We start from the raw sequence: 55,819 nt of genomic DNA on the forward strand, positions 1-55,819 counted from the left end.
TCGTACTCGGCGGTGACCCAGCCGGTGCCCTTGCCCTTGAGCCAGCGCGGGACGCCCTCGGTGAAGGAGGCGGCGCACAGCACGCGGGTGCGGCCGAACTCGACGAGGACGCTCCCCTCGGCGTGGTCGAGCCAGTTGCGGGTGATGCGCACCGTGCGCAGCTGGTCGGCGGTCCGTCCGTCGTGTCGCGTCATGCGCTCAGGCTATCGGCGGGTCCGGACCTCGCCGCGGCCCGGCCCCGGGCCGGACGACGTCACGGCCTCAGGAGTCGGCGTGCTCCGGCGGCCAGACGACGCGGAAGCGCTCGAAGCACACCTCGAGGTCGTCGGAGAAGTCGATGCCGATGCGCTCGCAGGACCGGCGGAAGAACCGGCGGTGCCCGTCGAGCCAGGTCTCCAGCGACCGGTCGTACTCCCCCTCGTCCCACGCGAACCGCTCGTCGACGCTCGACAGCGGGCCGACCCGCAGCTCGGTGGTGCGCAGGACCACCGACGGGGCGCCGCTGCCGTCGCAGACGACCCAGTGGTCCCCGACCCGCGGCAGGCGCTCGCCCTCGTGGGCGTACTCGGCGACGAGACCGGCCGTCGCGCGCTTGGTCCCGCCGGTGACGAAGGCGAGCAGCTCGTCGGCGAGCCCCGGTGAGTCACCGAACCACGACACGTCGACGTCGTCCTGCGGGGGCAGCCCCGGCACGGAAGCGCGGTACTGCTCGAGCATCCGGTGGGCGGCGGCGCGGTCGAGGACGACCGCCGACGGCACGTCCGTGCCGACCTCGAGCACGTCGCCCGCCCGCGCGACCTCGACGGGCCCGCCCCACACCGCCTCGGCCTGCGCGCGGCAGACGTCCCGGTCGTTCCACGCCGGGACGTGGGTGAGGACGAGCCGGCGCACCCCACCGGCCCGCAGGGCCGCGGCGGCGGCGCGCGACCCGGACAGGTGGATGCCGCGGGCGTCGTCGCGCCCGTCGACGAAGGCGGAGTCGAGCAGCGCGAGGTCGGCGCCGGCGAGCAGCCGGTCCAGGCCCGGGCAGTCGTCGGTGTCGCCGCTGAACGCGAGCACGGCACCGTCGGCCTCGACCCGGTAGCCGTAGGCCTCGACCGGGTGCTCGACGGCCGTGGGGGTGACCCGGAACGGGCCGACCTCGAACGCCTCGCCGTCGCGCACCGTGACGACCGCGAACTCGCCGTCCATCCCGCCCGGCTCGAGCCCGTGGTACATCATCGCCAGGCGCTCGCCGGTGGCCGCGGGCCCGTGGACCGGCAGCCGGGCGGGCAGGGGACCCTCGGGGCGGTAGCGCCGGACGACGTAGAGGCCGAGCAGGTCGGCGCAGTGGTCCGGGTGGAGGTGGCTGACGAGGACGGCGTCGAGCGACGTCGGGTCGGCGTGGCGCTGGAGCGGCCCGAGCGCGCCGCTGCCGAGGTCGAGCAGGATGCGCCACGTGCGCCCCTCGTGCTCGGCCTCGACGAGGTAGCAGGAGGCCGCGGACTCGGGGCCGGGGAACGAGCCGGAGCACCCGATGACGGTGAGCCTCACGCGAACACCGCCCGGCGGACCAGGGGCGGTGACGGGAAGACCGGCTCGACGCTCGACCCGACGCCGAGGAAGCGCACCGCCAGCCGGCGGAACTCCTCGGGGTCACCCGTCGTCGTGAAGCCGTGGCTCGGCGGCGGCAGGTCGTCCGGGCGCAGGAGGCCGCGGTCGGCGAGAACGCGGTAGACGTCCTTGGCGGTCTCCTCGGCGGAGGACACGAGCGTCACGTCATCCCCCATGACGTAGGAGATGACGCCGGTCAGCAGCGGGTAGTGCGTGCAGCCGAGGACGACCGTGTCGACGCCCTCCTCGCGCAGCGGGTCGAGGTACTCGTGCGCGACACCGACGAGCTCGGGGCCGCCGGTGACGCCGGCCTCGACGAACTCGACGAAGCGCGGGCACGGCGTGCTCGTGACCCGCAGGTGGGGCGCCGCGGCGAACGCGTCGAGGTAGGCGCCCGACTGGTGCGTGCCGAGGGTCGAGATGACGGCGACGCGGCCGCTGCGGGTGCCGGCGGCGGCGCGGCGCACCGCGGGCCGGATGACCTCGACGACCGGCACGTCGTACCGCTCGCGGGCGTCGTGGAGGACCGCGGCCGAGGCGGTGTTGCACGCGATGACGAGGACCTTGACGCCGTGGTCGACGAGCCGGTCGAGGCACTGGAGGGCGTACTCGCGGGTCTCGGCGATGGGGCGCGGACCGTACGGCGCGCGGGCGGTGTCGCCGAAGTACGCCACCGACTCGTGGGGCAGCTGGTCGAGGATCGCCCGCATGACGGTCAGGCCGCCGTAGCCGGAGTCGAACACCCCGATCGGTGAGTCGGTCACCCGACCCAGCGTAGGTGGCGACGCCGACGCGGTCTCCCCCGGCGGGCGGTCGGGCGCGTCACACCGTCGAGGCCCACGGCGTCGGGCGACGGCGGCCGCGCACCGGGCTCAGCGGCGCAGCAGCGCCTCGGCGAGGGTCTCCTGGAGCCACGTGAGGAAGTCGTAGAGCGCGAGCGCGTGCAGCAGCGGGTCGTCCTCGTCGAGCGAGGTCGCCATCTGCTCCATCACCTCGAGGTCCTCGTCGGTGCGCAGCCCGAGGCGCTCTCCGAGGACGAGCCGGACGTCGGTCAGCGCGGTGAGGAACGCGCGGGCCTGCGGGGCGTCGAGCTCGACCCGGTCGGTGCCGCGCAGCAGCTCGGCGGAGGCCGCGAGCGCGCTCGCCTTGCGGTGGCGCAGACCGCCCTCGGTGAGCCGGCGGAACTCGGCCGCGGCCTCGGGGTCCTCGCGGTTCGCCGCGGGCAGGAGGCGGTCGAGGGCGGGGTCGCGCGGGCCCTCGTCGACGGTGGCAGAGGCGGGCTCCCCGCCGAGGTCGAGGCCGGCGACGAGGTCGTCGAAGGCGGCGTCCCCGGTGTCCGGCGGCGCCGGCGGCTCGAGGAGGTCGTGCACCTGGTCCATGACGGTCGCGACGACGTCGCGCTCCGCCGCGCCGAGGGTCGCCACGTAGCGCCGGTCCGCGCCGCGACCGGTGCGGCGGAAGGCCTTCGCCATCAGCTGTCCTTCTGGAAGGTGGCCCACAGCCCGTAGCCGTGGAGGGCCTCGGTGTCGGCCTCCATCGCCTCGCGGGTGCCGTTGGCGACGACCGCGCGGCCCTCGGTGTGGACGAGCATCATCAGCTTCTCGGCCTTGGCCCGGCCGTACCCGAAGTGCTCCTGGAGCACGTAGGTGACGTACGACATGAGGTTGACCGGGTCGTTCCAGACGATGGTCACCCAGGGGACGTCGGCCGCGAGGTCCTCCGCCGGGCGGACGACCTCCTCGGTGACGGGTGACAGCGACACGGCCCCAAGGATAGGGACCGCCGCGCGGTCAGCCGCGACCGCGGTCCCAGGACCCCGCGTAGACCCCGTCGTCGACGGCGAGGCCGCCCTCGCCGAGGTCGAGCGGGCGGAAGGTGTCGACCATGACGGCGAGCTCGTCGAAGTACTCCGCGCCGATGGACGCCTCGGAGGCGCCGGGCTGCGGGCCGTGGGCGTGGCCGCCGGGGTGCACCGACACCGAGCCCTTGCCGATGCCCGATCCCTTGCGCGCCTCGTAGTCGCCGTCGACGTAGAACATGATCTCGTCGCTGTCGACGTTCGAGTGGTAGTACGGCACGGGGATGGCGAGCGGGTGGTAGTCGACCTTGCGCGGCACGAAGTTGCAGATGACGAAGTTCCAGCCCTCGAACACCTGGTGCACGGGCGGTGGCTGGTGGACGCGGCCGGTGATGGGCTCGTAGTCGCGGATGTTGAACGCGTACGGGTAGAGGCAGCCGTCCCAGCCGACGACGTCGAGGGGGTGGAAGGGCAGCTCGTGCACCGTGCCGACGATGCCGCCCGGGCCGGTGCCGCGGTGCTTGATGTAGACCTCGGCGGGGTCGGTGGCCTTCGCGCCCACGTCCTCGGCGAGCAGCGGGCCCTGCGGGCCGCGCAGGTCGCGCTCGCAGTACGGGGCGTGCTCGAGGAGCTGGCCGTAGCGGCTGAGGTAGCGCTTCGGCGGGGCGATGTGGCTGTTGGCCTCGATGCAGTACAGCCGCAGCGGGTTCTTCGTCGATCGCTTGGGCAGCCACCGGTGCGTGGTCGCCCTGGGGATGACGAGGTAGTCGCCCTCGGCGACGTCGAACGCCCCGAAGACCGTCTCGACGCGGCCCGACCCGCGCTCGACGTAGACGCACTCGTCACCGACGCCGTTGCGGTACCAGGGGCTGTCGGCCCCGGCGACGACGTACGAGATGCGCACGTCGCCGTTGCCGAGCACGAGGCGCCGGCCGGTGACGGCGTCGGTGCCCTTGACGTCCTTGGGGGCGAAGAGGTCGTGCAGGCGCAGGTGACGCGGGGTCAGCGGGTGGTTGGGCGTCGTCGACTGGTCGGGCAGGTCCCACACGCGCGCGCCGGACACCGTCGAGGGGATGTTGCGGTGGTAGAGCAGGCTGGAGTCCGAGCTGAAGCCCTCCTCCCCCATGAGCTCCTCGTAGTAGAGCTCACCCTTCTGGCCGCGCCCGGCCGGGCGGCGGTGCTGGGTGTGCCGCTTCGGGGGGATGCTCCCCATCGCCTGGTAGTGCGCCACGGTTGTCGTCCACCTCACTGTGGTTCGGGTCGCTGTGGTTGGGGGCCGGTCCGGCCTGCTCCGCCCACCCTAGGGCCCGTCACCGGCCACCGGCACGTCTGCCCGGTCGGTGCGCGGCACAGTGGCCACATCTGCCCAGGGGTCACCGCGGAGCCCTGGACACCTTGTGCACTGGCCGAGCGCTGCGTCGGTGGCGGCCCTCATGATGGGGCGATGACCTGGCTCGTCCCGCTGCTCTCCTTCGCCGGCGCCCTCGTCGGCGCGGCCGGCGCGGCGTGGGTCGCGCTGCGCGGGCAGCGCCAGGACGCCCGCGGCGAGTGGCGCCAGCGGCTCGACCAGGCCATCGCGCTGGTCACGGCCGACACCGAGGTCGAGCAGCAGATCGGCGACGAGCTGCTCGCGGACCTCATCGAGTCCGACCTCGGCAGCGACGAGGACCGCGAGCTCGCCCGCCGGATCGCGCGCATCCGGCTCGGCCAGCAGATCGACGAGGGAACCACCGGGTCCGAGGAGGTGGACCTCGCCCTCCCGGCGAGGGATGATGGGTGCACCGAGCAGGAGGAGGCGTGATGACCGCGACGACCGGCCCGAGCAACATGGCCCGGCTGCCGTCCTCGACGGTGCGGCTCGCCCGCGCGCTCGTCAAGGACGCCCGCCGCCGCGGCACCCGCGAGGACACCCGCGTCGAGGACGCCGCCCGCACCCCGCTGCCCGAGGACACCGGCCGCTGAGCGCCGCCACGGCACCGAGGGGGCGGTGACCACGGCTCGCGCCTTCCCCTTCGTCCTGCACGTCGACCTCGACCAGTTCATCGCCGCGGTCGAGGTCCTGCGCCGGCCCGAGCTCGCCGGGCGCGAGGTCGTCGTCGGCGGCCGCGGCGACCCCACCGAGCGGGCCGTCGTCTCCACGGCCTCGTACGAGGCGCGCGAGCGCGGAGTGCGCTCGGGGATGCCGCTACGCGTCGCCGCCCGCAAGGCGCCGGACGCGGTCTTCCTGCCGGTCGACGGCCCGCACTACCTCACCGCGTCGGAGGAGGTCTTCGCCGCGGTGCGCGACCTCGGGCTCGTCGTCGAGGTGCTCGGCTGGGACGAGGGCTTCGTCGGCGGTGACACCGACGACCCCGAGGCGCTGGCCCGCGACATCCAGGCAGCGGTGCTCGGGCGGACCTCGCTGCACTGCTCGGTCGGCATCGGCGACACCCGCGTCCGCGCGAAGATCGCGACCGACTTCGGCAAGCCGCAGGGGGTCTTCCGCCTGACCGCCGCGAACTGGGTCGAGGTGATGGGCCATCGTCCGACGGCCGACCTCTGGGGCATCGGGGCGCGGGTCTCGGCCCGGCTGGCGACGCACGGCATCCGCACCGTGTCCGAGCTGGCCGCCGCGTCCCCCGAGGTGCTGGTCGGTGAGTTCGGGCCGCGGATGGGCGCCTGGTACGGCTCGCTCGGACGCGGCGAGGGCTCGGCCGAGGTCGACGACACCCCGTGGGTCGCGCGTGGCCACAGCCGCGAGACGACCTACCAGTCGAACCTCGTGACGGGGGACGAGGTGCGCGAGGCCGTGCGGGTGCTGACCGACCAGGTGCTCGAGGACGTCGGGCGGGAGGGGCGGCCGGTCGTGCGCATCGGGCTGAAGATCCGCTACGCGCCGTTCTTCACGGTCAACCGCAGCCGCAAGCTGCCGGCGACGACGTCGGAGCCGGGGCCGGTGCACGCGGCGGTGCAGGCGCTGCTGGCCGACCACCTCGAGGAGGGCCGGGAGGTGCGGCTGCTCGGGGTCCGCGCGGAGATGACGATGCCCGAGGAGGATGACGACGTCGAGCGCACGCCGGTCCGCGGCCGCGTCTGACTCCCGCGCCCTCGCTCATCCCGCACGTGCGGGGTTGTCGCTGTCCGAACAGCCCCGCGACCACGAAAAGCCCGCACGTGCGGGGTTGTCGCTGTCCGCCCGCACCAACCACCGCAATAACCCCGCACGTGCGGGGTTATCGATGTCCGCCCGCGCCGTCGACCACGAAAAGCCCGCACGTGCGGGGTTGCGCGGACCGGGCGGTCAGTTGCCGTGCGCCGGCTCGGTGCCGTCGTCGCCGGGGACCCAGGCGTTGGGGCCGGCCGGGCCCTCCTGGACCTCGCCCGACTCGCCGTCGGGCTGGGCGTTGACCGACTGGTCGTCGCTGATCGGCGTGCCCGCGTCCTCGCCGTCCATCTTCTGCACCTCGGACACCTGGCCGTCGCTCTGCTCGTCGTCTCGTCCCATGGGTCGACGCTAACCGCCACTGCCCCACCGGAGGCGCGGAGGCTCCCGATGTCCGCGATAGGTTGGACAGCATGTCGACGACGCCGGAGGTCCTGCGCGCCCTCGTCGACGACGCCGCGGTCTTCCCGCCCGGCAACAGTCCTCTGCCCGAGGCGGTCTCGGCCCACGCCACGCACCGAGCCGCGCCCTACGGCGGATGCGTCGGGCCGCTGCTCGTGCCGGCGTCGTCCGCCCCGGAGCTGCTCGACGCGCTCGACGCCGGCCGGTGGACCGGGCGCGGCCCCCTCGACCTCGGCGTCGTCGCCCGGCCCGGCACCGACCCGGCTGCGCTGCGCGAGGGTCTCGCCGTCCTCGGCGCCGACCCACGCGTCGACGTGCGCGGCGCCGAGCTGGGCTGGACCGACCGATGGCGCCGCCTCGACCTGCCGCTCGCGCTCGAGGTGCCGCGCGAGGCCGACGCCCGCGACGCGGCGCTGGCCGACGTCCGGGCGGCCGTCGCCGAGGGTGACGCGGTCGTCGCGAAGTTCCGCACCGGCCCGACGCCGACGTGGCCCTGGCCGGACGAGCACGAGCTGGCAGGCTTCCTCGTCGCCGCCACCTCCGTGCGGGTGCCGTTCAAGCTGACCGGCGGCCTGCACCACGCCGTCCGCGGGACCTACGCGGTCGGCGGGACCGACGAGGAGAACCACGGCGTCCTCGACGTCCTCGTGGCCACCGCCGCGGCGCTGGAGGGCGCACCGGTCGCCGAGGTCGCCGCCCTGCTCGACGTGCGCGACGGCCACGCCCTCGCCGACCTGGTCCTCGCCTGGCCGGGTTCGACAACCCGTCGGGTCCGCGCCGCGTTCACCGCCTACGGCTGCTGCACCGTCACCGACCCCCTCGGCGAGCTCGCCACGCTCGGCCTCGCCGCGACCGACCACCCCACCCCCGGAGAGGACCCCGCGCCATGACCTGGCTCGACCTGCCCGCCGACCACCCCTTCGGCCTGCACAACCTGCCCTACGGCGTCTTCTCCACCGGCCCCGACGGCGAGCGCCGCGTCGGGGTCCGCGTCGGCGAGCAGGTGCTCGACCTCGTCGCCTGCGCCGAGCAGGCCGGGATGGAGTCCGCCGCCGTCTGGCGCGGCGGGTCCCTCGACGCCTTCCTCGCCGAGGGCCGGCCGGCGTGGACCGCGGCCCGTGAGTGGCTGACCGAGCAGCTGACCAACGACGAGTACCGCGACACGGTCGAGCCCCACCTCGTCCCGGTGTCCGACGTGACGATGCACCTGCCGTTCGCGGTCGCCGACTACGTCGACTTCTACGCCAGCGAGCACCACGCGACCAACGTCGGACGCATCTTCCGGCCGGACTCGGCTCCGCTGACGCCCAACTGGAAGCACCTGCCGATCGGGTACCACGGGCGCGCCGGCACCGTCGTCGTCTCCGGGACCGACGTGGTGCGGCCGACCGGGCAGCGCAAGGCCCCGGCCGACGACGCCCCGACCTTCGGCCCGAGCGTCCGTCTCGACATCGAGGCCGAGCTCGGCTTCGTCGTCGGCGGCTCGACCGCCCTCGGTGACCGCGTCGACCTCGCGGACGCCGACGAGCACCTCTTCGGGGTCGTGCTCCTCAACGACTGGTCGGCGCGGGACCTCCAGGCCTGGGAGTACGTGCCCCTCGGCCCGTTCCTCGGCAAGTCCTTCGCGACGAGCATCAGCCCGTGGGTCGTGACCACCGACGCCCTGCGCGCCGCGCGCGTGCCGCTGCCCGGGCAGGACCCGCAGCCGCTGCCCTACCTCGCGGGTGACGGCGCGTACGGTCTCGACGTCCACGTCGAGGTCGACTGGAACGGCACGGTCGTCTCGCGGCCCGAGTTCCGCGACATGTACTGGTCGCCGGCCCAGATGCTCGCGCACCTGAGCGTCAACGGCGCGAGCGTCCGTCCGGGCGACCTCTTCGGCTCCGGCACGATCTCGGGTCCGGCGAAGGAGACCCGCGGGTGCTTCCTCGAGCTGACCTGGAGCGGGCAGGAGCCGGTCACCCTCGACGACGGCAGTGAGCGCACCTTCCTCGAGGACGGCGACACGGTGACACTGCGGGCCACCGCGCCCGGTCCCGACGGGACGGTCATCGGGTTCGGTGAGTGCACCGGGACGGTGCGGCCCGCCCGCTGACCCTCGGAGGTCAGCGCTTCCGGAGCACGACGACCGTGTCGGCGACCTTGTCGTGCAGCGCCTGGCGGCGCGGGTCGCGGATCAGCCACCCCGGGTCGACAACCGACAGGACGATGCCCGCGACGTTGACGAGCGGGTTGAGCTGGAGCAGGTCGCTGACGACGCCCAGGGACTGACGGCGCAGGGCGACCCCCACGCCGATCCGCGCACGCCCTGCCGTGGGGCGGACGATGGTGCCGAGCAGCATCTTGCCCGGTGTCGCGGAGCGCCAGACGAGGAAGAGGGTCGAGTACACCAGGCCGACGCCGATCTGGATGAGCCCGATCGGCAGCGCGATCTCGGCGAAGGCGTTGAGCGGCACGGAGAAATCGGGGTTCTCGCCGTTGGCGGACGCCTGGAGCCAGTCGCGCACGGCGTCGAGGTAGGAACCCATGAGCGGGAGGGACGCGAGACCCGCGAGGAGGCCGGTCAGCAGCGAGTCGACGACCCAGGCCAGCAGGCGGCGCCACCACTCGGCGACGACGTCGCCGTCGGGCATCCGCAGCGCGCGGTCGACCGGGGCCTGCTGCCAGTGGGGGTGCTGCGCCGGGGGCTGCCCCCACGGCTGCTGCGGGGCGCCGCCCCATGGGGTGCCCTGGGTCCGGGGGTCGGCGGGACCGGCCGGCGCGCCCGGCGCGGCAGTGGATGCCGGGTCGACGGGGGCGTTCACGGCGGGGGCGGCGGGCTGGGCGTGGCGCGGGGTGGTGTGGCTGCTCCACACGATGCCGTCGAAGTACCGCAGGCGGGTCGCGTCGTCGGGGTCCTCGTACCAGCCGGGGGCGCTCGGCGTCGTCATGCGCCCAAGGATCGCACGCGGCCCCGGACGCCCTCGCTTGGCCCTTCGGGGACCGCAGGGATGGCGGCCTCCGAGAGCCGTCCCCGGCCGTCCAGCGAGGCGGGGCTGCCGCTCGTCGCCGCAGATGGACCCCCGACGCCCGCTGTCGTTCGCTTCGAGCCAAGGAGCAACCACGGTGAGCGGTCGAGGAGCACCGCTCGTCCCGGTTGCCTCAGTGGGTGGAGCAACCACGGTGAGCGGTCGAGGAGCGCCGCTCGTCCCGGTTGCCTCAGTGGGTGGAGCAACCGACAGGGGGCGTGAGGCGTCACCCGGGACGGGCTCGCAACGTCCGTGGACGCATCGCGCCGCCGCTCCCCCGCCGGTCGTAGGGTCGCCGGATGAGCGACGACCACTCCGTCCTGCGCACCAAGCCCGTCGAGGACGTCCTGGCGCAGGCCGGCGGCCCGGAGGGCGAGGGCGGCGGCGACACCCAGGGCCCGGGCCGGCTGAACCGACGCCTCGGCCCGTTCAGCCTCATGGGCTTCGGCATCGGCATCGTCATCGGCACGGGGATCTTCACCCTGACCGGGATCGAGGCCAAGAACCACGCGGGCCCGGGCGTCGTCATCTCGTTCGTCATCGCCGGGGCCGTCAGCCTGCTCGCGGCCCTCTGCTACTCCGAGCTCGCCTCCGCCGTCCCCACGGCCGGCTCCGCCTACACGTACGCCTACGCGACGATCGGCGAGGTGTTCGCGTGGATCATCGGCTGGGACCTCATCCTCGAGTTCGCCCTCGGAGCAGCCGTGGTCGCGCGCGGATGGTCCGGCTACGCGCAGGAGCTGTTCGACCTGCCGACCTCGATCTTCGGCGAGGAGTCGGTCGTCAACCTCGGCGCCATCGCCATCGTCCTGCTCCTCGGCGTCGTCGCCGTCGTCGGCATCCGCGAGAGCGCCCGCGTGACCAACACGCTCGTCGTCGTCAAGGTCGCCGTCTGCGTCTTCGTCATCATCGCCGGCGCGTTCTACGTCAAGGCCGCCAACCTCACGCCGTTCATCCCGCCGGCCCAGCCGGTGAAGGAGGGCACCTCGGGGCTCAAGCAGCCGGTCAGTCAGGCGCTCTTCGGCATCGAGCCGACGGCCTTCGGCTTCGCCGGCGTCCTCACCGCAGCGGCCGTGGTCTTCTTCGCGTACACCGGGTTCGAGGCCGTCGCCAACCTCGGCGAGGAGACGAAGAAGCCGAGCCGCGACCTGCCGCTCGGCCTGCTCGGGACGCTCGGCATCTGCACGCTGCTCTACGTCGGCGTCTCCTTCGTCATCACCGGGATGGTCCCGTTCTCGCAGCTCAACGAGGGCGCGCCCATCGCCAGCGCGTTCGAGGCGGTGGGAGCCGGATGGGCGTCCGTCCTCGTCTCGATCGCCGCCGTGGCGGGCCTGACGTCGGTCATCCTCGTCGACATCGTCGCGATGGGTCGGATCGGCTTCTCGATGGGCCGCGACGGCCTCATCCCCCGCTCGGTCGCCGAGGTCCACCCGAAGTGGGGCACGCCGTGGAAGATCACGATGATGACGATCGTCCTCGTCGCGGTGCTCGCGGGGTTCGTGCCGCTCACCGCCCTCGCCGACCTCGTCTCGATCGGCACCCTGTTCGCGTTCGTCGTCGTCTCGATCGCCGTGCCGGTGCTGCGCCGGACCAAGCCGGACCTCCCCAGGCCCTTCCGCACGCCGTTCTCGCCGGTCGTGCCGGCCCTGTCGGCGCTGGCCTGCGTCTACCTCATGACGAACCTGTCGGTCGAGACCTGGCTGCGGTTCGCGGTCTGGATGGTGCTCGGGTTCCTCGTGTACTTCCTCTACGGCCGCAAGCACGCCCGGCTCAACGCACGCGCCGACTCCGCGGCCTGAGGGGGCGGGCGTCGCCCCGGACGACCCCGACCTCGGCGGGCCGGGTCGTCGTCGAGTGGGCGCCGTTCGACTGGGTCGGGGAGGCCACCGCGGTCACCGGCCACCCGCACGACCCCTTCAAGCGCATCGACCTCCTCGCGGCCGACCGGCACGTCGTCGTCGCCGTCGACGGTGTCGTCCTCGCCGACACCCACCGCACGACGGCCGTGCACGAGACCCACATCCCCGCGCGCTGGTACGTCCCGGCGGAGGACGTGCGGCTCGACCTGCTCGGCCCGAGCGCGTCGACGACGACCTGCGCGTACAAGGGGGACGCCCGCTACTGGTCGCTCCCGGCGCGCGAGGGGCGGCCGGAGGTCGAGGACGTCGCCTGGTCCTACCCCGACCCGCTGCCCGAGGTCGCGGCGCTGCGCGACCTCGTCTGCTTCTACGCCGAGCGCACCGACCTCGCCGTCGACGGCGTGCCCGTCCCGCGGCCCGTCGCCCCTGGTCCTCCCCCGCGGACCAGGAGCGCTCCTGACACGGCGACGCCGCCGGACCCCCTCGGAATCCGGCGGCGTCGAGCGTGCCCCAGTGGTCGCGCGTCAGAGGTTGCCGCGCTTGTCCTGCTCGCGCTCGATGGACTCGAAGAGCGCCTTGAAGTTGCCCTTGCCGAAGCCGAGCGAGCCGTGGCGCTCGATGATCTCGAAGAAGACGGTCGGCCGGTCGCCGAGCGGCTTGGTGAAGATCTGGAGGAGATAGCCGTCCTCGTCGCGGTCGACGAGGATCTTGCGGGACTTCAGCTCCTCGATCGGCACGCGGACCTCACCGATGCGCTCGCGCATCTCGGGGTCGTCGTAGTAGGCGTCCGGGGTGTCGAGGAACTCGACGCCCTCCCTGCGCAGCTCGTCGACGGTGCGCAGGATGTCGTTCGTCGCCAGCGCGAGGTGCTGCGCACCGGGGCCGGCGTAGAACTCGAGGTACTCGTCGATCTGGCTCTTCTTCTTCGCGATCGCCGGCTCGTTGAGCGGGAACTTCACGCGGTGGTTGCCGTTGGCGACGACCTTGGACATGAGCGCCGAGTAGTCGGTGGCGATGTCGTCACCGATGAACTCGGCCATGTTCACGAAGCCCATGACCTTGTTGTAGAAGCCGACCCACTCGTCCATCTTGCCGAGCTCGACGTTGCCGACGATGTGGTCGAGGGCCTGGAAGAGGCGCTTCGGGGCGCCGTCGCGCTTGACGAAGGTGGAGGAGGCGGCGACGTAGCCGGGCAGGTACGGGCCGGCGTAGGTCGTGCCGTCGACGACGCGCTGGACGAGGCTGTGCCGCGTCTCGCCGTAGGTCGCGATGGCCGCGACGCGCACGGTGCCGTGCTCGTCGGTGAGGTCCTCCGGCTCCTGGAGGACGGTCGCGCCGGCGCGACGGGCCTGCTCGACGCACTTGTCGACGTCCGGCACCTCGAGGGAGATGTCGACGACGCCGTCGCCGTGCTTCGCGTGGTGCTCGATGAGCGGGCTGTCGGGGGTGACCGCGCCCTTGACGACGAAGCGGATCGAGCCGGACTTGAGGACGAACGCCTTGTGGTCGCGGGTGCCGTTCTCGGGGCCGGTGTAGCCGACGAGCTCCATGCCCCACGCGCTCTGGTAGTAGTGCGCGGTCTGCGTCGCGTTGCCGACGACGAAGACGATGGCGTCCCAGCCGGTGACCGGGAACGGGTCGGTGCTCTCGTCGTAGTCGACCAGGCCCACGAGCTGCTTGAGCTGCTCGAGGTCGAGCTCGGCCGCGCGCTCCTGGTCGGTGAGGTCGAGGCGGCTGGCGGACGTCGTCGTCGTGTCAGTCATCCCGCCACTGTCGGGGCGCTGGTCGGGATGTGCAACCTCTCGCCGACACGGTGCACACGATGTGCATGCTGTTGCCTCGGCACCCCTTCCTGCTGGACGATGTGACCATGGCCAATAAGGACGGGGTGGACGCCCTCGACGCCCGGATCATCGCCCTCTTCACCGAGGACCCGCACGTCGGCGTGCTCGGCGCCTCCCGCCGGCTCGGGGTGGCGCGCGGCACGGTGCAGGCGCGCCTGGACCGGTTGCAGGAGCGCGGGGTGATCCGCAGCTTCGCCCCACAGGTCGACCCCGACGCCCTCGGGTACCCGGTCACCGCGTTCTGCACGCTCGAGATCAGCCAGCGGCAGGGCCACGAGCCGGTCGTCGCGCACCTCGCGGCCATCCCCGAGGTGCTCGAGATCCACTCGATCACCGGCGTCGGCGACCTCGTGGTGCGGGTGGCGGCCCGCGACAACGCCGACCTCGGCCGGGTCATCGACGAGATCATCGACGACGTCCACGTGCTGCGGGCCAACACGGCCATCTGCCTCGTGACCCACCTCCCCCACCGCACCGGCCCGCTCGTCGCGACGGCGGCCACCCGCTCGACCGTCGAGTGAACAGGACACGCCGTGCCCGAGGGGTCGGGCACGGCGTGTTCTGTTCACTCGACGGGGTGGAAGCCCCGTCCGGGGTGCGGGGCGGAGCTCAGGCGGTGATGACCACCGGCGTGCCGTTCGCGACGAGGCGCCAGTCGGTGGAGGCGAAGCTCGGCGGGTCGATCTGCTGGTTGGCGGTCACCCAGTCGATGAGCAGCTGCCGGATCTCGACCTGCCGGTTGTCGACGACCGGGGCCGTCGTGACGCCGGGGAAGCCACCACCGCCGGACTGGCGGTAGTTGTTGATCGCGATGACGAACTCCTGCGCCGGGTCGATCGGGGCGCCGGCGTACTGGAGGTTCGTGATCCGCGAGCCCGGGTCCTTGGCGATGTCGATCTCGTAGGTCAGGGGTGCGTCGAGGCCGCCCATGATGTCGTAGTTGTAGTCGGGCGTGCCGTTCGGCGCGGTCGGCGTCTTCGCGTTCGTCACCTGCTCCGGGGTGAACGGGCCGGCCGAGGTGACCTGCTGGAAGTACGCCGCCGACTGCTCGAGGTAGGCCTTGACCTGCGCACCGGTGAGCGTGATGCCGAGCAGCGTGTTGTCGAAGATGTACAGCCCCGCGACGTCGCGCACGGTCACCTCGCCCGCCGGGATGGCGGCGTCCTTGTTGAACGGCGCGGCGATCGAGAGCACCGGAAGGTCGGCCTGCGGGGTGCCGACGAGGGCATCCTTGACGGCCTGCCCCTGGACGAGGTTGATGAAGTCCATCGCGGCGGTGTCCTCGTAGCGGGACGTCGCGGCCGACATCGCCTCGGTGCAGGTGCCGATGACGCCGTTGACGTACGCGAGGACCTTCTCGTGCGCGGGACGGACGAGGGCCGCGATCTTGGCGTCCTCGGGGACGGTGTTCGCGTTGAGCAGCGTCGCCGAGGACGAGCGCACCGACCAGCGGCCGCGCTCGAAGCAGAGGTCGAGGTCCATGACCGAGACGCGCATGCCCCAGTAGTACGGCTCGCTGAGGAGCACCTGCCGGCCGGTGACCTTGTTGGTCACGAGCTTCTGCGGAACCTCGAGGTGGGCGTGGCCGACGAGGACCGCGTCGATGCCGGGGACCTCCTCGGCCAGCTGGGTGCTCGCGTTCTCGGGGTAGGGCAGGGCGTCGCCGTAGCTCGAGCCGGGGACCGGGCCGGAGTGGCAGGACACGACGACGACGTCGGCGCCCATCCGCTTCAGGCGCGGGACCATCACCTTCGCCTGCTCGACGATGCCGGGGAACTTCACCTTGCCCTCGACGTTGGCCTTGTCCCAGATCGCGACGCCGGGCGTCACGAGGCCGAGGATGCCGACCGTGATGTCCTTGCCGCCCTTGACCTTGACCCGCTTGAGGACGTACGGCGGGAAGACCGGCCGGCCGGTGTTCCAGTCGACCGAGTTCGCCGACAGGAGCGGGAAGCGGCACTGCTTCTGGAAGGCCCGCAGCGTGTCGAGCCCGTAGTTGTACTCGTGGTTGCCGAGGGCGGCCGCGTCGTAGCCGACGGCGTTCATCGCGAGGGCCATCGGGTGCTTGGAGCCGCCGGTGATCGGGTCGATCTTCGCGTAGTAGTACGCGAGCGGCGTGCCCTGGATGGTGTCGCCCGCGTCGAGCGTCAGGCAGGTGCTCGCGCCGCGCTCGGCGCGCATGGCCTTGATGAGCGTCGCGGCCTTCGCGATGCCGATCTGGTTGCCGGCCTTGTCGGAGTAGGCCGCGTTGGCGAAGTAGTTCCAGTTGAAGACGTTGCCGTGCAGGTCGGTCGTGCCGAGCACGGTGAGACGGAAGGTCTTGCCGCCGTGGTGGTGGTCGTGGTCGTGGCCGTGCCCGTGGTGGGGGTCGGCGGAGGCCGATGGGGCCGCCCAGAGGCCGGCGCCACCGACGACGGCCATGGTGAGCAGCTGGCGGCGGGATGCAGAGGTGTTGTCGGTCACGGGGCGGCACGTTAGCCCGTCCGGGCGGCCGGTGCGCGACGAGGGCGTGGCCGTTCTCTCAGGATGCGCCGAGCATCCGGTGAACAGCAGGTAGAGCCGGCGCACGACCGCCGAGCGGTCAGCGGCGGCCGACGAACCAGTTGCGGATCTTCGCGATCCGCTCGGTGACCTGCTCGCTCGTCGCGGACGCGAGCTCCGGACCACCGCAGGCCCGGCGCAGCTCCATGTGGACGTTGGCGTGCGGGGCCCCGGTCTTGCTCGAGTACGCCGCGACGAGCTTGTTGAGCTCCTTGCGCTGCGCGGCGAGGGCGCGGTGCTGGGCCACCGGCGTCGGCCCCTGCGCGGTCTGCGGCCGGGCCGAGCTCCCCTTGGCCTGCTTGGCCTGGCGCTCGTGGAGGAGCATCGCCACCTGGTCCGGCTCGAGCAGCCCCGGCAGGCCGAGGTAGTCCTGCTCCTCCTCGGAGCCGACCTCGGCGTGCAGGCCGAACTGCTTGGCGTCGAAGAGCACGTGGTCGAAGTGCGCGTCGGACTCCAGCGCCTCGAAGCGGGACTCGTCGAGCCCGAGGGTCTTCTCGGTCCGGTTGGCGGCGGCGAGCATCCCCTCCTCCTCGGCCCACAGCGACGCCTCGTCCTCGTCGCTGCTCGGGCGGTTGAGCGCGTGGTCGCGCTCCTCCTCCATCGTCGCGGCGAGCTGGAGGATGATCGGCACCGACGGCAGGAACACCGACGCGGTCTCGCCGCGACGACGGGCCCGGACGAAGCGACCGACGGCCTGGGCGAAGAACAGCGGGGTCGAGGTCGAGGTGGCGTAGACGCCGACGGCCAGGCGCGGGACGTCGACGCCCTCGGAGACCATCCGGACCGCGACCATCCAGCGCGCCTCGCTCTGGCTGAACTCCTCGATCCGTGAGCTCGCGCCCGCGTCGTCGGAGAGCACGACGGTCGTCTTCTCGCCGGTGATGTCCGTGAGGATGCGTGCGTACGCGCGGGCCGCGTTCTGGTTGGAGGCGATGACGAGGCCGCCGGCGTCCGGCACGTGCCGGCGCACCTCGGACAGTCGCTTGTCGGCGGCGCTGAGCACCGCCGGGATCCACTCGCCCTTGGGGTCGAGCGCGGTGCGCCACGCGTGCGCGGTGATGTCCTTGGTCAGGGGCTCCCCGAGCCGGGCCGCGACCTCGTCGCCGGCCTTGGTGCGCCAGCGCATCGCGCCGCCGTAGGCGAGGAAGAGGACCGGGCGCACGACACCGTCGCGGAGCGCGGCCGCGTAGCCGTAGTTGTAGTCCGACCCCGAGCGCAGGATGCCCGCGGCGTCCATCTCGTAGCGCACGAACGGGATCGGGTTGGTGTCGGAGCGGAACGGCGTCCCGGTCAGCGAGAGGCGCCGCGTGGCCGGCGTGAACGCCTCGCGGATACCGTCGCCCCACGAGCGGGCGTCGCCGCCGTGGTGGATCTCGTCGAGGATGACGAGCGTCGGCTCGGCCTCCGTGCGCCGCTTGTGCAGGGCCGAGTTGGCCGCGACCTGCGCGTACGTCAGAGCCACGCCGTGGTACTCGCTCGACTGCACGCCGGCGCCGTTGGAGAACGACGGGTTGAGCTGGATGCCGACCCGGCCCGCGGCATCGGCCCACTGCGTCTTGAGGTGCTCGGTCGGGGCGACGACGGTGACCGCCCGGATGACGCCGCGGTCGAGCAGCTCGGTGGCGATCCGCAGCGCGTACGTCGTCTTGCCGGCGCCGGGCGTCGCGACCGCGAGGAAGTCCTTCTCCTGGCGGGCCAGGTAGGCGGCCAGGGCCTCCTCCTGCCACGCGCGGAGCTTCGACGCGGTACCCCACGCGGCCCGCTCGGGATAGGCGGGGGGCAGGTGTCCGGCAGCAGAGGTACTCATGGGCGACGGCCACGATAACCGGCCGCCGGACGACACACCGAAGGCCCCGGCGGATTGCGCCGGGGCCCTCGGTCTGTGCTAGCCGAGATGGCCGGTCAGACGTTGCGGTAGGCGAGCCACGCGTTCTGCATCCGGGTGGCCTGGCCGGTCGTGAAGGTGTTCATGCACGCGTCGTCCGAGTAGTCCATGAAGTTGGTGATCGGGTCGAGGCCGGCGGTGCCGCAGGTGTCGCGGCCGGTGGGGCAGCCGTAGGCCGGCGAGGCCTCGGCCGGGGTGTCGGAGACCGAGTCACCGCTGCCCGAGCAGCCGCCCTGGAAGGTGTGGTAGAGGTTCATCCAGTGGCCGACCTCGTGCGTGCCGGTGTCGCCCTGGTTGTACGGCGCGGCCGTGCCGCCGGGCACCGACTGGTCGAGGATGACGACGCCGTCCATGACGTCCTGCCTCGCCTTTGGGAAGGTCGCCCACCCGAGCAGGCCGCCGCCGAGGTTCGCGGTGTAGAGGTTGAGGTCGCCCATGTTGCCCTTGCGCAGGGCGGTCTTCATCTGGCGCTCCTGCGTGGTGCCGTCGGTCAGGCCCTGGTACCAGGAGGCGTTGGTCGTCGTGTCCGTGCCGGCCAGGCGGAAGGAGAACCCGGCCGAGGAGTAGGCGTTGTTGAGGACCGAGATCTGGTTGTTGATCTGGGTGCTCGTCAGCCTGCCGTTCGTGCCGTCGGTGATGACGTGGACGTAGACGTCGACGACGCCCCCGGCGAAGGCCGCGACGGGCTTCTTGTTCGAGGCGGCGGCCGAGCGCTGCGCCGACTGCGTGACGGCCTTGCCGTCGGTGCGGGTGTCGTAGCCCTTCGCCGCGAGCGCCTTGGCCATCGCGGCGTCGTTCGCCTTGGTCTGCGCCGGGGTCAGCTCGTGCGGGTCGGCCCGGTTCGGCCCCGCGGCGTGACGGCCGCCCACGACGTCGCTGTGCACGGTGCACTCGGCCGACTGGGCGGTGTCCGCCGCCATCGGGCGGGCCTGGGCCGAGGACAGGGGCACGAGGGAGCCGGCCGCGCCGAGGGTGAGGGCGGCGAGGGCCGTGAGGGAACGAGTACGCATGGGCGTCCTTCCGGGAGTCAGCCCGGTCGGTCGACCGGGGCACCCGCAGGACGCTAGGCGCGCCTCCGGACCGACGGGGTCAGCCCGCGGTCAGGGTTGCGTAAGACCTCCGCCTCCCGCGATACGCGCCCGACGACTGCTGCGGGTCAGGCCCGCGTAAGGACTCGGTCAACTCCGGCGGGAGACTCTCAGCCCCGTCTCAGTCGCCGTCCTCCGGCGGTCGCAGGCCCTCGTAGATCTCCTTGCAGGTCGGGCAGACCGGGAAGCGGTCGGGGTTGCGCCCGGGGATCCAGACCTTGCCGCACAGGGCCGTCACCGGCTCCCCCGACAGCGCGCTCTCGAGGATCTTCTCCTTGCGGACGTAGTGCGCGAAGCGCTCGTGGTCGCCGGGCTCGGCGACCTCGGGGACGGTCTCGGTGCGCTCGAGGACGGCCGTCTGCGTCTGCGGGCCGTCGGGCTGCCCCTGCGGCGCGTTCGGGTCGCTGGGCGGCGGCATCGTCTCGCTCATGGGCAGCAGGGTACGCGCTCGTCCTGCGGGGCCTCCCGGACGCCGGCGGGCCCACGGCGTCAGTTGAGCGAGGGGTCCGGCGGGTAGAGCGCCATCCAGCGCAGCGGCTCGGGCTGGCGGCGCAGCACCCGCTGCCACAGGTCGACCGGGTGGTCGGTGAAGGCGTCGGCGCTCTCGGTGTCGACGACGAACCACGACCCCGTCGCGATCTCCTCCTCGAGCTGGCCCGGGGACCACCCGGCGTAGCCCGCGAAGATGCGCAGGCCCGACAGCTCGGGGACGACGAGCGGGGGCGGGGTGTCGAGGTCGACGAGGGCGACGGCGCCGAACAGTCGGCGCACCCCGGTCGGCTCGGGCGAGTCGCCGGGAACGGCGACCAGCCCGAGCGCGGAGTCCAGCTGGACCGGCCCGCCCTGGAAGAGGGTGGCCGGCCGGCTGGCGTGCTCCTCCCAGCCGGGCAGGACCGAGTCGATGCCGGCGTCGACGGGGCGGTTGAGCACGACGCCCTGCGCCCCGTCGTCGCCGTGGTGCAGCACGAGGACGACACTGCGGTGGAAGACGCCCTCCTCGATCTGCGGGGTGGCGACGAGGAGGCGCCCGGTGGTGGTGGCGCTCACGCGCCCATTCTGCCCCCGCGACCCTGCGGACGACCGCCGCTGCGGCCACCCTGCGGGCGACCGCCGCGCGGACCACCCCGGTGCGGGCCACCGCGGCGCGGGCCGCCCCGGCCCTGCGGCTTGGCCTCGAGCAGCGGGCGCCAGACCTCGTCGGGCACGGGGACGCCGCTCGGGGCGACGCCACCGAGCGCGGAGACGGTCGCGTCGCCGGGGGCCACCTTGGCGACCTGCGCCTCGGCGCCGGCCCCCTCGATGATCCGGGTGACCATCTTGCGCTGGTGCGGGAGGGCGAGCATGACGACGGCGCCCTCCTCCCCGGCGCGGGCCGTGCGGCCGGCGCGGTGCAGGTAGTCCTTGTGGTCGGTCGGCGGGTCGACCTGGACGACCATCCCGATGTCGTCGACGTGGATGCCGCGCGCGGCGACGTCGGTGGCGACGAGCACGGGGACGCGGCCGTCGCGGAAGGCGCCGAGGACGCGGTTGCGCACGCCCTGCGAGAGCCCGCCGTGCAGCGCCGCGGCGAGGACACCGCGCTCGCGCAGCTCGCGGGCGATGCGCTCGGCCCCGAGCTGGGTGCGGGCGAAGACGACCGTGCGGCCGGCGCGGGAGCACAGCTCGGCGGTGAGGGTCTTCTTGTCCTGCGGGTCGATGAGGAGCACGTGGTGGCTCATCGTCGTCACCGCGGCCTGCGCGTCGTCGGTCGAGTGGGTCACCGGGTCGACGAGGTACTTCTCCACCAGGGTGTCGACGCCGCGGTCGAGCGTGGCCGAGAAGAGCAGGCGCTGCCCGCCCTCGGGCACGGCGTCGAGGATCGCGGTGACCTCGGGGACGAAGCCCATGTCGGCCATGTGGTCGGCCTCGTCGAGGATGGCGACCTCGACCCCGCCGAGCTCGACGGCGCCGCGCTCCATCAGGTCGACGAGGCGGCCCGGCGTCGCGACGAGGAGGTGCACGCCGCGGTTGAGCGCCGAGATCTGGCCCTCGTAGGACAGGCCGCCGGCGACGAGCCGGTGCTTGAGGCCGGTCACGTGGACGAACGGCTCGAGCGCGTCGCTGACCTGCATCGCGAGCTCGCGGGTCGGCACGAGGACGAGCGCCCGCGGGCGGCGCGGCTCGGGGCGCACACCGTCGGCGAGGCGCGCGATGGTCGGCAGGCCGAAGGCGAGGGTCTTGCCGGAGCCGGTACGGCCCCGGCCGAGGACGTCGCGGCCCGCGAGCGCGTCGGGGATCGTCGCGGCCTGGATCGGGAACGGCTCGGTGATGCCGTCGCGGGCGAGGCGCTCGACGAGGCGCTCGGGCAGGCCGAGGGCGGCGAAGCCGTTGTCCTCGGTCACCTCACGCGGGCCACCGGCCGCGACCGAGCGGTACGCGGTCCAGGTGTCGGCCTCGGCGCGCTCGGCCTCGGCCTCCTCGAAGCTGCGCGGCGCCTCGTAGCCACGCTGCTCGACGTGGCGGCCCTCGTGGCGGTCGCGCCGCACGGGGTCGGCGACGCGCGGCGAGCGCTCACGGAAGGGACGGTCGCCGCGCTCGCGGCGGGGGCGTTCGTCGTGGGGACGGTGGACGCGGCGCTCCTCGCCGTCGCCGGAGACCCAGCGGCGGGGCCGGTCCTCGCGCTCGAAGCGCTGCGGGCGGTCCTCGCGCTGGACGCGCGCCGGACGCTCGTCCCGCTGGAAGCGGTCGTCACGACGCGGACGGTCCTCGCGCTCGAACCGCTGCGGACGGTCCTCGCGCTGGAAGCGCGCCGGACGCTCGTCCCGCTGGAAGCGGTCGTCACGACGCGGACGGTCGTCCCGCGCGAAGCGCGCCGGACGGTCCTCGCGCTGGAAGCCGGCGTCCCGACGCGGACGGTCGTCCCGCTGGACGCGCTGCGGACGGTCCTCGCGCTGGAACCGCACCGGGCGCTCGTCCCGCTGGAAGCGGTCGTCACGACGCGGACGGTCCTCGCGCTGGAGCCCCTCGCGACGCTCGCTGCGGGCGGGGCGGTCACCGCGGCGCGGGTCCTCGCGGTCCCAGCGCGGCGAGCGCTCGGCCCGGGGGCGCTTGGTGCGCTCGGTGGTCTCGGTGCTGCGGGCGGACTGGCCGCGGTGCGGCTTCTTGGGGCCCTTCTGGGCCTCCGCCTTCTGGGCAGCGGTCCAACGGGCCTTGGGCCCGGATGCCTTCTTGGGCATGGGTGATTCACCTTCGTGGTTCGTCGTTCGGTTGACAGACACGTCGTCAACCGGTGGCGAACCAGCACGGACAACGAGCCTCGGGGCCGTCTGTGGCCCTGGGTGGCCGGTTCGACCTCGCGGTGTCACCGGCGGACCGGGTGGGAGTGGTGTGGAGCGGCCCGCACTCTGCGGGCATCGGCGCGGCCAGGCGCCGGGCCACCTCGGTCAAGGGGTCCAGTCTACCAGCGCGCGGGGGCGCTCCCGGCCACGCGCCGACGGGCGAGGGTCACGCCGAGGAGCACCCCGAGCGCGACACCGGTGAGGTCGGCGACCGCGTCGAGAGGGTCACCGCTGCGCGCCGGCAGGAGCGTGGCCTGCACGACCTCGCTGAGGACGGCGTGGGCCGCGAAGACCCCGGCGGCCCAGCGCACCCGGACGCCCGCCAGCACGGCGAGGGCCACCGGGACGAGGAAGACCGCGAGGTGGACCACCTTGTCGGCGTTCGGGAACGGGTCGACGCCCGGCGCCCGCGGGACGTAGAGCACGACGAGCTGGACGAGCGTCGCGGCCAGCGCGAGCGCCCCGGCCACGCGACCGGGGCGCGAGGACGCCGCCGTCACGCGTCGGGGTCGTCGTGGACGCCCTCGACGCCCTCGACGGCACGGCGCACGGCGTCCGCGACGGTGCTCGTGACGTCCGGGTGGAAGACGCTCGGGATGATGTACGTCGCGTTGAGCTCCTCCTCGGTCACGACGCCCGCGAGGGCGTCGGCCGCGGCGAGGAGCACCTCCATCGTCACGTGGCTGCTCGCCGCGTCGATGAGGCCGCGGAAGACACCGGGGAAGACGAGGACGTTGTTGATCTGGTTCGCGAAGTCCGAGCGACCGGTCGCGACGACGGCGGCGTGCCGGGCGGCGATCTCGGGGTCGATCTCGGGCACCGGGTTGGCCATCGCGAAGACGACCGAGCCGGGAGCCATCGAGGCGACCGCCTCCTCCGAGAGGATATTCGGGGCCGAGACGCCGAGGAAGACGTCGGCGCCGCGGACCGCGTCGGCGAGCGAGCCGCTGATGTCGTCGGGGTTGGTGTGCTCGGCGATCCACGCGTGGTTCGGGTGGTCGCCCGAGAGGACGTCGGCGCGGTCGCGGTGGACGACGCCGTCGACGTCGGCGACGACGACGTGGCGCGCCCCGGCGTGGAGCATGAGCTTGAGGATCGCGGTGCCGGCCGCGCCTGCGCCGCTCATCACGAGGCGCACGTCCTCGAGCCGCTTGCCGACGACGCGCAGGGCGTTGCGCAGCGCGGCGAGCGCGACGATCGCCGTGCCGTGCTGGTCGTCGTGGAAGACCGGGATGTCGAGCTCCTCGCGCAGGCGCGCCTCGACCTCGAAGCAGCGCGGCGCCGAGATGTCCTCGAGGTTGATGCCGGCGAACCCGGGGGCGATGGCCTTCACCGTGCGGATGATCTCGTCGACGTCGGTGGTGTCGAGGCAGATCGGGAAGGCGTCGATGTCGGCGAAGCGCTTGAACAGGGCCGCCTTGCCCTCCATGACCGGCAGCGCCGCCAGCGGGCCGATGTCGCCGAGCCCGAGCACCGCCGTGCCGTCGGTGACGACCGCCACGGTGTTGCGCTTGATCGTCAGGCGGCGGGCGTCGGCCGGGTTGTCGGCGATCGCCATGCAGACGCGGGCGACACCCGGCGTGTAGATGAGCGACAGGTCGTCACGGGTGCGGATCGGCACCTTGGACTCGACGGTCAGCTTGCCGCCGAGGTGCATGAGGAAGGTGCGGTCCGAGACCTTGCCGATCTCGACGCCCTCGACCGTGCGCATGACCGCGACGATCTCGTCGGCGTGGTCGACGTCGCGCGTGAGCATCGTCAGGTCGACCCGCATCCGCGCGTGCCCCGAGCCGGTGACGTCGAGGCCGGTGACGACCCCGCCCGCCTTCTCGATGAGGCTCGTCATCTCGCTGACCGCGGTCGGCCGGGCGGGCAGGACGAGGCGGACGGTGACGCTATTGGCGATGGAGGGCGCGGCGGGCATGCGGTCGATCTAACCGCGTACCGGCAGGTATCCCGAATCGGGGTCCGTGGTGCGGTCGCCCCCGCGCCGCTACCGTGACCCGCATGTCGGACCACGTGGACGTGACCGGCACCGGCAACGCCGGTGCACCGCCCGACGTCGTCGTCCTCGACGTGCGGGTGCACGTCGACGGCCCCGACGTCGCCTCCGCGCTCTCCGGCCTCGCCGACCGGCTCGCCGCAGCGGTCGCCGCCGCCGACGACCACGGGGTCCGCGACGCCGACCGGCGCACGACCGGGATGGGCGTCTCGCCGCGCTGGGACCGGGAAGGGCAGGGGGTCGTCGGGTACACGGCGCACCAGTCGCTGCGCCTGCGCGTGCGGGACCGGGACCGGGCCGGGGCCGTCATCTCGGCGCTCGCCGGGGCGGCCGGTGACGCCCTGGCCGTCGACGGGGTCTCGCTCGAGGTCGCCGACCCGGCTCCCCTGCTCGTGCGCGCGCGGGACGCCGCGTTCGCCGACGCGCAGGAGCGGGCCGACCAGTGGGCGCGCCTCGCCGGCCGGCCGCTCGGGCCGGTGCTGCGCGTCCGCGAGGCGCCGATGGGCGGCCCGGTGCCCATGCCCAAGGCGCGCTTCGCCTCGGCCGATGCGGGCGTCCCCCTCGAGGGTGGCGAGTCGGTCGTCGGGGTCGAGGTGCAGGTCCGCTTCGCGCTGGGCGAGCCGTGACCTGGGTCGACGCGCTCGGCTGGTTCGGGTCCGCGCTGCTCGTCTTCTCGCTGCTGCAGGCCCGCATCCTGCGGCTGCGTGTGCTCAACACGGTCGCCTGCGTCATCCTCGTCGTCTTCAACGCGGTGCTCGGGGTCTGGCCGATGGTCGCGATGAACGTCGTCCTCGCCGGCATCAACCTGTGGTTCATCGTCCGGATGCTCCGGGAGCGGGGTGACGAGCGGGCCTTCGCCGTCGTCCCGGTGCGCGGGGACGACGGCTACCTGCTGCACGTCCTGCACCTGTGGGCCGGGGACATCGCCCGCTTCTTCCCCGGGTTCACCGCCGGGACGGACCCCTCGCGCTCGACGTGGCTCGTGCAGCACGGCGACGAGACGGCCGGCGTCATCGTCGTCCGCGACGTCGGCGACGGCACGGCCGAGGTCGAGCTGGACTACGTGACCCCGCGGTTCCGCGACTTCGCGCCGGGCGAGTTCGTCTTCCGCCGGTCCGGCCTCTTCCGCGAGCTCGGGGTCCGTCGGGTGCTCACCGCGCCCGGGATGGTCGCGCCGTATTACGACCGGCTCGGCTTCACCCGCGAGGGCGAGCGCTACCGCCTCGACCTCGCCTGAGCCGCCCCGCACGTGGACGACCCGGGCCCTCGGGAAGGAGGGCCCGGGTCGTCTGCGGGGCAGGCGTGGGAATGCGCCGTGGTGGAGGTGGCGGGAATCGAACCCGCGTCCACTGACGGGAGACCAGGGCTTCTCCGGGTGCAGTGCGCTGTGGATTTTCTCGGCCCCGGGGCTCGCACGCACACGTTCCCCGACAGGCCCAGCCGAGTGAGAGTCCCGCGTCGCCCCTCGGCGTGACGACGCAGCAAGATCTCTAGATGACGCTGGTTACTGAGCCGAGATCATGCTCAGGCCAACGGACTTCGGGCTCGCTCAGGCGGCGAGGGCGAAGTCGGTGCGCTTGGAATCGGCACCTATTGGTTTGCACGGAGCGTTTGACGAGATGACCGTGCCTCCTCGACCCGCTTCCCACTGGACATCCGACCAATGTCGAAACCGATCACCCCCCTGAGGGGAGCACTCCCACGCTGTTGAGTTGTCACGGCGGCACAGGGCCACCGCACTGCCAGTATGCCGTGCAACACCGACACGCCCCAACCCGATTCCCCGCGAGCCGTGGGGCGGCCACGAGCGTCGGTCCCCGGGACGGGTCAGGTGGCGGGGACGGCCGGGTCGGCGCCCGGCGCGGCGGTCGGGCTCGGCACCGGGCCGGTGCCCTCACCGGTGCCCTGGGTCCCGTCACTGCTCGGGATCCCGTCACTGCCCTGGGTCGGGTCGCTCGGCGTCGTGGAGGGCTCGGTGGCCGTCGGCTGCGGCGAGGACTCGCCGGTCGAGGGCGTCGGGCTCGGCGTGGGGGTCGGGGTGTCCGTGGGGGTCGGGCTGCTCGAGGGCACGGGCGTGCGCGAGGCGCCCGGCCGCAGCCAGAGGTCCTGCGGGCTGACGAACGGCGGGCCGGGCAGCGCTGTGGCGGTCGGGGACGGCGAGGCCGTCGGGTCCGCGAGGGTCGGCGAGGGCAGCGACGGCACCGTCCCCGGCCCCGAGCGGGGCCCCGGGCCGGTGGCGGTCGGCGTCGGCGTGGGCGACGGGGTCGTCGGGGTGGGCGTCGGGCTGACCGAGGGCGTGGGCTCGGGCCTGCCGTCGAGCGCGGACAGGCCGCCGGGCTGCAGCGCGACCATCCCGACGACGGCCGCGACACCTGCGCAGGCGGCAGCGACCACCTGCAGCACGCCGACGCGTGCGGAGGTGGGTGCACCCCTGCGGTACCCCTGCACGACAGACAGGCTAAGCGCAACCGGAACGCATTCGGGACATCCGAACGGTCGATGCGGTGTCGCGTCCGGGTGTCCCGCCCGCTCCCGTGGACGTCGGGACACCGGTGTGTCGCGCGTCACTAGGGTGGGCCGTGCCGCTCCCCGACGCCCGGAGGTCCGCCGTGTTCCAGAAGATCCTCGTCGCCAACCGCGGGGACATCGCCGTCCGCGCGTTCCGCGCCGCCACCGAGCTCGGGGCCAAGACGGTCGCGGTCTTCCCGCACGAGGACCGCACCTCCGAGCACCGGCTCAAGGCGGACGAGTCCTACGAGATCGGCGAGGTCGGCCACCCCGTCCGCGCTTACCTCGACCACGCGAACATCGTCCGGGTCGCGGTCGACTGCGGCGCCGACGCGGTCTACCCCGGCTACGGCTTCCTGTCGGAGAACCCGGACCTCGCGGAGGCGTGCGAGGCCGCCGGCATCACCTTCATCGGCCCGCCGGCCTCCGCGCTGCACCTCGCGGGCAACAAGGCCCGGGCGATCGCCGCGGCCCGGGAGGCCGGCCTGCCGACGCTGCGCGGCGCCGAGCCGACGACCGACCTCGACGCGCTGGCCGCCGCGGCCGAGGAGATCGGCTTCCCGGTCTTCGTCAAGGCCGTCTCCGGCGGTGGCGGGCGCGGGATGCGCCGGGTCGACGAGCGGGCGCAGCTGCGGGACTCGCTCGAGGCCGCCCAGCGCGAGGCCGACGCGGCCTTCGGCGACCCGACGCTCTACCTCGAGGAGGCCGTGGTCCGGCCGCGGCACATCGAGGTCCAGGTGCTCGCCGACGCCACCGGCACCGTCCTGCACCTCTTCGAACGCGACTGCTCGGTGCAGCGCCGCCACCAGAAGGTCGTCGAGATCGCGCCCGCTCCGAACCTCGACCCCGAGGTCCGCGCGAGCATGTGCGCGGACGCCGTGCGCTTCGCCGAGACCATCGGCTACCGCAACGCCGGCACGGTCGAGTTCCTCCTCGGCGAGGACGGTCGCTACGTCTTCATCGAGATGAACCCGCGCATCCAGGTCGAGCACACCGTGACCGAGGAGGTCACCGACATCGACCTCGTCGTCTCGCAGATGCGGATCGCCGCCGGCGAGACCCTCGAGGACCTCGGGCTGCGCCAGGAGGACATCCGCACCCGCGGCGCCGCGCTCCAGTGCCGCATCACGACCGAGGACCCGGCCAACGGCTTCCGTCCGGACGCCGGCCAGATCACCGTCTACCGCTCGGCCGGCGGCGGTGGCGTGCGCCTCGACGGCGGCACCGTGTTCGTCGGCGCGCAGGTCAGCCCCCACTTCGACTCCATGCTCGTCAAGCTGACCTGCCGCGGCAGCGACTTCGGCGTGGCCGTCCGGCGGGCGCGACGGGCGTTGGCGGAGTTCCGGATCCGCGGCGTCTCGACGAACATCCCCTTCCTCGAGGCCGTCCTCGCCGACCCCGTCTTCCAGCGGGGAGAGGCGACGACCGGCTTCATCGACGAGCGCCCCCAGCTCCTCGAGGCGCGGATGGGCGGCGACCGCGGCACGAAGCTGCTGCAGTACCTCGCCGACGTCAGCGTCAACCAGCCGCACGGCCCCGCGACCACCCACCTCAAGCCGCGGACCAAGCTGCCGGCGCTCGACACCGACGCGCCGCTGCCGCCCGGCACCCGCGACCTCCTGCTGCGTGTCGGCCCGGCCGAGTTCGCCCGGCAGCTGCGCGAGCGCACCGACGTGCCGGTCACGGACACCACCTTCCGCGACGCCCACCAGTCGCTGCTGGCCACCCGGATGCGCACGCGCGACCTGCTGCACGTCGCCGGCCACGTCGCCCGCACCACCCCACAGCTGCTCTCGATGGAGGCCTGGGGCGGGGCCACCTACGACGTCGCGCTGCGCTTCCTCCACGAGGACCCGTGGGAGCGCCTGGCCCTGCTGCGCGAGGCGATGCCGAACATCCCGCTCCAGATGCTGCTGCGCGGGCGCAACACGGTCGGCTACACGCCGTACCCGACGAAGGTCACCGACGCGTTCGTCCACGAGGCGGCCCGCACCGGCCTCGACGTCTTCCGGATCTTCGACTCGCTCAACGACGTCTCGCAGATGCGTCCGGCGGTCGAGGCGGTGCTCGACACGGGGACCGCGGTCGCCGAGGTCGCCCTGTGCTACACCGGCAACCTCATGGACCCGGGCGAGCGGCTCTACACGCTCGACTACTACCTGCGCCTCGCCGAGGAGATCGTCGGCACCGGCGCGCACGTCCTCGCCATCAAGGACATGGCCGGGCTGCTGCGGGCGCCGGCGGCCCGGCGCCTCGTGACGGCCCTGCGCGAGAACTTCGACCTGCCGGTCCACCTGCACACGCACGACACCGCGGGCGGGCAGGTCGGCACGCTGCTCGCGGCCATCGACGCCGGGGTCGACGCCGTCGACGCGGCGACGGCGACGATGTCCGGGACGACGAGCCAGCCGAGCCTCTCGGCCCTCGTCGCGGCCACGGACGGCACCGAGCGCGAGACCGGCCTCGACATCGACGCCGTCTTCGCGCTCGAGCCCTACTGGGAGGCCGTGCGCCGCCTCTACGCGCCGTTCGAGTCCGGGCTCGCCTCCCCCACCGGCCGCGTCTACTTCCACGAGATCCCCGGCGGCCAGCTGTCGAACCTGCGCCAGCAGGCCATCGCGCTCGGGCTCGGCGACCGCTTCGAGGACGTCGAGGACATGTACGCCGCCGCGGACCGCATCCTCGGGCACCTCGTCAAGGTGACGCCCAGCAGCAAGGTCGTCGGTGACCTCGCGCTCGCCCTGGTCGGTGTCGGCGCGGACCCGGCGGACTTCGAGGAGAACCCGACCCGCTACGACATCCCGGACTCGGTCATCGGCTTTCTCGGTGGCGAGCTCGGCGACCCGCCCGGTGGCTGGCCCGAGCCGTTCCGGACCAAGGCGCTCCAGGGCCGCACCCCGAAGCCGCGCGTCACCGAGCTGACGCCCGAGCAGGAGGAGGCGCTCGTCACCGACACCCGGCGCACCCTCAACCAGCTGCTCTTCCCGGGGCCGACGCGCGAGTTCGAGGAGACCCGCGAGCTGTACGGCGACCTGTCGGTCCTCGGCACGATCGAGTTCCTCCACGGCCTCGAGCACGGTCAGGAGTACGAGGCCGAGATCGAGGCGGGCAAGCGGCTGCTCCTCGGCATCAGCTCGATCGGCGACCCGGACCGGCAGGGGATGCGCACGGTCATGTGCACCCTCAACGGGCAGTTCCGTCCGGTTCAGGTGCGCGACCGCTCGGTCGAGGTGGCGACCAAGGCCGCCGAGAAGGCCGACCCCGGGACGCCCGGCCACGTCGCGGCCCCGTTCGCCGGCGTCGTCACCCCGGTCGTCGCCGAGGGCGACACCGTCGAGGCCGGCGGCGTCGTCGCGACGATCGAGGCGATGAAGATGGAGGCGAGCATCACCTCGCCGACGGGTGGCACCGTCGATCGGCTGGCCATCTCCGGGCACCAGCAGGTCGAGGGCGGCGACCTCGTCCTCGTCGTGTCACCCGGCTGAGCTGCGCTCCCCCGCACGGGCGGCCAGGACGTCGAGGTCTCGCAGGGCGTAGCGCAGGTGCTCCCACTCCTCCTCGAGGACGGTGTGGAGGCAGGACCGCACGGTCTCCGGGTACTGCGGCGCCCACGGGGTGGCGCGGGTCGCGTCGAGCTCGTCGGCGGTCGTCGCGGCGAGCAGCTCGCGCACGTGGGCCGTCCGCTCGGCCCGGACGGCGAGCACCTCGGACCACGGCGGCGTGCCCGGCGCGAAGACCGACGGGTCGTGGCCGTCGGCGGCGTACTCGGCGTTCGGCATCCCCAGCGGGTGCCACGGGCGCTCGACCCCGAGCACCGCCCCCCGCACCCACGTGTCGGTGGCCATGACGAGGTGCCGCACCGTCTCGGCGAAGGACCACTCCCCGTCGACGGAGGCGTCGAGCGACCCCTGCGGCATCGACTCGGCCCGGGCCACCGCACCGGCCCAGGCCTGCTCGACCGCGGCCCAGGCGGCACGCAGGCCGTCGGGGTCCTCGGCCCGGCGCAGGGCCCGCCCGGGCATCCGCCGGTCGAGCTCGGCGTCGACGAAGCCGGTGACGTCGACGCCGTTGACGAGCAGGGTGCTCTCGCCGTCGAGCAGCCAGGGCGCGTCGATCTCCGCGCCGGCGACGTCGACCGCCCGCAGGACGGCGCCCGAGAGGTCGCAGCGCACGAAGCGCGCCTCGCGCAGGTCCCGGTCGACGAAGCGCGCCGACGGCTCGGGCTGCTCGGTGGAGGTGTCGGGCGACTCGCTGGGGACCACCGCGGGAGCATCCCACGACCGCACGGCCGCCGTCGCCCCGAGGGCGTGGTGGTGGATGCCGTTGAAGGGCCGCGACCTGCGGCGTCGAATGTTCGTCGAAAGTCTGTCGCGTCGAAAGCCCCACGGGCGCTCGAGCGTGCATAGCGTGGTACCCATCAGCGTGGTGCGTTCCTGGCGGGGCGTGCTGCACCCCGTAGCGAAGGGAGCACCTCATGGGTCTCGGAGACAAGATCGAGAACATCAAGGACGACGTCGTCGGCAAGGCCAAGGAGGCCACCGGCAAGGCGACCGACAACGAGCGCCTCGAGGCCGAGGGCCGCGGGGACCAGACGAAGTCGGACGTCAAGCAGGCCGGCGAGAACGTCAAGGACGCCTTCAAGCACTGACACCGGACCACCGACCCCCGGGTCGGGGAACCACGACGGGCCGCTCCCTCACGGGGGCGGCCCGTCCGTCGTGCGGGGCCGACCCGGCCGGCCGGGCTACCAGCTGCCGCCGGACGATCCCCCGCCACCGCCACCGCTGAAGCCGCCTCCCCCGCTGAAGCCCGAGGAGCCGGACGAGCCCGGGGTGGAGACGAGGGTCCCCGCGGCGACGGTCGAGAACGAGTCCATGCTCGAGGCGACGTCGCGGAAGCCGCCGTCGCCCCACGAGCCGACGTACCAGAGCGGGCTGACGACCGTGTGCCCCGCGGCGGCCGCCGCGGCGGCGACCTCCTCGAACACCGCGGCCCACCGGTCGGCGAGCCCGAAGACGATGGCGTAGGGCAGGAACCGGCTGAAGAGGTCCTGCGCCTCCTCCCAGCGGATCTGGTTCGCCTCGGCCGTCGCGAGGTAGCGCTCGAACCCCTTCGAGCCGGCGAGCACGGCCGAGCCCTCCGCGGTCCGGGCCGCCATCCGCCGCCCGAGCGCGCGCGTCACGAGACCGCCGACGACGAGACCGCCCGCGAGCACCCAGACGGGGCTCACCGGCAGGCCGGAGTCGGCGAACAGGCCCGAGGCCGGGCCGGCGAGGAAGAAGCCCCCGAGCACACCGACACCGACGAGCACGCTGCCCAGGGCCATCCAGCCCGAGCGCTGCGCCTGCGGGCTGCGACGGAACCAGCCGCGCTCGACGACCTCCTCGTACATGAGCCGCTGGACGGCGTCGACGGTGGGCTTGAAGCGGTTCTTCAGCGACGAGAGCGCGACCTGGTCGCCGGCCGCGAAGAGCGACTCGTGGAGGAGCTGCTCGTACGGCGCGAGCGGTGGGCCCCCGGCGGGCGGCGTCGTGCGGGTGAGGACCCAGTCGTCGGAGCGGAGGGCGCTCCGCTCCTCACGGCCGATGCGCAGGTGGCCGCGCACGGCGAGGTCGATGATCGTCGCGGTGACGTCGACCAGGCCGGCCTCCTCGTCGAGCACGGTCCCGACGAGGCCGGGCTGCACGCCCTCCGGCGGGGTGAACTGCACGGCGACCGTCGGGGCGGGACCGCCGACGACGACGGGCGCGGACTCGCCGGCGCCCGGCGAGAGGCCCGGCGTCAGGCCCGCGTAGCGCTCGTCCCGCCCGCGGCGCCACACGAGCAGCCCCATGAGGGTGCCGGCGGCCAGCGGGACGAGCAGCCCGCCCCCGGTGGCGAGGAGCCCGAGGGTGCGGGCGGTGGCCGGGGTCACCGTGCTGCCCCCGCTGCTGCCGACGTCGCCCTCGCGCAGGTCGGGTGTGAGGTCCCCGAACGCCTCGCGCGGGAACGAGGCGACCACGGAGGCCCCCTCCTCGGCGGCGAGGTCGGGCACGGTGTACTCGGCGCTGGCGCCGGGGGTCGCGGGGCACGGGTCGCTCGAGCCGTAGGGGCCGTGGAAGCACGCCGCGCGGGTGACGTCGGCGGGACCGGTGACCGTCGCGCGGACGTCGTGCTGCGGGAAGGAGCTCGCGGTGCTCACGACGTCGTAGTAGACCTCGGCGGTGCCGTCGCCGATGTCGTTGACGAGGTGGGCGAGGCGGTAGCGCACGACGTAGCGCGCGGTGCCGCTGACCGTCTCCGAGGGGCTGCCGATCCGGATCCGGCGGTCGGCCCCGTCGTCCTCGACCGTGATGTCGGTCGGCGCCCCGGTGGGCGAGGTGACCTCGATGCCGGACAGCTCGTAGTAGCGGTACTGCGTCTCGCTGTCGCGGTAGCCCGCCCGGACCCGGACGAGCCGGTAGATGCCGTGCCGGTCCTCCCCCTCCGGGAAGCGCCAGGTGATGTCCTCGGTGACGACGACGCTGCCGTCCTCCTGCGCCTCGATGCTCGTGTGCAGCGAGTCGGCCTGCTCCTGCGCCGGCAGGGCGGCCGGTGCGGCGCCGCCCCAGGCGCCGACGCGCTCGGGTGCTCGCGCCCCGGGAGCAGCGGCCGCCGCGGGGGCGAAGGCGGTGAGCGCGGCGAGGCAGGCCAGCAGAAGGAGGAGCGCGGCCCGCACCCCGCCGCGGCGGGGCATCGTCAGTCCTCGCCGCGCCGCCGGGCGGCGATGGCCCGTTCGGCCTCGCGGTTGTCCTGCCGCTCGCGCAGCGCCTGCCGCTTGTCGAACGCCCGCTTGCCCTTGACGACCGCGATCTCGACCTTCGCGCGGCCCTCCTTGAAGTACAGGCTGAGCGGGACGACGGAGTAGCCCGACTCGCGCGTCGCCTGCGCGATCTTGTCGAGCTCGCGGCGGTGCAGGAGGAGCTTGCGGCGCCGGCGCGGGGTGTGGTTGGTCCACGTCCCGTTGACGTACTCGGGGATGTGGACGCCCTCGAGCCAGAGCTCTTCGTCGCGGTCGAAACCGGCCCAGCCGTCGACGAGCGAGGCCCGACCCATCCGCAGGGCCTTGACCTCGGTGCCCATGAGGACCATGCCGGCCTCGTAGGTGTCCTCGACGAGGTAGTCGTGGCGCGCCTTGCGGTTGCTCGCCACGAGCTTCGTCCCGGGGGTCCGCCCCTTGTCCTTCGCCACGGTCAGGAGGCTACCCGCCCGGGTGGCACCGGCTCACGGCGATTCCCGCCGACGGGCCGGCCGGGCGCGTCAGGAGAGGGTGTTGAGCCACTTGCGGGGGTCGACGAACGCGCCGTCCTGGAGCGTCTCGAAGTGCAGGTGGCAGCCGTTGGAGGTGCCGGTCGTGCCGCTGTAGCCGATGAGCTGGCCGCGGCCGACCGAGCCGCCACCGACGACGATGCTCGTCAGGTGGTTGTAGGTCGTCGCGAGGCCGACACCGCGCTCGAGCCCGTGGTCGATGACGATGCGGTTGCCGTAGCCGCCGCCCCAGCCGGCCGAGATGACCGTGCCGGACGCCGCCGCGTAGACGGGCGTGCCGCAGTTGACCGCGTAGTCCCGGCCGGAGTGCAGCTTCCAGTAGTGGTAGATCGGGTGGAAGCGCTGGCCGAACTCCGAGCTGATCCAGCCGCTCTTCACCGGGCGCGACAGGACGCCGCTGGAGGTGCTGGAGCCGCCCCCGCCGGTCGAGCCCCCGCCGCCGGTGGATCCACCACCGGAGCTCGAGCCGCCGCCGGACCCGCCCTTGCCCTTGTTCTGCTCGGCGCGCTTCTTCGCCTCGGCCGCGGCGCGGGCGCGGGCCTCGGCGGCGCGGCGGGCGAGGACCGCGCTCAGGCGGTCCTGCTCGGCCTTCATCGAGGCGAGCTGCTTCTTGTCGGCGGCCAGCTGGTCGGCGAAGCTCGCCGCCTGGCCCTTCTGCGCGCTGACGAGCGACTCGAGGTCGACCTGGGCCTGCTGGGCGCTCGCCCGGGCGGACTCGGCCTTCTTCAGCGCGGCCGCGGCCGCCTGCTGCTTGCGCGCGGAGTCGGCGCGCAGCGCGCTCACGTGGTCCTCGAGCGCGGTGAGACCCGCCTGCTCGGTGGTCAGGCGCTGCATCGTCGCGTTCTGGACGTCGAGGACGGTGTCGACCATCGCGAGCCGGTCGGCGAACTGCTGTGGCTGCGTGCTCGAGAGCGCGACGTCGAGCTGCCCGAAGCCCTGCTGCTGGTAGACCTGTGACGCGAACTGCGCGAGGCGCTTGCGCCCGGCGGCGACGGCCTTGGTCGAGGCCTCGAGGTCGTCGCGCGCCTTGGCCTCGTTGGCCTTGGCGACGTCGAGCTCCTGGGAGGCCCGGGCCTCGGCCGCGTCGGCCGCGTCGGCCGCCGAGCGAGCCTTCTCGAGGGCGCTGCGGGCCGCGGGGAGCTTGTCCTCGGTGGCGTGGAGGGCCTGGTAGGCCTTGCGCAGCGCGGCGCTGGAGTCCTCGACCTCGTTCTCGAGGGCGTCGACCTTGCGGTCGACCTGCCGCTTCTGGGTCCCCGGGTCGGGGGCGGCGGGCGCCGACGGGGCGACCGCCAGCACGAGCGCGCTCGAGCAGGTCATCGCCGCGGCGAGCCCGAGGAGCCGTCGTGAACGGGCGCCGCGTGGGCGGTCAGGTCGTCCCATGATCACCATTGGTAACACGAACCCCATCGATGTGCACAGTCAACAGGCCAGGCGGGGGCCGGGCGGACGCCGGGCGGACATCAGCAGTCTCTCAGCGCCCGACCCTCTCGCGCAGGCCGTCCGGGCAGTCGCCGGCCTCAGACCCGCAGGTAGCGGCGCAGCGTGACGACGCTCGTCCCCACCGCGATGAGCACGACCCCGCCGAGCATCCACGGCGCGAGCAACCACACGTCGGAGACCCCGATGAACGCCTGCGAGAGGGCGATCTGGCTGGCCCCCTCGGTGAAGACGTACTGGGTCAGCCCGATGAGCAGGCCGACGGCGAGCAGGACCCCGACCGCCGAGACGATGACCATCTCGGAGATGAACGGGGCACGGATGGTCCAGTTCGAGGCCCCGACCAGCCGCATGATCCCGATCTCGCGGCGCCGGATGAAGGCCGCCTGCCGGATGGTCGTCGCCATGAGCAGCGCCGCGCACGCGGCCATGAGGGCCGCGAGGAAGACCGCGAAGACGGTGACCCAGTTGATGATCGTGAAGAACTTCGAGAGGACCTTCTCCTGGTCCTGCACGGTGGCGACGCCCGGGGCGTCCTCGAACTGCGTCGTCACGTTGCGGAACTTCGTCGGGTCGTCGAGCTGCACGCGCAGGCTCGGCGGGAGGTCGCCCTCCTGGACGTTGCCGGCGATCGGGCTGTTGCGGAACTGCTCCTTGAAGCGCTGGAAGGCCTGCTGCTCGGACTCGTAGAAGACCTGCTTGACCTCGGGCAGCGCCTCGAGCTGGTCCTGCAGCGCCGTGCGCTGGGCGTCGGTGGCCGCCTTGCCCTCGCAGTTGGGCGCGAGCGCGTTGGCGTTGCAGAGGTAGATCGAGACCTGGATCCGGTCGTACCAGTAGCCCTTCATCGTGTCCGCCTGCCGCTGGGCGAGCAGCCCGAGGCCGAGGAGGAACATCGCGACCATCGTCACGAGCACGACCGAGACCGCCATCGACACGTTGCGACGCAGGCCGGAGCCCACCTCGGAGGCGAGGAAGCGCGCCTGCATCTCAGGCCTCCCCGTCCGTCGTCACCACGGGCAGCTCCCCGGTCGGGTGGTAGTTGCCCTCCCGCTCGTCGCGCACGACGTGGCCGTCGGCGAGCTGGAGCACCCGCTTGCGCAGGGCGTTGACGATGTCGTGGTCGTGCGTCGCCATGACGATGGTCGTCCCCGTCCGGTTGATGCGGTCGAGCAGGCGGACGATGTCGAGGCTGATGGCCTGGTCGAGGTTGCCCGTCGGCTCGTCGCAGAGGAGGATCTGCGGCCGGTTGACGACCGCGCGGGCGATGGCGACGCGCTGCTGCTCACCGCCGGAGAGCTGGTGCGGGAAGCGCTTCTCCTTGCCGGCGAGCCCGACCATCTCGAGGGTCTCGGGCACGAGCTGGCGGATGGCGTGGCGCGGCTTGCCGATGACCTGCAGCGCGTAGGCGACGTTCTCGTGGACGGTCTTGTTCGGCAGCAGCCGGAAGTCCTGGAAGACCGCGCCCATCTCGCGGCGCAGGCGTGGCACCTGCCGGGTCGACAGCTTGCGCAGGTCGTGGCCGGCGACGAGGACGACGCCCTCGGTCGCGGCCTCCTCGCGCAGCGCCAGGCGCAGCATCGTCGACTTGCCCGAGCCGGAGGGGCCGACGACGAAGACGAACTCGCCGCGGTCGATGTCGACGTCGACGGCGTCGAGGGCCGGACGGGTCGAGCGCGGGTAGACCTTCGTGACGTTCTCGAAGCGGATCATGCGGAGCAGAGGGCCTCACGGCTGGGGAACAGGGGACCGCGGGCACACCACGGCACTGTCGAGGATAGGTCGAGCGACGCCGCGCGGCGGTCAGCTCGGGACGTTCGGCGGGTCACCGACCGCCGGGCCGACGACGGGGAGCCCGCCGTCGTGCGGCGTCACCCCGAGGACGTCGCGGAAGGTGGTCGCCACGACGGTCGCCGCGCGCCGCGCGTCGGCCTCGGGCAGGTAGGGCCCGCTCGGGACGTCGTCGGGCCAGAAGCGCAGGTAGTCCTTGCCGTCGGTGGCGGTCGGGACGTGCCAGCCGGCGGCGAGGATGCGCTCCTCCTCCTCGCGGGTCCACGGGAACGTCCCGCCGGCCCGCTGCGGTCCGGCCCAGTGGCCGCGCAGGTGGTCCTCGGCGCGCACGAGGCGCACGGAGGGGGCCACGGGGCGGCGTCCGCCGCCGAGCAGCCAGCGCAGCCGGGAGCCGCTGCGCGCCATCCGCTCGTGCCCGGGCGGGGCCGTGACGGTGAGCGAGGCACCGTCGTCGAGGCGGCGCACGGCGGCGGCGAGGTCGTCGGTCCAGGCGCCCCAGGCGGGGTCGAGCGCGTCGGTCATCGGCGGGTGGGCGTCGGCGGGCCGGGCGTCAGCCCTGCGCGTCGGCCTTCTCCTGGGCCTTGCGCCAGCGGATGCCGGCCTCGATGAAGCCGTCGATGTCGCCGTCGAAGACACCCGAGGTGTTGCCGACCTCGTGCTCGGTGCGCAGGTCCTTGACCATCTGGTACGGGTGCAGGACGTAGGAGCGCATCTGCTCGCCCCAGCTGGCCTTGATGTCGCCGGCGAGCTCCTTGCGCTCGGCGGCCTCCTCGGCCTTCTTGATGAGCAGGAGGCGCGACTGCATGACCCGCAGCGCGGCGGCGCGGTTCTGGATCTGCGACTTCTCGTTCTGCATCGAGACGACGGTGCCGGTGGGGATGTGCGTCATCCGGACCGCGGAGTCGGTCGTGTTGACCGACTGGCCGCCGGGGCCGCTGGAGCGGAAGACGTCGATCTTCAGCTCGTTCTCGGGGATGTCGATGCTGTCGGTGCCCTCGATGAGGGGCACGACCTCGACGGCGGCGAAGCTCGTCTGGCGACGGCCCTGGTTGTCGAAGGGGCTGATCCGGACGAGGCGGTGCGTGCCGCCCTCGACCGAGAGGTTGCCGTAGGCGTAGGGCACGTCGACCTCGAAGGTGGCCGACTTCAGGCCGGCCTCCTCGGCGTAGGAGGTGTCCATGACCTTGGTCGGGTAGCCGTGGCGTTCGGCCCAGCGCAGGTACATGCGCATGAGCATCTCGGCGAAGTCGGCGGCGTCGACGCCCCCGGCGCCCGCGCGGATGGTGACGACGGCGGCGCGCTCGTCGTACTCGCCGGAGAGCAGGGTGCGGACCTCGAGCTCGCCGACGGCCTTGCGGACCTTGACGAGCTCGCGCTCGGCCTCGGCGAGGGTGTCGGCGTCGTCCTCCTCCTGGCCCATCTCGACGAGGGCCTCGAGGTCGTCGATGCGCGCGTCCATGCCGACGACCCGCTCGTGCTCGGCCTTGGCGCGGGAGAGGCCGGAGGTCACCTGCTGGGCGCGCTCCTGGTCGTCCCAGAGGGACGGCTCGGCGGCCTGCTGCTCGTACTCGGCGATCTGCTGCTCGAGGGCGGTGAGGTCGGTGACCTCCCGGACCGACGCCATCGTGCTGCGCAGGTCCTTGATCTCCTGGGTGAAGTCGGTGGCCACGAGGGGCAAGCCTACGCGAGCGGGGCTCGGGGCCCCGACGTGCCGGGTCGGGGGCCGGACGCACGGCACGGCCCGCACCGGTGGGGTACGGGCCGTGTGGGGTGGCGGAGGTGCGTCGGTCAGACGACGAGCCCCAGGAGGAGCACGACGACGAGACCGGTGACCGAGAGCAGCGTCTCCATCGCCGACCACGACTTGAAGGTCTGGCCGACCGAGAGGCCGAAGTACTCCTTGACGAGCCAGAAGCCGGCGTCGTTGACGTGGCTGAAGAACACCGAGCCGGCGCCGATCGCGAGGACGAGCAGCGAGACCTGCGCCGCCGGGAGCCCGGTGGCCAGCGGGGCGAGGATGCCCGACGCGGTGACCGTGGCGACGGTGGCGGAGCCGGTCGCGAGGCGGATGAGGACCGCGACCACCCAGGCCAGGAGCAGGACCGAGATGCCGCTGCTGCGGACCCAGTCGGCGACGAGCTCGCCGATACCGGTGTCGACGAGGGTCTGCTTGAAGCCACCGCCGGCGGCGACGATGAGGATGATGCCGGCGATCGGGGGCAGCGAGCCCTCGAGGCTCGTGCTGATCTCCTTCATGCCCATGCCGGCGCCGCGGCCGAGGGTGGCCATCCCGACGAGGACGGCGATGAGGAGCGCGATGACCGGCGTGCCGATGAAGTCGAGGGCCGAGCGGACGGCGGTGCCCTCGCTGCTGAAGATGTCGGCGAGCGCCTTGCCCATCATGAGGACGACGGGGGTGAGGACGGCGAACATCGTCAGGCCGAAGGACGGCCGGCGCTCGCGGGAGCCGCGCTCGTCGTCGTCGCCGGTGCCGAACATGGCGGGCGGGGGCACGTCGACCCAGCGGCCGGCGAGCTTGGCGAACAGCGGCCCGGAGACCGCGATGGTCGGGATGGCGACGATGACGCCGAACATCAGGGTGAGGCCGAGGTTGGCCTTGAGGGCGTCGATGGCGACGAGCGGGCCGGGGTGCGGCGGCACGAGGCCGTGCATCGCGGAGAGGCCGGCGAGGGCGGGGATGCCCACTCGGACGACGGAGACCTGGGCACGGCGGGCGACGAGGTAGATGACCGGCATGAGGAGCACGAGGCCGATCTCGAAGAACATCGGCAGGCCGATGATCGCGCCGACCGCGGCCATGGCCCACGGGAGGGTGCGCTCGGAGGAGCGGCCGATGAGGGTGTCGACGATCTCGTCGGCGCCGCCGGAGTCGGCGAGCAGCTTGCCGAACATCGCGCCGAGGGCGATGAGCGTGCCGACGCCGGCCGCGGTCGAGCCGAAGCCCTTCGTGAAGGAGTCGACGACGTCGCCCATCGCGACCCCGGCGACGGCGCCGACGGTCAGCGAGCCGAGGGTCAGGCCGAGGAAGGGGTGGAGCTTGAAGCGGGTGATGAGCACGACGATGACGGCGATGCCGAGCAGCGCGGCGGGGATGAGCCGGCTCGCGGGGATGCTCTGCGTCGCGCCGTCGGCGGCGGTCAGGGCCGGGAAGAGCAGCCCGTGGAGGTCGGTGGTCGTCATCGGAGGGAACCGTCCTTCGGGGCGAGGATCTGGAGGGACTGCTCGACGAGGTCGTCGACGGGGGCGCTGACGTCGAGCGCGGTGCCGAGCTCGTCGGCCTGGAGGGGCTCGAGCGTGGCGAACTGGCTGTCGACGAGGGCCGCCGGCATGAAGTGACCGGGGCGGCCGGCCATCCGCGCGGCGATGACGTCACGGTCGCCGTGGAGGTGGAGGAAGAAGGTCTGCGTCGCCTGCTCACGGAGCAGGTCGCGGTAGGACCGCTTCAGGGCCGAGCAGGAGACGACTCCCCCGGCCTCGGCGTGCGCGTCGAGCCACGCGGCGATGGTCCGCAGCCAGGGCTCGCGGTCGTCGTCGGTGAGGGGGACGCCGGCGGACATCTTCGCGACGTTCTCCGGGGGGTGGAAGTCGTCGGCGTCCGCGAAGGGCACCCGGAGCCGCTGGGCGAGCGCAGCACCCACGGTCGTCTTGCCGGATCCGGACACCCCCATCACGACGACGAGGGGGGACTGGCTGGTGGTGGTCATGCTGCGCGACTCCTGTGTCGGCGGGCCCTCGACGCCGAGGGCGGGTCGTCGCACAGCATGCGCCCTTAAGTCGGCTTTATCAACCCCTGAGCCTTGGAAAAGTCTCATCAATCACACCGGGCGGGTGCTTACATCGGCGTCTGGCACCCTTGCCGCATGGCCACGCCCTCTCGGTCCGCGCCGGGCCGCCGACCGCCCGCGCCGGGCCTGCACGCCGGGGTGCTCGACGCCCTCGGCGCCGAGATCGTGTCGGGGGCGGCGCCGGAGGGGTCGGTGCTGCGCATCGACCGGCTCGACGAGCGCTTCGGCGTCTCGCGCTCGGTCGTGCGCGAGGCGGTGCGGGTGCTCTCGGCGATGGGCCTGGTCGAGACCCGGCGGCGGGTCGGGGTGCTCGTCCAGCCGCGCTCGGCGTGGAACGTCTTCGACCCCACCGTCATCCGTTGGCGCCTCGACGGGCCCGGCCGCGAGGAGCAGCTGCTCTCGCTCGGCGAGCTGCGGCGCGGGGTCGAGCCGGTGGCCGCGGCACTGGCCGCCGCGCGCGCGACCGGCGAGCAGTGCGCCCGGATGGCCGCCGCCGTCATGGAGATGCAGGTGCAGGCCAAGGCCCAGGACCTCGTCGCCTACCTCGCGGCCGACCAGCAGTTCCACCGGGCGCTGCTCGAGGCCTCCGGCAACGAGATGCTCGCGGCCCTCTCCGGGGTCGTCGACGAGGTCCTCGCCGGCCGCACCCACCACGACCTCATGCCCGCCCGCCCCAACCCGGAGGCGATCCGGCTGCACTCCGAGGTGGCGCAGGCCATCGGGGCCGGCGACGCGGTGGCCGCGTCCGCGGCGATGGCGGCGATCATCGACGAGGCCAGCGCCGCCCTGCGCGCGACCACCGACGACTGACCCTCCCCCCTCCTCCCCGGCCCCTCCCCCCTGCCCCACCCCGGGCCTTTCCCGACTTCTTGCGAGTTCCGCCGCTCGACACGCGGGTCGTCGGCGTGTCGAGCGGCGGAACTCGCAATCAGTGGAGTGAGGGAGGGCCGGAAAAAACTCTTCCGGGAGATGTATCAGGGTGCGGAGGCGCGTCTCCTTCACCTCGACGGCGGGCAGCAGGGGCTCGCCGGTCGGCCGCTCGCAGGGTCCGGGGCACGGGCACGAAGGCGTTCGACGTGGTCCACCGCATCGGTGCGCAGGGGCGCCGGCGTCGTGGACGGGCGGGGTGGTCGGGAGCAGGGCCCGGCCGCCCCGCTGCGTCGCGCCCGGCGTCAGTCGAGCGGCTGCAGGTGGTGGCGGTCGCCCGCCTCGAGGTGGCCACGGACCGCGTCGCTGCTGCGGTCGGACAGGATGCTGCGCCGGCTGCGGCTGGACAGCAGGCTGCAATCGCTGCGCTCGGAGAGGGCCGAGAACATCGACATGCTCGAGAACGCCGACGCGAGGCTCATCGACGAGCCGAGGCTGAGCACCGAGGCGAAGCTCCCGATGCTCGCGATGCTGAGTACCGAGCCGATGCTGCCGACGGAGAGGACGCTGCCGCGCGAACCGACGGACAGGAAGCTGTCGGTGGAGCGAATGCACCATCGGCCGCGCAACCGGGTGGGGAGGTCGGGCACGTCCCCGACGCTATGCCCGCCGGGCCGCCGGCGACAGGGTCCGCGGTCAGGGAGCGAGGAGGTCGGAGCGGGCGCGCGAGGTGACGTGCACGGTGATGCTCACGCCGAGCTCGCGCAGCACACCACCGACGAGCGGCAGCTCCGCCTCACCGCTGAGGTCGACGACGGCGGTGCGTCCGTCGGGGGTGCCGGTGGCCGGCCCGAGGCGCCAGTCGAGGACGCCCGTCGGACGTTCGACCGAGCCGAGGTAGGCCGCAGCCCGCTCCCGCACCGAGGCGGTCGCGAGCGGCACGGACTCGCCGACGCCCTTCCGGTAGGCCCCCTCGTCGAGGGCCCCCGCCGCGGCGAGGGACGCGCCGTCCGCCGCGTCGAGCATCCGCACCCGCGCCAGGTGCGCCGAGGTCACCGCGACCGTGCCGGCGATGAGGGTCATCGCCACGACGACGAGCCCGAGGAGGTACACCGTGATGGTCCCGCGCTCGTCATGGACGACGGCGGCCCGCGCCGTCACGGCAGCACCCGGAAGCGGTCGACGGTCGAGACCTGCGAGGCCGTCACCGGGATGCTGAGCGGCAGGACGTCCTCGAGGAAGGCCGGCACGAGCGGGAGCGGCACGAGGACCGTCGCCGTCGTCTCGACACGACCGTCGGGTCGCAGGCACGGAGAGCCGTCGCAGGCGATCGTCAGCGTCCCGGTGTCCTCGAACCGCTGGTCCAGGAAAGAGATCCGCGCTGCCGCCCGGGCCCGCCCGGTCGGGTCCTCGCCCGCGTCGGTCGTGATGTAGGCGCGACCGGCCTCGCGCGCGGCCTGGCTCACGGTGAAGGCCCCCGCCTGGACCCGCCCGAGGGCGAGCACCAGGTAGACGAGTGGCAGGAACAGGAGCACACCGAGCATGACGAACTCGACCACGGCGCTGCCGGACTCGCGACGCATCGCCCGCCCCTCGGGGCGTGGGCTCGCGGTCGCCACGCGACGCGGGCGGCTCACTGGTCCTCCCGGAAGGCACGGCCGACGACGTCGAGGCGGCCCTCCGGCCCGAGCAGGCCGAGCACCGGCAGCGGGGCCACCACCTCGACCTCCACGACGCGCACCCCCGAGACCGTGGACTCGCGTGCGCTCACCGACCGTGCGTACCGCGGGGAGAGCGAGGCACCGACGAGCGAGCGGGTGCGCAGGACGGCCTCTCCGGGGACGGCGTCGGCCCGCGCGCCGGCCCGGGCACCCTCCGACGCGCACGAGATCAGGACGTTGCGGACGTGGAGCACCAACCCGAGCTGGACCAGGGCGAGGAAGATCGTCGTGAGCAGCACGGACACCATCACGAAGTCGACGACGGCTGCTCCGCGCTCCGTCCGGCGGGACCCGCACACGGCGGCGACGGTCAGCCGGTCACCGAGGACAGCGCGCTGCGGAACAGGCTCACGAGCTGCTCCCGCGCGACCGCCCAGAGCACCGTGACGAGACCGGCGGTCATGAGGGTGATGAGCACCCAGCCGGGGACGTCACCGCGTTCGGCGCGGCGTTCGGCCCGGTTCAGCACCCGGAAGGCCACGCCGTGCAGGCGGGCGGCGAGGTGGGTCGTTCTCATGGTCGTCCTCTCTCATCGGTCAGATCGTGAAGCGGAAGAAGCTGTAGCCCGGGAACACGAGGAACAGCACGGTCACGGGCAGGATGAGGAACACGACGGGGACCATCATCGCGATCTCCTTCTTGCCCCCCGCCTCCATGAGCGCGCGGCGTCCTTCCTCCCGGACGTCCTGCGCCTGGGCCCGGAGCACCTCGGCGAGCGGCGTGCCGCGCTGGACCGCGACCACCACCCCGTCGACGAAACGCCGCAGGCTCGGTAGGCCGGTCCGGTCGGCCAGCCCCTGGAGCGCCGTCGGCAGGTTGGCTCCGGCGCGCGCGTCGGCCAGGCAGCGCCGGAGCTCGGCGGCGAGCTCTCCCTGCGAGAGGCGGCAGACCCGCTCGAGGGCGCCCACCGCTCCCTCGCCCGCCCCGACGGCGAGCGCGAGCAGCTCTGCGACGGTGGGAAACTCAGCGAGCATGCGGCGCTCTCGACGGACGGCGCGCACGGTCAGCAGGTAGTCGGCGCCGGTCACCCCGAGCCCGAAGCCGATCCCGGTGAGCAGCACGACGGTGAGCGACGAGCCACCACGCGCGAGCACGAGCAGCGTGCCCGTGGTCGCGGTGACGACCGCGGCCCCGATGCCCCACAGCACCTGTTCGGCACGGAAGCGGTCGACGTCGGCGGTCCAGCCCGCCCTCAGCTGGCGGCTGCGGACCGAGGCCGCACCTCCCAGCACTCGCTCGACACCCCGGCCCAGGTCGCGGAGGACGGGAGCGGCGACCGAGGCCAGCACCCCGCCAGTGACACGGTCGTCGAGAAGCCTCGACGGACGTGGGGTGTCGCGCAGGTAGGGCAGCACCCGGTCCGCGAGCCCACGGCGGCGGTTGCGCGGCAACCGGACCCAGACGAGCAGGAGCCCGATCCCGGCCAGGAGCCCGAGCAGCGCACCGGTGCGCGCGAGGTCGCTCATCGCAGGACCCGCTGGTCCTCGGGCAGCCGCCCGATGCGCATCATGACCCAGTAGGCCACCGCGGTCACCAGAGCACCAGCGGCGAGCACGCCGGCGCCGAGGCTGGTCGCGTACGCCTGCACCGACTCGGGGCGGGTCGACATCATCGCCAGGACGACCCACGGGGCAGCCACCGCGAGCCGGGCAGCGTTGACCGTCCACGACTGCCGCGTCTCGAGCTCTGCGCGCGTGCGGGCGTCCTCGCGGAGGAAGCCGGAGAGCGTGCGCAGCAACCGACCGAGGTCGCTGCCGCCGACCTCGCGGGCGATGCGCAGGCTTTCGACGAGCCGGTCGCCGACGGGGTCGCTCAATCGCTCCTTGAGCCGGTCGAGGCAGTCGGAGAAGCGCCCGGTCAACCGGTAGTCCTCGGCGAAGCGTCGGAACGGCTCGCGCAGCTCCTCCGGACCACGGTCGCCGAGCTGGGCCAGGGCCTCGGGCAGGGCCATCCCGGCGCGGACGGCCGACACGATGTTGTCGACCGCCTCGGGCCAGAGGTCGCGCAGCACCGCACGGCGCCTGCGGGCGCGACGTCGCACCACGAGGAGCGGCAGCGCCCCCGCCATAGATGCGAAGCAGACGGCGATCGGCAGGACTCCGACGACGAACCACCCGAGCGCCAGGACGAGGACGAACGCGACGACGCACGAGCCGAGGAGCGTCCGGACGCCGAGTCCGCGGAACCCCGCCTGCACGACCTCGTCGCGCAGCACCTCGACCGGACCGGCGAGGCGACCTCGGCGGCGCTCGCCCGGCTCGGGCACCCAGCAGCTCCACCACACGAGGAAGGCACCGATGCCGAAGCCCAGCCCCGGGACCAACCCGTTCACGACGAGCCTCGGGCCAGCAGCGCCGCGAGGTCGTGGCCCGCGCGCTCGAATCGGTCCTCGTGGGGCGGGAACCCGTCGGCCCGCACCAGGTCGCCGCCGCGACGCACGAAGAGCTCGGCGATCTCGACGACGTCCTCCTCCGCGCGACCCGGCACCGCGACGATCTCGCGGACGGTGCGCCTCCCGTCGCGCTCCAGGGCGGCGTGCACGACGAGGTCGATGGACGAGGCGACGGTCGGGACGACGAAGCGCGCCGAGACGTTCTCGCCGGCGAGCAGCGGCAGCGTGCACATCTTGGTCACCGCCTCGCGCGCGCTGTTGGCGTGGATCGTGCACATGCCCGGGAGACCCGAGTTCAGCGCGATGAGCAGGTCGAGGCTCTCGGCCTGGCGCACCTCGCCGACGATGATCCGGGAGGGGCGCATGCGCAGCGCCTCCTTGACGAGCCGCCGCAGCGGGACCTCCCCCGTGCCCTCGAGCGACGGCTGGCGGCACTGCATCGCCGCGACGTCCCGGTGCGGGATGCGCAGCTCGAAGACCTCCTCGCACGTGACGACGCGCTCGCGCGCGGGCACCGCCGACGCCAGGCAGTTGAGAAGGGTGGTCTTGCCTGCTTGCGTGCCACCGGACACGAGGATGTTGAGACCGGCCGCGACGGCGGCCTCGAGGAAGCGGGCCGCCTGTCCGGTGAGGCTGCCGAGCCGGACGAGGTCGTCCATCGAGTCGGCCTTGACGACGAACTTGCGGACGTTGACGTACCAGTGCTCGCGGGTGATGTCGGGGATCACCACGTGCAGCCGGCTGCCGTCCGACAGGACGGCGTCGACGAAGGGCGAGCTGAGGTCGACACGACGCCCGGACGACTTCAGCATCCGCTCGACGAGGTCGCGGACCTCGTCGGCGGTGAGGAGCGTGGTCGTCAGCTCCGCGACGCCGTCGCGCGCGACGAACACTCGTGAGGGCTCGTTGACCCAGATCTCCTCCACGTGCGGGTCGTCGAAGTATTGCTGCAGCGGGCCGAAGCCGACAACGCTGTCCCACACCGCTTTCGACGCGGCAGCCAGATCCGGGATGACGGCCATCCCGCCGTGCATGGACCGTTCGTCGTAGTCGCTGACGGCGTCCTGGACGAGACGACGCACGGCGGGCTCGTCACGGAGCGGGTCCAGGTTGGAGCGACGGAGCAGCTCGCGGACCTCCGTCTCCAGCGCACGCACGGCATCCATGTCCGGCCCGACCCCTTTCCCGTGGACCGCCCCCGGTCCGTGCTCTGGGGTACACCCAACACCGAGCGGGCCCGGAGCGCGACCCCCCGACCGGACACCTGTGGAAAACCCTGCGGCCGGGTCGGACGTCGCGTCTAGCGTCCCGGCCATGGAGCTCACCGCCACCGTCCACGTCCCTCGCCGCCACGAGGCGGTCGAGGTCGTGGTCGCGTGGAATGGCGCCGCGACCGCGGACGACCTCCGGCAGGCCCTCGCGGAACACCTGGGCATCCCCGTGCCCGGGCTCCTCCACGAGGGTGAGCGGGTGCCCGTGTCCGCTCCCGTCGGCGCACCACCCCTGCTGCACGGCGTCTCGCTCGTCGTCGCCGAGACCGGGGAAGGATCGACCCCGGGCTCCGGCGGGCGTCCCGCCTGCGCGTCGTCGTCGGCGATGCTCCTGACGACCGTGGGCGGGCCCGACGCCGGCCGGGCGGTGCCGCTGCGGCCTCCCGGCCTCAGCGTCGGTCGTGCCGAGCTCGCCGACCTGCGGCTCGCCGACCCCTCGCTCAGCCGCGTGCACTGCCGCATCGACGCAGACCCCTCGGGCGTCCGGGTCCGGGACGAGGGCTCGACCAACGGAGTGTGGGTCGACGGACGTCCCCTCGACGGTGTGGCCGAGATCGACACCCGCTCGGAGGTGCGGGTCGGCGCGACCACCCTGCGGCTGCGGCGGGCTCCGGCCCCGGGCCCCCCACGGCACCATCCCGGCGACGGGACCGCCCGGGTCCCGGTGGGCATCACGCCCGCCCCCCGTCGGCAGGCCCCGACCCTCACGGCGCCACGCACGCCGACCCCGCCGACCCGTGCCCGACTCCCGTGGGTGGCGGCGCTGGCTCCCCTGCCGATCGTCGTCGGCCTGGCCTTCTTCATCGGCCCCCAGGTTCTCGCGTTCGCGCTGCTCGGTCCGGTCGTCCTCCTGAGCACGGGGGTCGGCGACCGGGTGGGAGGACGGCGGCGGCACCGCCGAGCCCTCGCCGAGCACGCCGAGTCGCTCGCCCGGCACCGGGAGACGGTCACAGCCGCCCTGCAGTCGGAGCGCGCCGTGCTGCTCGCGGACCATCCCGACGCGCACGAGGTGCTGACGACCGCCGTGCACGGTGGTCCGCGCCTGTGGTCGGGAGCGGAGGGACCCGTCCTGCGGCTGGGGCTGGGTCGCGTGGACGCCGGCCTGACGGTGACCGACCCCGAGGGCGCCGAGCACCATCCCCACCTCGACGACGCACCGGTCCGCCTCGACCTCAGCCGCGTCGGCGCGCTGCACGTCCAGGGCCCTGCCCTCGACGGCGCCGCCCTGCTCCGACATCTCGTGGGACAGGTCGTCGTCGCCCACGGCCCCGAGTCGGTCTCGCTGGAGCTCGTGCGCCCGGCGGACCCGGGGGGATGGCGTGTGCTGGACCTGCTCCCCCACCGTCACGGCTCCGGGCGCCGGCTGCTCGTCGTCCCCGACTCCGCCGTGCCGGACGCGGCGCCCCGGATCGCCGGCACGCTCGCCGACGGAGGGCTCTGCCTCTCCGCCGGGCCGGGACCGGCCCCGACCGGCTCCGCCGCCGTGCTGCGGCACGACGGCGGGGGGAGGTACACCCTCACGGGCCCGGGGACCGCGGCCGCGCTGGTCGCGGACGGGACCTCGGAGGGGTGGCTCGACCGCCTCGTCCGCGCCCTGGCCCCCCTGCGCCCGGACGAGCCGGGCCGGGCCCTCCTGCCCGCGGTGGCGCGCAGCAGCGAGCTGCTCGGGCTGGGTACCGACCCGGACGCGGTGCTGCGCCGGTGGGCGACCGCGACGGCGCCGACCGCGACCGTGGGGGTCGACGCAGACGGTCCGTGGAGCCTCGACCTGCACCGGGACGGTCCCCATGTCCTCGTCGGCGGCACGACCGGCTCGGGGAAGTCCGAGCTCCTCCGCACCCTCGTGACCGGCCTCGCGCTGGACTCCTCCCCCGACGACGTCACCCTGCTGCTCGTCGACTTCAAGGGTGGGGCGGCGTTCGGTCCGTGCGTGGACCTGCCCCACGTGGTCGGTCTCGTCACCGACCTCGACAGCCACCTCGTCGACCGGATGCTCGACTCCCTCGCTGCCGAGCTGCGCCGCCGCGAGCAGGTGCTCGCAGACCTCGGGGCCTCCGACATCGACGCCGCCCGGCGGCTGGCCGGCCACGACGCCGCACCGCTGCCCCGTCTTGTCGTCGTCGTCGACGAGGTGCGGGCCCTCGTCGACGCGCACCCCGACGCGGTCGGCTCCCTCGTCCGCCTGGCCGCGCAAGGCCGCTCGCTCGGCATCCACCTCGTCCTCGCGACGCAGCGCCCCACGGGGACGCTGGGGGCCGAGATCCAGGCGAACGTCACCCTGAGGATCGCCTTCCGCGTCCGCGACCGGGCCGACTCGTGCCTGGTCGTCGAGTCGGACGACGCCGCGCTGGTCCCTCCCGACCGTCCCGGCCGTGGTGTGCGTCGGGGCGGCGACGGCGTCCTGCGCCCGTTCCAGGCGGCCCTCGTCGCACCCGCCGACACGCGCCCGCCCCAGGTCCGGGTCCGTGCCGCGGCCGGTGGCCGGGTCCCTGAGCCGGCCCCCCACCCGCCGTCGGCGGCTCCGCAGGGAGAGGATGCCGTGACGGGGCGTGACACCGAGGTCCGTGCGGTCGTCGACCTCGTCCGACGGGCCGCACGTGCCCTGGGCTCGACGCCGCCGCGCCGCCCGTGGATGCCGCCGCTCCCCGCCGTGGCCCCGGCCGCCGAGCACCCGGCCGGCACGGTGGCCCTCGTCGACGAGCCCGACCGCCAGCGACGCTGCGCATGGGTCTGGTCGTCGGGCACCCCGACGTGGCGCGTCGTCGGACCCTCGCGCAGCGGGCGGACAGCCACTCTGCGCGCGCTCGTCCTCGCGGCTGTCGCTGCTCACGACGAGCCGCTCGAGATACACCTCATCGCGCCACCCGGTCTCGGCGAGCTGGCGGCGCTCCCGCAGGTGGGCTCTGTGGTCGACCCGACCGACCCGGTGGGCGTCGACGCACTGCTGTCCCGGCTGGAGCAGTCGTCGGGCTCCGTCCACGGATCGACCACGCTGCTCGTCGTCGACGGGGTCGACCGGCTCGAGGACGACCCCGGCCCGGCCACCTCGGGGCGTGAGCGCGTGCTGCGCCTCGTGCGCGACACGGACGTGCACGCGCTCCTCGCAGGCGGACGGGACCTGCTGCGCCCCACGTGGGCCGCGCTCGGCGGCGAGACGCTCCTCCTGGGTCGGCCCGACGCCCTCGACGCCGCCCTGCTCGGGCTCCCGGCGACGCCGACGCCGTCGGCCGCCCCTCCCGGCCGCGGATGGCGGGCCCCCGACCACCGTGAGGTGCAGGTGCTCCTCGTCGGACCCGACGATGTCGTCGCCGCGGCGGGCGGGTCCGCCGTCACGACTCCGCCGACCCTGCCCTGGACCTACCGGCCCCTGCCGACCCGCGTCGACCGCGCCGATGTCCCGGAGGACCCGGCCGCGCCACCGGACGACGGTCTCCTCGTCGGCCTCGCCGGCCCCCGGGCCGCCGCCTTCTCCTGGCGCCCGGCGGAGCACGGGCGGCTGCTCCTCGTGACCGGGCGCTCCCGCTCCGGACGGACCACCGCCCTACGGGTGCTGGCTCGCTCGAGCGTCGGACGAGGCCGACCGCTCGTGCTCGTCACGGGCCGACCGACGGTGCGCCCGATGCCGTCCCTGGCGGTACCGGAGGGCCCTCCGCCCCCGTGGCCCGTGCTCGGCCCCGACGACGCCGAGCGGCTCGTCGACCTCCGGCGGGCCCATCCGGACCTGCTGGTCCTCGTCGACGACGTCCACCTGCTCGACCACACGGACATGGGCCGCGTCCTCGACGAGATCGCCTCGCTGGTCGAGCGAGACGGCGGCGCACTCGCCGTCTCCTCCCCCTCGCGCGTGCTCGCGGGTCGCCTGCGCGGGCTCGACGTCACCGTGGCCCGGCTGGGCTCGGCCGTGCTCCTCCAGCCGGCCCTCGACGACGCTGCCCTCGTCGGCATCCCCCGCGCGGCCGTCGCACGCGCCACCGGAGGTCCGCCGGGGCGCGGCCTGCTCGTGGTCGACGGCGAGGCCACCCCCCTGCAGGTGCTCGCGGACGGTGCGGACGACCACGAGCCGGCGACCACGGCCGAATCCGGCGCAACTACCACCGCAGCGTGACGTCGATGTCCTCCGCCGTGCCGCGGGAAGAACACGCCGGCGGCCGCGCCGAGCGACCTTCGGAGCCGCTGTTCGGCTCTGGCCAGCGCATAACGCGTGGCGTTATGCTCGTCCAGTGATCAGGTCGTTCGGGAACACCCCCACCGAACGGCTCTGGGCACGACAACACACCAGGACGCTGGATCCCCGCATCGAACGTGTCGCCCTCCGCAAGCTCGTCATGCTCGATGCGGCCGAGGCCCTGGACGACCTCACGGTTCCACCCGGCAACCGGCTGGAAGCGCTCAAGGGCGACCGTACGGGTCAGCAGAGCATCCGCATCAACCAGCAGTGGCGCATCTGCTTCGTGTGGACGCCGGCCGGTCCCGAAGACGTCCAGATCGTCGACGACCACTAGCCCGAAGGAGGCACCTATGGTGACCATCGCGCCCATCCACCCGGGCGAGGTTCTCCTCGAGGAGTTCCTCGCACCCTTGGGAGTCACCCAGCACCGGCTGGCGGTCTCCATCGGCGTCCCCCCGCGGCGGATCAACGAGATCGTGCACGGCAAGCGCCGAATCACCGCGGACACCGCGCTCCGCCTGTCCCGCTACTTCGCCACCACCGACCGATTCTGGCTCAACCTGCAGACCCGCTACGACCTCGAGATCGAGAAGGACCACCTCGGCGACGCGCTCGAGCTCATCCAGCCGCTCCGGAGCGCCTGATCCCGAGCGGTACCCGTCGGCTCAGCAGGCGGGCGGCCACCTCGTCGGTGATGGCGGCGGCCATCCGTCGAGTGGGTCGCCGTCCGCTTGGGACGCCGTCAGGCGGGGTCGTCGAACTCCACGTCCGGCACCCGCGCCAGCAGCGCCGCGCCGAGGGTGGCCAGGGCGAGGCCGAGGACGCCCCAGCCGAGGCCGGTGCGCCCGGCCTGGAGGATGCTCGCACCGACCGGCAGGAGCAGCAGGTCCCAGACGACGGTGGGGGTACGCGGCCAGCGACGCTCGCCGAGCCAGCCCTTGGCGAGCAGCCCGAGGCCGACCGCGCCGAGGAGGATGAGCAGGGCCGACATCACGACCCGGCCGGCGTCGCTGCCCTCCCCGATCGCCAGCTCGTAGACGTAGAACGCGGCGAACCCGAGCAGCGCGAGCGACTGCACGCCGCAGAGCGCGGCGGCGACGCGTCGGGGCCCGGGCGTGGGCGCCGGGGCCGCGTCGAAAGGCGGTTGCGGAGGCACCGCAGCAGCCTAGGCGAGCGCTACGCTCGGGCGTCTCGTGGTCCTACCCCACCCCTCGGGAACACGTGGCCCCCGTCCACCCGTTGAGCCGTGGTGAGCACCGACACCCGGAACGACCGGGGGTATCCCCTAGCCGCGATTGGGTACGTCACGGTAGAGTAACGCCACGGACGTCTGTGCGAAACACGTCCGTCACCGGGCTGCAAGGGCGCATCCCACCGCATGACGAACCCTGCAGCCCACCCCTCACTGCCGGTGCTCGACCGACTTCTGTGACCCCGACCAAGGAGCTCCATCCATGGATTGGCGCGACCGCGCTGCCTGCCTCGACGAGGACCCCGAGCTGTTCTTCCCGATCGGGAACACCGGCCCGGCGATCGCTCAGATCGAGGAGGCCAAGGCTGTCTGCCGTCGCTGCGAGGTCCTCGACACCTGCCTCAAGTGGGCGATCGAGTCCGGCCAGGACGCCGGCGTCTGGGGCGGCATGTCCGAGGACGAGCGCCGCGCCCTCAAGCGCCGGAACGCCCGCGCCCGCCGCGCCGGCTGACGACAGCCCCCACCAGCACCACCGCCTGCGCCCGCCCGGCGCCGCGAGTCAGCGGCCGCCGAGCGGGCGCAGCTTTGCGACGAACTCCACCTTCGTCCCGTGCGGCAGCGTGTTCTCCCAGCGGATGCGCCCGCGCAGGTCCTGGACGAACGAGGTGACGATCTTCGTGCCGAGCCCGGCCATCCCCGGGCGGAAACCCGCGGGCAGGCCGGCGCCGTCGTCGGTGACCGACACGGTCAGCTCGTCCCCGCCGTCGGCCGGCCGACGGTCGACCTTGACGACGATCGACCCGTCGCGGTCCTCGAGCCCGTGCTCGATGGCGTTCTGGACGAGCTCGGAGATGACCATCGCCAACGCGGTCGCGTCCTCGGCGCGCACCCGCCCGAACGAGCCCTCGAAGCGGCTGTCGACGTGGTGCTCGCGCACCGCGACCTCGACGACCGCGCGCAGGCCCCGCAGCGCGATCTCGTCGAACGACACGGTCTCGTCGAAGCCCGACGACAGCGTCTCGTGCACCGTCGCGATGACCGCCACCCGGCGCACCGCCTCGTCGAGCGCCGCCCGCGCGTCCTCCTGGGGCACCCGGCGGGCCTGCAGGCGCAGCAGCGCGGCGACCGTCTGGAGGTTGTTCTTCACCCGGTGGTGGATCTCGCGGATCGTCGCGTCCTTGGTCAGCAGCTCCTGCTCGCGCCGGCGCAGCTCGGAGACGTCGCGCAGGAGGATCATCGCGCCGGTCCGCACCCCGTTCAACGTGAGGGGGATGGCGCGCATCGTCACCGTCGCGCTCGCCGTCTCGACCTCGGTGCGCCAGGACGCGCGGCCCATGACGACGACGGCCAGCGACTCGTCGACCGCCCGCTCCCCCGCCGCGACGAGGTCGGTGACGACCTTGGCGAGCGTCTCGCCCATCACGTCGCCGACGTGGCCCATCCGGTGCACGGCCGAGACCGCGTTGGGGCTGGCGTAGCGCACGACGCCGTCGGGGTCGAGGTGGATGACGCCGTCGCCGACCCGCGGGGCGCCGCGGCGCAGCCCGGTCGGGGCCGACGGCGACGGGAACTCGCCCGTGGCGACCATCCGCAGGATCGAGTCCGCGAGGTCGCGGTAGGTCAGCTCGAGGCGGCTCGGGGTGCGCCCGCCGGTGAGGTTGGTGTGGCGCGTGACAACCGCGATGACCCGCTCGCCGCACAGCACCGGCACGGCGTCCTCGCGGATCGACATGTCCTCGCGGACCGTCGGCACGGGGGCGGCGACGATCCGGCGCTGGCGGGCGGCGTTGTCGAGCATCGCCGCCCGCTGGCGGGTCGAGCCGCGCCCGACGATGTCGTCGTAGAACACCATCGGACCGGTGTTCGGGCGGACGTGCGCGACGGCACGCCAGCCGTCGAGGCCGCCGCGCACCCAGAGGACGAGGTCGGCGAACGACAGGTCGGCGACGAGCTGCCAGTCCCCCGCGAGGAGGTGCAGCCACTCGGACTCCATCGGCTCGAGGTCCGACGTCGTCCGCAGCATCTCGGCGAGCGTGCTCACGCCGCCGAGCCTAGGTCACGCGTGGTCAGCTCGACGCGCCCACCCGGATGACGGAGCGCAGCGTCCGCAGCGCGACCGACAGGGCCGCGATGTTCGGCTGCTCGAGCCGCACGATGCCCGCGAGCGCGGACGTCGCCCGGTCGACCGACTCGCCGTTGGCCTCGCGCCACGCCGCGTACTGCGCCGCCGGGTCGTGCGCGTCGACGTCGGCCGAGCCCGAGGTCTCGATGACCGAGCGGGTCAGCGACTCGAGCACGGCGTAGAGGTCGTCGCGCAGCGCGCCACGGGCCAGGGCGTCCCAGCGGTCCTCGCGCGGCAGGCGGGTGACCTTGCCGAGCATGCCGTCGATGCCGAACTTCTCGGACACGAGGTAGTACAGCGGGGCGACGTCGGTCGGCTCGCGGCCGGTGTCGGCGGCGATGTCGGTGATGTCGAGCAGCGAGAACTGGTCGAGCAGCGACGCCGCGTGCACCGCGAGGTCCTCCGGCACGCCGGCCTCCTGGAGCCGGGCGGCGTTCTCGTCCAACCGCGTCCGCTCGGTGCCGCGCAGGAGGTCGGGCACCGTCGGCGCGAGCTCCTGGACGACGCCGGCGAACCGCTCGACCTCGGCGCCGATGTCGAGCTGCGAGGGCCGCGCCGAGAGGAACCAGCGCACGGTGCGGTCGAGCAGCCGGCGGAACTCGAGGTAGAGCGCCGTCTGCGCCGAGGTCGGCACGACGTTGTCGAGCGCCTCGACGCGGCGCACGAAGTCGGCCAGGCCGAACACCTCGCGCGCGACGACGAAGGCCCGCGTCACCTGCTCCGGCGTCGCGCCGGCCTCCTCCTGCGCGCGGTAGGCGAAGGTGATGCCGCCGCGGTTGAC

At 73.5% G+C, this 55,819-nt stretch carries 55 protein-coding genes, 1 other RNA gene and 1 pseudogene (2 of these 57 cut by a window edge); 17 read left to right on the forward strand and 40 right to left on the reverse strand.

Translation table 11 applies throughout. From position 1 onward, the window contains the following. From rph to IG69_RS0107385, 6 genes are all read right to left on the reverse strand, one after another. Positions 1-194: the beginning of a ribonuclease PH gene (gene rph / locus IG69_RS0107360; RefSeq protein WP_030527517.1), read on the reverse strand. The gene continues 553 nt to the left of window position 1, outside the view; 194 of the gene's 747 nt are visible here — the first part of the coding sequence; it begins with the start codon at positions 192-194; its stop codon lies off the left edge, out of view. Between the two features lie 67 nt (positions 195-261). Then, complete coding sequence (locus IG69_RS23170) at positions 262-1,533, reverse strand: MBL fold metallo-hydrolase (RefSeq protein WP_084696649.1); 1,272 nt, start codon at positions 1,531-1,533, stop codon at positions 262-264. Further along, on the reverse strand, positions 1,530-2,357 hold the full coding sequence (murI, locus tag IG69_RS0107370; protein ID WP_030527519.1) for a glutamate racemase: 828 nt from the start codon (positions 2,355-2,357) through the stop codon (positions 1,530-1,532). The genes IG69_RS23170 and murI overlap by 4 nt, the downstream gene beginning before the upstream one ends. A gap of 108 nt (positions 2,358-2,465) precedes the next feature. After that, on the reverse strand, positions 2,466-3,065 hold the full coding sequence (locus tag IG69_RS0107375) for a DUF2017 domain-containing protein (RefSeq protein ID WP_030527520.1): 600 nt from the start codon (positions 3,063-3,065) through the stop codon (positions 2,466-2,468). Beyond that, positions 3,065-3,355 (reverse strand): ATP-dependent Clp protease adapter ClpS, encoded by a 291-nt coding sequence (gene clpS / locus IG69_RS0107380; RefSeq protein WP_030527521.1) that lies wholly within the window; start codon positions 3,353-3,355, stop codon positions 3,065-3,067. The genes IG69_RS0107375 and clpS overlap by 1 nt, the downstream gene beginning before the upstream one ends. Positions 3,356-3,383: 28 nt before the next feature. Further along, a complete protein-coding gene (locus tag IG69_RS0107385; protein WP_030527522.1) occupies positions 3,384-4,622 on the reverse strand; it encodes a homogentisate 1,2-dioxygenase in 1,239 nt (412 codons plus the stop codon). A gap of 213 nt (positions 4,623-4,835) precedes the next feature. On the opposite strand from IG69_RS0107385, the gene IG69_RS0107390 reads away from it, so the two are divergent. From IG69_RS0107390 to IG69_RS0107400, 3 genes are read left to right on the forward strand one after another with little or no spacing between them, the layout of a single operon-like run. After that, positions 4,836-5,192 (forward strand): hypothetical protein, encoded by a 357-nt coding sequence (locus IG69_RS0107390; RefSeq protein ID WP_030527523.1) that lies wholly within the window; start codon positions 4,836-4,838, stop codon positions 5,190-5,192. Beyond that, positions 5,192-5,353 carry a hypothetical protein gene (locus tag IG69_RS22085; protein ID WP_157577414.1) on the forward strand — a complete coding sequence of 54 codons (162 nt, stop codon included), beginning with the start codon at positions 5,192-5,194 and terminating at the stop codon, positions 5,351-5,353. Before IG69_RS0107390 ends, IG69_RS22085 begins: the two co-directional genes overlap by 1 nt. A gap of 25 nt (positions 5,354-5,378) precedes the next feature. Beyond that, entirely contained in the window at positions 5,379-6,467 is a 1,089-nt protein-coding gene (locus tag IG69_RS0107400) for a DNA polymerase IV (RefSeq protein ID WP_030527524.1), read from the forward strand. Positions 6,468-6,671: 204 nt separating this feature from the next. Here the strand turns inward: IG69_RS0107400 and IG69_RS0107405 are convergent, their stop codons facing one another. Further along, the gene (locus tag IG69_RS0107405; RefSeq protein WP_030527525.1) at positions 6,672-6,875 is read right to left on the reverse strand and encodes a hypothetical protein; all 204 of its coding nucleotides are present in this window, start codon (positions 6,873-6,875) and stop codon (positions 6,672-6,674) included. A 71-nt stretch (positions 6,876-6,946) separates the two neighbouring features. Between IG69_RS0107405 and IG69_RS0107410 the strand changes: the two genes are divergently transcribed. Then, on the forward strand, positions 6,947-7,825 hold the full coding sequence (locus tag IG69_RS0107410) for a hypothetical protein (protein WP_036829401.1): 879 nt from the start codon (positions 6,947-6,949) through the stop codon (positions 7,823-7,825). Next, positions 7,822-9,030, forward strand: coding sequence for a fumarylacetoacetase (gene fahA / locus IG69_RS0107415; protein WP_030527527.1), 1,209 nt, complete (start codon positions 7,822-7,824; stop codon positions 9,028-9,030). Before IG69_RS0107410 ends, fahA begins: the two co-directional genes overlap by 4 nt. Before the next feature lie 10 nt (positions 9,031-9,040). On the opposite strand, the gene IG69_RS0107420 is transcribed toward fahA, so the two are convergent. Further along, positions 9,041-9,865 carry an RDD family protein gene (locus tag IG69_RS0107420; RefSeq protein WP_030527528.1) on the reverse strand — a complete coding sequence of 275 codons (825 nt, stop codon included), beginning with the start codon at positions 9,863-9,865 and terminating at the stop codon, positions 9,041-9,043. 377 nt (positions 9,866-10,242) lie between these two features. Between IG69_RS0107420 and IG69_RS0107425 the strand changes: the two genes are divergently transcribed. Both IG69_RS0107425 and IG69_RS23255 read left to right on the forward strand, forming a co-directional pair. Continuing rightward, on the forward strand, positions 10,243-11,742 hold the full coding sequence (locus tag IG69_RS0107425) for an amino acid permease (RefSeq protein WP_030527529.1): 1,500 nt from the start codon (positions 10,243-10,245) through the stop codon (positions 11,740-11,742). A 125-nt stretch (positions 11,743-11,867) separates the two neighbouring features. Further along, positions 11,868-12,167: pseudogene (locus tag IG69_RS23255) on the forward strand (DUF427 domain-containing protein); the annotation flags it as partial. Positions 12,168-12,326: 159 nt separating this feature from the next. On the opposite strand, the gene hppD reads toward IG69_RS23255, so the two are convergent. Next, the gene (gene hppD, locus IG69_RS0107435; protein ID WP_030527531.1) at positions 12,327-13,565 is read right to left on the reverse strand and encodes a 4-hydroxyphenylpyruvate dioxygenase; all 1,239 of its coding nucleotides are present in this window, start codon (positions 13,563-13,565) and stop codon (positions 12,327-12,329) included. A gap of 107 nt (positions 13,566-13,672) precedes the next feature. On the opposite strand from hppD, the gene IG69_RS0107440 reads away from it, so the two are divergent. After that, positions 13,673-14,167 carry an Lrp/AsnC family transcriptional regulator gene (locus IG69_RS0107440; protein ID WP_030527532.1) on the forward strand — a complete coding sequence of 165 codons (495 nt, stop codon included), beginning with the start codon at positions 13,673-13,675 and terminating at the stop codon, positions 14,165-14,167. Positions 14,168-14,255: 88 nt separating this feature from the next. Here the strand turns inward: IG69_RS0107440 and IG69_RS0107445 are convergent, their stop codons facing one another. The 8 genes from IG69_RS0107445 to IG69_RS0107480 form a co-directional block, all read right to left on the reverse strand. Then, on the reverse strand, positions 14,256-16,067 hold the full coding sequence (locus tag IG69_RS0107445) for a bifunctional metallophosphatase/5'-nucleotidase (protein WP_051750376.1): 1,812 nt from the start codon (positions 16,065-16,067) through the stop codon (positions 14,256-14,258). Positions 16,068-16,227: 160 nt separating this feature from the next. Continuing rightward, positions 16,228-17,994, reverse strand: coding sequence for a DEAD/DEAH box helicase (locus tag IG69_RS0107450; protein ID WP_030527534.1), 1,767 nt, complete (start codon positions 17,992-17,994; stop codon positions 16,228-16,230). A 95-nt stretch (positions 17,995-18,089) separates the two neighbouring features. After that, positions 18,090-19,082: a zinc metalloprotease gene (locus tag IG69_RS0107455; RefSeq protein WP_030527535.1), complete on the reverse strand. Its 993-nt coding sequence runs from the start codon at positions 19,080-19,082 to the stop codon at positions 18,090-18,092. Between the two features lie 199 nt (positions 19,083-19,281). After that, the gene (locus tag IG69_RS0107460) at positions 19,282-19,590 is read right to left on the reverse strand and encodes a DUF3039 domain-containing protein (protein WP_030527536.1); all 309 of its coding nucleotides are present in this window, start codon (positions 19,588-19,590) and stop codon (positions 19,282-19,284) included. Between the two features lie 59 nt (positions 19,591-19,649). Beyond that, positions 19,650-20,207 (reverse strand): YqgE/AlgH family protein, encoded by a 558-nt coding sequence (locus tag IG69_RS0107465; protein WP_030527537.1) that lies wholly within the window; start codon positions 20,205-20,207, stop codon positions 19,650-19,652. Continuing rightward, the gene (locus IG69_RS0107470; protein WP_030527538.1) at positions 20,204-22,375 is read right to left on the reverse strand and encodes a DEAD/DEAH box helicase; all 2,172 of its coding nucleotides are present in this window, start codon (positions 22,373-22,375) and stop codon (positions 20,204-20,206) included. The genes IG69_RS0107465 and IG69_RS0107470 overlap by 4 nt, the downstream gene beginning before the upstream one ends. Positions 22,376-22,596: 221 nt before the next feature. Then, complete coding sequence (locus IG69_RS0107475; protein WP_030527539.1) at positions 22,597-22,977, reverse strand: VanZ family protein; 381 nt, start codon at positions 22,975-22,977, stop codon at positions 22,597-22,599. Further along, complete coding sequence (locus IG69_RS0107480) at positions 22,974-24,401, reverse strand: NAD-dependent malic enzyme (RefSeq protein WP_030527540.1); 1,428 nt, start codon at positions 24,399-24,401, stop codon at positions 22,974-22,976. Before IG69_RS0107480 ends, IG69_RS0107475 begins: the two co-directional genes overlap by 4 nt. Before the next feature lie 83 nt (positions 24,402-24,484). Between IG69_RS0107480 and IG69_RS0107485 the strand changes: the two genes are divergently transcribed. Together IG69_RS0107485 and IG69_RS0107490 are read left to right on the forward strand one after the other, a co-directional pair. Further along, positions 24,485-25,105 carry an SIMPL domain-containing protein gene (locus IG69_RS0107485; protein WP_030527541.1) on the forward strand — a complete coding sequence of 207 codons (621 nt, stop codon included), beginning with the start codon at positions 24,485-24,487 and terminating at the stop codon, positions 25,103-25,105. Next, a complete protein-coding gene (locus tag IG69_RS0107490; protein ID WP_030527542.1) occupies positions 25,102-25,716 on the forward strand; it encodes a YgjV family protein in 615 nt (204 codons plus the stop codon). Before IG69_RS0107485 ends, IG69_RS0107490 begins: the two co-directional genes overlap by 4 nt. A 79-nt stretch (positions 25,717-25,795) precedes the next feature. Here the strand turns inward: IG69_RS0107490 and ssrA are convergent. Next, positions 25,796-26,163, reverse strand: a transfer-messenger RNA (tmRNA) gene (ssrA, locus tag IG69_RS21560). A 143-nt stretch (positions 26,164-26,306) separates the two neighbouring features. Further along, positions 26,307-26,927, reverse strand: coding sequence for a hypothetical protein (locus IG69_RS0107495; RefSeq protein WP_030527543.1), 621 nt, complete (start codon positions 26,925-26,927; stop codon positions 26,307-26,309). A 161-nt stretch (positions 26,928-27,088) separates the two neighbouring features. On the opposite strand from IG69_RS0107495, the gene IG69_RS0107500 reads away from it, so the two are divergent. After that, a complete protein-coding gene (locus IG69_RS0107500; protein ID WP_030527544.1) occupies positions 27,089-30,472 on the forward strand; it encodes a pyruvate carboxylase in 3,384 nt (1,127 codons plus the stop codon). On the opposite strand, the gene IG69_RS0107505 is transcribed toward IG69_RS0107500, so the two are convergent. Further along, positions 30,461-31,249 carry a DinB family protein gene (locus IG69_RS0107505; protein ID WP_051750336.1) on the reverse strand — a complete coding sequence of 263 codons (789 nt, stop codon included), beginning with the start codon at positions 31,247-31,249 and terminating at the stop codon, positions 30,461-30,463. The genes IG69_RS0107500 and IG69_RS0107505 overlap by 12 nt on opposite strands. 212 nt (positions 31,250-31,461) lie before the next feature. On the opposite strand from IG69_RS0107505, the gene IG69_RS21565 reads away from it, so the two are divergent. Then, on the forward strand, positions 31,462-31,635 hold the full coding sequence (locus tag IG69_RS21565; RefSeq protein WP_084696651.1) for a CsbD family protein: 174 nt from the start codon (positions 31,462-31,464) through the stop codon (positions 31,633-31,635). Between the two features lie 96 nt (positions 31,636-31,731). Here IG69_RS21565 and IG69_RS0107515 read toward each other — a convergent pair whose 3' ends face one another. From IG69_RS0107515 to IG69_RS0107555, 9 genes are all read right to left on the reverse strand, one after another. Continuing rightward, the gene (locus tag IG69_RS0107515) at positions 31,732-33,702 is read right to left on the reverse strand and encodes a DUF2207 domain-containing protein (protein WP_036829404.1); all 1,971 of its coding nucleotides are present in this window, start codon (positions 33,700-33,702) and stop codon (positions 31,732-31,734) included. Positions 33,703-33,704: 2 nt separating this feature from the next. Then, positions 33,705-34,196: an SsrA-binding protein SmpB gene (gene smpB, locus IG69_RS0107520; protein ID WP_030527547.1), complete on the reverse strand. Its 492-nt coding sequence runs from the start codon at positions 34,194-34,196 to the stop codon at positions 33,705-33,707. A 69-nt stretch (positions 34,197-34,265) separates the two neighbouring features. After that, on the reverse strand, positions 34,266-35,654 hold the full coding sequence (locus IG69_RS0107525; RefSeq protein ID WP_157577416.1) for a M23 family metallopeptidase: 1,389 nt from the start codon (positions 35,652-35,654) through the stop codon (positions 34,266-34,268). A 137-nt stretch (positions 35,655-35,791) separates the two neighbouring features. Further along, positions 35,792-36,697, reverse strand: coding sequence for a permease-like cell division protein FtsX (gene ftsX, locus IG69_RS0107530; protein WP_030527549.1), 906 nt, complete (start codon positions 36,695-36,697; stop codon positions 35,792-35,794). A gap of 1 nt (position 36,698) precedes the next feature. Further along, complete coding sequence (gene ftsE / locus IG69_RS0107535) at positions 36,699-37,421, reverse strand: cell division ATP-binding protein FtsE (RefSeq protein WP_030527550.1); 723 nt, start codon at positions 37,419-37,421, stop codon at positions 36,699-36,701. 90 nt (positions 37,422-37,511) lie between these two features. Continuing rightward, positions 37,512-38,021 (reverse strand): TY-Chap domain-containing protein, encoded by a 510-nt coding sequence (locus IG69_RS0107540; RefSeq protein ID WP_030527551.1) that lies wholly within the window; start codon positions 38,019-38,021, stop codon positions 37,512-37,514. A gap of 28 nt (positions 38,022-38,049) precedes the next feature. Then, entirely contained in the window at positions 38,050-39,168 is a 1,119-nt protein-coding gene (prfB, locus tag IG69_RS0107545) for a peptide chain release factor 2 (RefSeq protein WP_030527552.1), read from the reverse strand. 119 nt (positions 39,169-39,287) lie between these two features. After that, complete coding sequence (locus IG69_RS0107550; protein ID WP_084696652.1) at positions 39,288-40,700, reverse strand: GntP family permease; 1,413 nt, start codon at positions 40,698-40,700, stop codon at positions 39,288-39,290. Beyond that, a complete protein-coding gene (locus IG69_RS0107555; protein WP_036829527.1) occupies positions 40,697-41,224 on the reverse strand; it encodes a gluconokinase in 528 nt (175 codons plus the stop codon). The genes IG69_RS0107550 and IG69_RS0107555 overlap by 4 nt, the downstream gene beginning before the upstream one ends. A 156-nt stretch (positions 41,225-41,380) precedes the next feature. Between IG69_RS0107555 and IG69_RS0107560 the strand changes: the two genes are divergently transcribed. Continuing rightward, on the forward strand, positions 41,381-42,115 hold the full coding sequence (locus tag IG69_RS0107560; protein ID WP_051750338.1) for a FadR/GntR family transcriptional regulator: 735 nt from the start codon (positions 41,381-41,383) through the stop codon (positions 42,113-42,115). Between the two features lie 362 nt (positions 42,116-42,477). Here IG69_RS0107560 and IG69_RS22705 read toward each other — a convergent pair whose 3' ends face one another. From IG69_RS22705 to IG69_RS0107600, 8 genes are read right to left on the reverse strand one after another with little or no spacing between them, the layout of a single operon-like run. Then, complete coding sequence (locus IG69_RS22705; protein ID WP_211250981.1) at positions 42,478-42,822, reverse strand: hypothetical protein; 345 nt, start codon at positions 42,820-42,822, stop codon at positions 42,478-42,480. 46 nt (positions 42,823-42,868) lie between these two features. Beyond that, positions 42,869-43,333, reverse strand: coding sequence for a pilus assembly protein TadG-related protein (locus IG69_RS0107570; protein WP_030527557.1), 465 nt, complete (start codon positions 43,331-43,333; stop codon positions 42,869-42,871). Further along, a complete protein-coding gene (locus IG69_RS0107575) occupies positions 43,330-43,755 on the reverse strand; it encodes a TadE/TadG family type IV pilus assembly protein (protein WP_030527558.1) in 426 nt (141 codons plus the stop codon). The genes IG69_RS0107570 and IG69_RS0107575 overlap by 4 nt, the downstream gene beginning before the upstream one ends. A gap of 50 nt (positions 43,756-43,805) precedes the next feature. Further along, positions 43,806-44,192, reverse strand: coding sequence for a TadE family protein (locus tag IG69_RS0107580; RefSeq protein ID WP_030527559.1), 387 nt, complete (start codon positions 44,190-44,192; stop codon positions 43,806-43,808). 11 nt (positions 44,193-44,203) lie between these two features. Further along, positions 44,204-44,410 carry a hypothetical protein gene (locus tag IG69_RS0107585; protein ID WP_051750339.1) on the reverse strand — a complete coding sequence of 69 codons (207 nt, stop codon included), beginning with the start codon at positions 44,408-44,410 and terminating at the stop codon, positions 44,204-44,206. Between the two features lie 19 nt (positions 44,411-44,429). Beyond that, complete coding sequence (locus IG69_RS0107590; RefSeq protein ID WP_030527561.1) at positions 44,430-45,359, reverse strand: type II secretion system F family protein; 930 nt, start codon at positions 45,357-45,359, stop codon at positions 44,430-44,432. Next, positions 45,356-46,225: a type II secretion system F family protein gene (locus IG69_RS0107595; RefSeq protein WP_030527562.1), complete on the reverse strand. Its 870-nt coding sequence runs from the start codon at positions 46,223-46,225 to the stop codon at positions 45,356-45,358. The genes IG69_RS0107590 and IG69_RS0107595 overlap by 4 nt, the downstream gene beginning before the upstream one ends. Then, positions 46,222-47,451: a TadA family conjugal transfer-associated ATPase gene (locus IG69_RS0107600; protein WP_030527563.1), complete on the reverse strand. Its 1,230-nt coding sequence runs from the start codon at positions 47,449-47,451 to the stop codon at positions 46,222-46,224. Before IG69_RS0107600 ends, IG69_RS0107595 begins: the two co-directional genes overlap by 4 nt. 148 nt (positions 47,452-47,599) lie before the next feature. Here IG69_RS0107600 and IG69_RS0107605 point away from each other — a divergent pair, with 148 nt between their 5' ends. From IG69_RS0107605 to IG69_RS0107615, 3 genes are all read left to right on the forward strand, one after another. Then, positions 47,600-51,661, forward strand: coding sequence for an FtsK/SpoIIIE domain-containing protein (locus IG69_RS0107605; RefSeq protein ID WP_030527564.1), 4,062 nt, complete (start codon positions 47,600-47,602; stop codon positions 51,659-51,661). A gap of 115 nt (positions 51,662-51,776) precedes the next feature. Continuing rightward, positions 51,777-52,058: a type II toxin-antitoxin system RelE/ParE family toxin gene (locus IG69_RS0107610; RefSeq protein WP_030527565.1), complete on the forward strand. Its 282-nt coding sequence runs from the start codon at positions 51,777-51,779 to the stop codon at positions 52,056-52,058. A gap of 16 nt (positions 52,059-52,074) precedes the next feature. After that, positions 52,075-52,368 (forward strand): HigA family addiction module antitoxin, encoded by a 294-nt coding sequence (locus tag IG69_RS0107615; protein ID WP_030527566.1) that lies wholly within the window; start codon positions 52,075-52,077, stop codon positions 52,366-52,368. Positions 52,369-52,466: 98 nt separating this feature from the next. Here IG69_RS0107615 and IG69_RS0107620 read toward each other — a convergent pair whose 3' ends face one another. Beyond that, positions 52,467-52,880 (reverse strand): hypothetical protein, encoded by a 414-nt coding sequence (locus tag IG69_RS0107620; RefSeq protein ID WP_051750340.1) that lies wholly within the window; start codon positions 52,878-52,880, stop codon positions 52,467-52,469. Positions 52,881-53,178: 298 nt separating this feature from the next. Between IG69_RS0107620 and IG69_RS0107625 the strand changes: the two genes are divergently transcribed. Then, positions 53,179-53,427 (forward strand): WhiB family transcriptional regulator, encoded by a 249-nt coding sequence (locus IG69_RS0107625; RefSeq protein ID WP_030527568.1) that lies wholly within the window; start codon positions 53,179-53,181, stop codon positions 53,425-53,427. 48 nt (positions 53,428-53,475) lie between these two features. On the opposite strand, the gene IG69_RS0107635 is transcribed toward IG69_RS0107625, so the two are convergent. Next, a complete protein-coding gene (locus IG69_RS0107635; protein WP_030527569.1) occupies positions 53,476-54,957 on the reverse strand; it encodes a sensor histidine kinase in 1,482 nt (493 codons plus the stop codon). Positions 54,958-54,982: 25 nt separating this feature from the next. Next, positions 54,983-55,819: the 3' portion of an NAD-glutamate dehydrogenase gene (locus IG69_RS0107640; RefSeq protein WP_030527570.1), read on the reverse strand. 4,077 nt of this gene lie beyond the right edge of the window; only the last 837 of its 4,914 coding nucleotides appear in the window; its start codon lies off the right edge, out of view; it ends in the stop codon at positions 54,983-54,985.

The sequence above is a fragment of the Phycicoccus jejuensis genome (assembly GCF_000720925.1).
GTDB classification, from domain to species: Bacteria; Actinomycetota; Actinomycetes; order Actinomycetales; family Dermatophilaceae; genus Phycicoccus; species Phycicoccus jejuensis.

Coding starts and splice junctions, on each gene's coding strand:
- IG69_RS22085 (WP_157577414.1), top strand. CDS start 5,192: ATGACCGCGACGACCGGCCCGAGCAACATGGCCCGGCTGCCGTCCTCG.
- IG69_RS0107440 (WP_030527532.1), top strand. CDS start 13,673: ATGGCCAATAAGGACGGGGTGGACGCCCTCGACGCCCGGATCATCGCC.
- IG69_RS0107605 (WP_030527564.1), top strand. CDS start 47,600: ATGGAGCTCACCGCCACCGTCCACGTCCCTCGCCGCCACGAGGCGGTC.
- IG69_RS0107515 (WP_036829404.1), bottom strand. CDS start 33,702: ATGCCCCGCCGCGGCGGGGTGCGGGCCGCGCTCCTCCTTCTGCTGGCC.
- IG69_RS0107405 (WP_030527525.1), bottom strand. CDS start 6,875: ATGGGACGAGACGACGAGCAGAGCGACGGCCAGGTGTCCGAGGTGCAG.
- IG69_RS0107485 (WP_030527541.1), top strand. CDS start 24,485: ATGTCGGACCACGTGGACGTGACCGGCACCGGCAACGCCGGTGCACCG.
- IG69_RS21565 (WP_084696651.1), top strand. CDS start 31,462: ATGGGTCTCGGAGACAAGATCGAGAACATCAAGGACGACGTCGTCGGC.
- IG69_RS0107375 (WP_030527520.1), bottom strand. CDS start 3,065: ATGGCGAAGGCCTTCCGCCGCACCGGTCGCGGCGCGGACCGGCGCTAC.
- ftsX (WP_030527549.1), bottom strand. CDS start 36,697: ATGCAGGCGCGCTTCCTCGCCTCCGAGGTGGGCTCCGGCCTGCGTCGC.
- hppD (WP_030527531.1), bottom strand. CDS start 13,565: ATGACTGACACGACGACGACGTCCGCCAGCCGCCTCGACCTCACCGAC.
- IG69_RS0107625 (WP_030527568.1), top strand. CDS start 53,179: ATGGATTGGCGCGACCGCGCTGCCTGCCTCGACGAGGACCCCGAGCTG.
- ftsE (WP_030527550.1), bottom strand. CDS start 37,421: ATGATCCGCTTCGAGAACGTCACGAAGGTCTACCCGCGCTCGACCCGT.
- fahA (WP_030527527.1), top strand. CDS start 7,822: ATGACCTGGCTCGACCTGCCCGCCGACCACCCCTTCGGCCTGCACAAC.
- IG69_RS0107555 (WP_036829527.1), bottom strand. CDS start 41,224: ATGACCACCACCAGCCAGTCCCCCCTCGTCGTCGTGATGGGGGTGTCC.
- IG69_RS0107470 (WP_030527538.1), bottom strand. CDS start 22,375: ATGCCCAAGAAGGCATCCGGGCCCAAGGCCCGTTGGACCGCTGCCCAG.
- IG69_RS0107445 (WP_051750376.1), bottom strand. CDS start 16,067: ATGGCCGTCGTCGGTGGCGCCGGCCTCTGGGCGGCCCCATCGGCCTCC.
- IG69_RS0107540 (WP_030527551.1), bottom strand. CDS start 38,021: ATGACCGACGCGCTCGACCCCGCCTGGGGCGCCTGGACCGACGACCTC.
- IG69_RS0107460 (WP_030527536.1), bottom strand. CDS start 19,590: ATGAGCGAGACGATGCCGCCGCCCAGCGACCCGAACGCGCCGCAGGGG.
- IG69_RS0107480 (WP_030527540.1), bottom strand. CDS start 24,401: ATGCCCGCCGCGCCCTCCATCGCCAATAGCGTCACCGTCCGCCTCGTC.
- IG69_RS0107575 (WP_030527558.1), bottom strand. CDS start 43,755: ATGCGTCGCGAGTCCGGCAGCGCCGTGGTCGAGTTCGTCATGCTCGGT.
- IG69_RS0107410 (WP_036829401.1), top strand. CDS start 6,947: ATGTCGACGACGCCGGAGGTCCTGCGCGCCCTCGTCGACGACGCCGCG.
- IG69_RS0107550 (WP_084696652.1), bottom strand. CDS start 40,700: ATGACGACCACCGACCTCCACGGGCTGCTCTTCCCGGCCCTGACCGCC.
- IG69_RS0107615 (WP_030527566.1), top strand. CDS start 52,075: ATGGTGACCATCGCGCCCATCCACCCGGGCGAGGTTCTCCTCGAGGAG.
- IG69_RS0107525 (WP_157577416.1), bottom strand. CDS start 35,654: ATGGGACGACCTGACCGCCCACGCGGCGCCCGTTCACGACGGCTCCTC.
- IG69_RS0107590 (WP_030527561.1), bottom strand. CDS start 45,359: ATGAGCGACCTCGCGCGCACCGGTGCGCTGCTCGGGCTCCTGGCCGGG.
- IG69_RS0107420 (WP_030527528.1), bottom strand. CDS start 9,865: ATGACGACGCCGAGCGCCCCCGGCTGGTACGAGGACCCCGACGACGCG.
- IG69_RS0107600 (WP_030527563.1), bottom strand. CDS start 47,451: ATGGATGCCGTGCGTGCGCTGGAGACGGAGGTCCGCGAGCTGCTCCGT.
- IG69_RS0107560 (WP_051750338.1), top strand. CDS start 41,381: ATGGCCACGCCCTCTCGGTCCGCGCCGGGCCGCCGACCGCCCGCGCCG.
- IG69_RS0107390 (WP_030527523.1), top strand. CDS start 4,836: ATGACCTGGCTCGTCCCGCTGCTCTCCTTCGCCGGCGCCCTCGTCGGC.
- IG69_RS0107585 (WP_051750339.1), bottom strand. CDS start 44,410: ATGAGAACGACCCACCTCGCCGCCCGCCTGCACGGCGTGGCCTTCCGG.
- IG69_RS0107455 (WP_030527535.1), bottom strand. CDS start 19,082: ATGCGTACTCGTTCCCTCACGGCCCTCGCCGCCCTCACCCTCGGCGCG.
- IG69_RS0107425 (WP_030527529.1), top strand. CDS start 10,243: ATGAGCGACGACCACTCCGTCCTGCGCACCAAGCCCGTCGAGGACGTC.
- IG69_RS0107450 (WP_030527534.1), bottom strand. CDS start 17,994: ATGAGTACCTCTGCTGCCGGACACCTGCCCCCCGCCTATCCCGAGCGG.